40 protein-coding genes are annotated in these 57,671 nt (G+C 71.3%); 26 read left to right on the top strand and 14 right to left on the bottom strand.

All coding sequences use genetic code 11. The features are described 5' to 3' along the window. The first annotated feature begins 368 nt into the window (after nt 1-368). The 13 genes from ACFUNE_RS20465 (at nt 369) to ACFUNE_RS20405 (ending at nt 19,136) form a co-directional block, all read left to right on the top strand. Nucleotides 369-1,340: an arabinan endo-1,5-alpha-L-arabinosidase gene (locus ACFUNE_RS20465; protein ID WP_383569642.1), complete on the top strand. Its 972-nt coding sequence runs from the start codon at nt 369-371 to the stop codon at nt 1,338-1,340. Next, complete coding sequence (locus ACFUNE_RS20460; RefSeq protein WP_383569640.1) at nt 1,322-2,776, top strand: family 43 glycosylhydrolase; 1,455 nt, start codon at nt 1,322-1,324, stop codon at nt 2,774-2,776. Before ACFUNE_RS20465 ends, ACFUNE_RS20460 begins: the two co-directional genes overlap by 19 nt. A gap of 237 nt (nt 2,777-3,013) precedes the next feature. Continuing rightward, a complete protein-coding gene (locus ACFUNE_RS20455) occupies nt 3,014-3,814 on the top strand; it encodes an alpha/beta fold hydrolase (protein WP_383569637.1) in 801 nt (266 codons plus the stop codon). Then, the gene (locus ACFUNE_RS20450) at nt 3,811-5,097 is read left to right on the top strand and encodes a PP2C family protein-serine/threonine phosphatase (RefSeq protein ID WP_383569634.1); all 1,287 of its coding nucleotides are present in this window, start codon (nt 3,811-3,813) and stop codon (nt 5,095-5,097) included. The genes ACFUNE_RS20455 and ACFUNE_RS20450 overlap by 4 nt, the downstream gene beginning before the upstream one ends. A 237-nt stretch (nt 5,098-5,334) precedes the next feature. Continuing rightward, complete coding sequence (locus tag ACFUNE_RS20445; protein ID WP_383569631.1) at nt 5,335-6,420, top strand: pectinesterase family protein; 1,086 nt, start codon at nt 5,335-5,337, stop codon at nt 6,418-6,420. Nucleotides 6,421-6,616: 196 nt separating this feature from the next. Next, nucleotides 6,617-7,624 (top strand): LacI family DNA-binding transcriptional regulator, encoded by a 1,008-nt coding sequence (locus tag ACFUNE_RS20440; protein WP_383569628.1) that lies wholly within the window; start codon nt 6,617-6,619, stop codon nt 7,622-7,624. A gap of 170 nt (nt 7,625-7,794) precedes the next feature. Continuing rightward, a complete protein-coding gene (locus tag ACFUNE_RS20435) occupies nt 7,795-9,309 on the top strand; it encodes a hypothetical protein (protein ID WP_383569625.1) in 1,515 nt (504 codons plus the stop codon). Continuing rightward, nucleotides 9,306-10,355, top strand: coding sequence for an AAA family ATPase (locus tag ACFUNE_RS20430; protein ID WP_383569622.1), 1,050 nt, complete (start codon nt 9,306-9,308; stop codon nt 10,353-10,355). The genes ACFUNE_RS20435 and ACFUNE_RS20430 overlap by 4 nt, the downstream gene beginning before the upstream one ends. Further along, the gene (gene fxsT / locus ACFUNE_RS20425; protein WP_383569619.1) at nt 10,355-14,677 is read left to right on the top strand and encodes an FxSxx-COOH system tetratricopeptide repeat protein; all 4,323 of its coding nucleotides are present in this window, start codon (nt 10,355-10,357) and stop codon (nt 14,675-14,677) included. Before ACFUNE_RS20430 ends, fxsT begins: the two co-directional genes overlap by 1 nt. Nucleotides 14,678-14,760: 83 nt before the next feature. Further along, nucleotides 14,761-15,921 carry a hypothetical protein gene (locus ACFUNE_RS20420; protein ID WP_383569616.1) on the top strand — a complete coding sequence of 387 codons (1,161 nt, stop codon included), beginning with the start codon at nt 14,761-14,763 and terminating at the stop codon, nt 15,919-15,921. Next, nucleotides 15,918-17,024, top strand: coding sequence for a caspase family protein (locus ACFUNE_RS20415; RefSeq protein ID WP_383569613.1), 1,107 nt, complete (start codon nt 15,918-15,920; stop codon nt 17,022-17,024). The genes ACFUNE_RS20420 and ACFUNE_RS20415 overlap by 4 nt, the downstream gene beginning before the upstream one ends. Nucleotides 17,025-17,125: 101 nt before the next feature. Continuing rightward, nucleotides 17,126-17,314, top strand: a complete 189-nt coding sequence (locus ACFUNE_RS20410; RefSeq protein ID WP_383569610.1) for an aldo/keto reductase — start codon at nt 17,126-17,128, stop codon at nt 17,312-17,314. Nucleotides 17,315-17,366: 52 nt separating this feature from the next. Continuing rightward, on the top strand, nt 17,367-19,136 hold the full coding sequence (locus ACFUNE_RS20405) for an HEXXH motif domain-containing protein (protein ID WP_383569607.1): 1,770 nt from the start codon (nt 17,367-17,369) through the stop codon (nt 19,134-19,136). 60 nt (nt 19,137-19,196) lie between these two features. On the opposite strand, the gene ACFUNE_RS20400 is transcribed toward ACFUNE_RS20405, so the two are convergent. From ACFUNE_RS20400 to ACFUNE_RS20370, 7 genes are all read right to left on the bottom strand, one after another. Further along, complete coding sequence (locus tag ACFUNE_RS20400; protein ID WP_383569604.1) at nt 19,197-19,904, bottom strand: hypothetical protein; 708 nt, start codon at nt 19,902-19,904, stop codon at nt 19,197-19,199. Between the two features lie 34 nt (nt 19,905-19,938). Further along, nucleotides 19,939-22,158: a glycoside hydrolase N-terminal domain-containing protein gene (locus ACFUNE_RS20395; RefSeq protein ID WP_383569601.1), complete on the bottom strand. Its 2,220-nt coding sequence runs from the start codon at nt 22,156-22,158 to the stop codon at nt 19,939-19,941. Beyond that, nucleotides 22,155-24,137, bottom strand: a complete 1,983-nt coding sequence (locus ACFUNE_RS20390) for a beta-galactosidase (RefSeq protein WP_383569598.1) — start codon at nt 24,135-24,137, stop codon at nt 22,155-22,157. The genes ACFUNE_RS20395 and ACFUNE_RS20390 overlap by 4 nt, the downstream gene beginning before the upstream one ends. A 15-nt stretch (nt 24,138-24,152) precedes the next feature. Beyond that, nucleotides 24,153-26,390 carry a 1,4-beta-glucanase gene (locus ACFUNE_RS20385; RefSeq protein ID WP_383569595.1) on the bottom strand — a complete coding sequence of 746 codons (2,238 nt, stop codon included), beginning with the start codon at nt 26,388-26,390 and terminating at the stop codon, nt 24,153-24,155. 68 nt (nt 26,391-26,458) lie between these two features. After that, nucleotides 26,459-27,442: a carbohydrate ABC transporter permease gene (locus ACFUNE_RS20380; protein WP_383569592.1), complete on the bottom strand. Its 984-nt coding sequence runs from the start codon at nt 27,440-27,442 to the stop codon at nt 26,459-26,461. Further along, a complete protein-coding gene (locus ACFUNE_RS20375) occupies nt 27,439-28,530 on the bottom strand; it encodes an ABC transporter permease (RefSeq protein WP_383569589.1) in 1,092 nt (363 codons plus the stop codon). Before ACFUNE_RS20375 ends, ACFUNE_RS20380 begins: the two co-directional genes overlap by 4 nt. A gap of 93 nt (nt 28,531-28,623) precedes the next feature. Next, complete coding sequence (locus tag ACFUNE_RS20370; protein ID WP_383569586.1) at nt 28,624-30,291, bottom strand: extracellular solute-binding protein; 1,668 nt, start codon at nt 30,289-30,291, stop codon at nt 28,624-28,626. A 407-nt stretch (nt 30,292-30,698) separates the two neighbouring features. Here ACFUNE_RS20370 and ACFUNE_RS20365 point away from each other — a divergent pair, with 407 nt between their 5' ends. The 12 genes from ACFUNE_RS20365 to ACFUNE_RS20310 all read left to right on the top strand — a co-directional run bounded on the left by ACFUNE_RS20365 (nt 30,699) and on the right by ACFUNE_RS20310 (nt 47,742). Next, the gene (locus tag ACFUNE_RS20365) at nt 30,699-33,638 is read left to right on the top strand and encodes a glycoside hydrolase family 3 C-terminal domain-containing protein (protein ID WP_383569583.1); all 2,940 of its coding nucleotides are present in this window, start codon (nt 30,699-30,701) and stop codon (nt 33,636-33,638) included. After that, nucleotides 33,635-35,902 carry an alpha-xylosidase gene (gene yicI / locus ACFUNE_RS20360; RefSeq protein ID WP_383569580.1) on the top strand — a complete coding sequence of 756 codons (2,268 nt, stop codon included), beginning with the start codon at nt 33,635-33,637 and terminating at the stop codon, nt 35,900-35,902. The genes ACFUNE_RS20365 and yicI overlap by 4 nt, the downstream gene beginning before the upstream one ends. A 190-nt stretch (nt 35,903-36,092) precedes the next feature. Continuing rightward, complete coding sequence (locus ACFUNE_RS20355) at nt 36,093-36,539, top strand: sel1 repeat family protein (RefSeq protein WP_383569577.1); 447 nt, start codon at nt 36,093-36,095, stop codon at nt 36,537-36,539. A 353-nt stretch (nt 36,540-36,892) separates the two neighbouring features. Then, nucleotides 36,893-38,440, top strand: coding sequence for an aldehyde dehydrogenase family protein (locus ACFUNE_RS20350; RefSeq protein ID WP_383569574.1), 1,548 nt, complete (start codon nt 36,893-36,895; stop codon nt 38,438-38,440). Nucleotides 38,441-38,516: 76 nt separating this feature from the next. Further along, nucleotides 38,517-40,088, top strand: coding sequence for a GMC family oxidoreductase (locus ACFUNE_RS20345; RefSeq protein WP_383569571.1), 1,572 nt, complete (start codon nt 38,517-38,519; stop codon nt 40,086-40,088). Further along, nucleotides 40,085-41,182, top strand: a complete 1,098-nt coding sequence (locus tag ACFUNE_RS20340) for a glycine betaine/L-proline ABC transporter ATP-binding protein (protein ID WP_383569568.1) — start codon at nt 40,085-40,087, stop codon at nt 41,180-41,182. The genes ACFUNE_RS20345 and ACFUNE_RS20340 overlap by 4 nt, the downstream gene beginning before the upstream one ends. Next, on the top strand, nt 41,182-43,164 hold the full coding sequence (locus ACFUNE_RS20335; protein WP_383569566.1) for an ABC transporter permease: 1,983 nt from the start codon (nt 41,182-41,184) through the stop codon (nt 43,162-43,164). Before ACFUNE_RS20340 ends, ACFUNE_RS20335 begins: the two co-directional genes overlap by 1 nt. A 1-nt stretch (nt 43,165) precedes the next feature. After that, a complete protein-coding gene (locus tag ACFUNE_RS20330; protein WP_383569563.1) occupies nt 43,166-44,155 on the top strand; it encodes an ABC transporter substrate-binding protein in 990 nt (329 codons plus the stop codon). A gap of 140 nt (nt 44,156-44,295) precedes the next feature. After that, on the top strand, nt 44,296-44,865 hold the full coding sequence (locus ACFUNE_RS20325; protein WP_383569560.1) for a helix-turn-helix transcriptional regulator: 570 nt from the start codon (nt 44,296-44,298) through the stop codon (nt 44,863-44,865). After that, the gene (locus ACFUNE_RS20320) at nt 44,862-45,602 is read left to right on the top strand and encodes an ABC transporter ATP-binding protein (RefSeq protein WP_383569557.1); all 741 of its coding nucleotides are present in this window, start codon (nt 44,862-44,864) and stop codon (nt 45,600-45,602) included. Before ACFUNE_RS20325 ends, ACFUNE_RS20320 begins: the two co-directional genes overlap by 4 nt. Next, nucleotides 45,592-46,926, top strand: coding sequence for an ABC transporter permease (locus ACFUNE_RS20315; RefSeq protein WP_383569554.1), 1,335 nt, complete (start codon nt 45,592-45,594; stop codon nt 46,924-46,926). The genes ACFUNE_RS20320 and ACFUNE_RS20315 overlap by 11 nt, the downstream gene beginning before the upstream one ends. A gap of 210 nt (nt 46,927-47,136) precedes the next feature. Further along, nucleotides 47,137-47,742, top strand: a complete 606-nt coding sequence (locus ACFUNE_RS20310) for a maleylpyruvate isomerase family mycothiol-dependent enzyme (protein WP_383570300.1) — start codon at nt 47,137-47,139, stop codon at nt 47,740-47,742. 73 nt (nt 47,743-47,815) lie between these two features. Here ACFUNE_RS20310 and ACFUNE_RS20305 read toward each other — a convergent pair whose 3' ends face one another. From ACFUNE_RS20305 to xylB, 7 genes are all read right to left on the bottom strand, one after another. Further along, the gene (locus ACFUNE_RS20305) at nt 47,816-49,006 is read right to left on the bottom strand and encodes a low temperature requirement protein A (protein ID WP_383569551.1); all 1,191 of its coding nucleotides are present in this window, start codon (nt 49,004-49,006) and stop codon (nt 47,816-47,818) included. 177 nt (nt 49,007-49,183) lie between these two features. Beyond that, nucleotides 49,184-49,618: a VOC family protein gene (locus ACFUNE_RS20300; RefSeq protein ID WP_383569549.1), complete on the bottom strand. Its 435-nt coding sequence runs from the start codon at nt 49,616-49,618 to the stop codon at nt 49,184-49,186. A gap of 82 nt (nt 49,619-49,700) precedes the next feature. After that, entirely contained in the window at nt 49,701-51,593 is a 1,893-nt protein-coding gene (locus tag ACFUNE_RS20295; RefSeq protein WP_383569546.1) for an ABC transporter ATP-binding protein, read from the bottom strand. Nucleotides 51,594-51,687: 94 nt separating this feature from the next. Continuing rightward, entirely contained in the window at nt 51,688-53,055 is a 1,368-nt protein-coding gene (locus tag ACFUNE_RS20290; RefSeq protein ID WP_383569543.1) for a cytochrome P450, read from the bottom strand. Between the two features lie 155 nt (nt 53,056-53,210). After that, the gene (locus ACFUNE_RS20285; RefSeq protein WP_383569540.1) at nt 53,211-54,038 is read right to left on the bottom strand and encodes a hypothetical protein; all 828 of its coding nucleotides are present in this window, start codon (nt 54,036-54,038) and stop codon (nt 53,211-53,213) included. Then, a complete protein-coding gene (locus ACFUNE_RS20280) occupies nt 54,038-55,324 on the bottom strand; it encodes a VWA domain-containing protein (protein ID WP_383569537.1) in 1,287 nt (428 codons plus the stop codon). Before ACFUNE_RS20280 ends, ACFUNE_RS20285 begins: the two co-directional genes overlap by 1 nt. Nucleotides 55,325-55,395: 71 nt before the next feature. Continuing rightward, the gene (xylB, locus tag ACFUNE_RS20275) at nt 55,396-56,877 is read right to left on the bottom strand and encodes a xylulokinase (RefSeq protein WP_383569534.1); all 1,482 of its coding nucleotides are present in this window, start codon (nt 56,875-56,877) and stop codon (nt 55,396-55,398) included. Nucleotides 56,878-57,099: 222 nt separating this feature from the next. Here xylB and ACFUNE_RS20270 point away from each other — a divergent pair. Beyond that, a partial coding sequence (locus ACFUNE_RS20270) for a TIM barrel protein (protein WP_383569531.1) occupies nt 57,100-57,671 on the top strand: 572 nt, incomplete at its 3' end.

The following is a 57,671-nucleotide window of genomic DNA, read 5'->3' as shown; positions in this document are numbered from 1 at the left end:
CCGTAGCCCCGTAGCCCTGTAGCCCCGCATCCCCGTACCCGGCGGGGCCGGGGCAGGGCCGCGTCCGAGCTGTGGCACAGCGGCGGGGGCCGGCTGAAATTCACAGGCCACGCGCGTGTCGATCCGCCGGCCCGTACGGGCGGCTGCCGTGGCCCGCCGTGGACGCCGGTGTGCGCGACCCGTTGACGCAAGACCCGTTCGATTCTACGGTCCGTTCGAGCTTACGAGCGGCATCCGAAATGTCGAACAGTGAAATGTCATGCGCATGCCAATCAGCGCGCACGTAGGCAACAGCAACCAAAGCCGGTCCGGTGGCGACTGACAGCTGCCGGACGCCCCCATCCACGACCGAAGGAGAACGTCCCCTCATGAGCCGCACTCTGAGGAGAACCCTCGCGGTCCTCCCCGCCGCGCTGCTGATGGCACTCGTGCCGAGCAGTGCGTCCGCGTATCCCAACCCGGGTGTGGTCAACGGCGACATCGTCGTCCACGACCCCAGCATGGTCCGCAGTTCGTCCGGCCAGTACCTGCTCTACTCGACCGGCGAAGGCCTCCAGCTCCGCACCTCCACCGACCGCACCGCCTTCGGCCGTTCCGGAAACGCCTTCACGACCAAGCCGGGCTGGTGGAAGAACTACTCCTCGGCGTCCGACCCCTGGGCCCCGGACATCTCCTTCCGGGGCGGCAAGTACCTCATGTACTACGCCGTCTCGTCGTTCGGCTCCAATACGTCGGCCATCGGTCTGGCGGCCTCCACCACCGGCCAGGCAGGCAGTTGGAGCGACTACGGCATCGTCTACACGTCGAGCTCGTCGAGCGACTACAACGCCATCGATCCCAACCTGTTCGTCGACGACGACGGGAAGTGGTGGCTGTCCTTCGGCTCCTGGTGGACCGGGATCAAGATGATCCGGATCGACCCGTCGACCGGCAAGCAGTACGCGGCCGACACCGCCCGCCGCTCCCTCGCCTCCCGGCCGACCGGGACCAAGGCGGTCGAGGCGCCCTCGGTCGTGAAGCGCAACGGCTACTACTACCTCTTCGCCTCCTACGACACCTGCTGCGCCGGCACCGGATCGACGTACAAGATCAAGGTCGGCAGGGCGACGAGCGTGACCGGCCCCTACAAGGACAAGAACGGCGTCAGCATGCTCAGCAACGGAGGGACGCCCGTCCTGGAGTCGCACGGTCGCTACATAGGTCCCGGCGGCCAGTCGGTCCTGGCGGACTCCGACGGCGACCTGCTCGTCTACCACTACTACGACGGCCAGGACAACGGCACCCCGAAGCTCGGCGTCAACCTCCTGAACTGGAGCAGCGGATGGCCCGTCGCCTACTGACCCTCCTGAGCGCCCTCCTGCTGGCGCTCGCCCTGGGGCAGCCGACATCGGCGTCGGCGGCCGAGGGGCGCCCGTACACCAACCCCGTCAAGGCGCAGAAGGGCGCCGACCCGTGGATCTCGTACCAGGACGGCAACTACTACCTGGTGTCCACGAGTTGGACCGACGTCATCACCATGCGGAAGTCACCGACGCTGGCAGGGCTCTCCACCGCGCCGAGCGTGCAGGTGTGGCAGGGTGACGCCGCGTCGCGCTGCTGCAACATCTGGGCACCCGAACTCCACTACGCGGGCGGTCGCTGGTACCTGTACTACGTGGCCGGCCAGAACATCACCGACTACAACCCCACGCAGCGCGTGCACGTGCTGCAGAGCGCCGGTCCGGACCCGATGGGGCCCTACACGTACAGGAATCAGCTCGGCAGCGGCTGGATGCTGGATCCGAGCGTGCTCACGGTCGACGGATCCATGTACCTGCTGGGCAGTGCGAGCGGCGGCGGTACGCAGAACCTCGTCATCGCGCCGATGTCGAATCCGTACACGCTCAGCGGCTCGTTCTCGACGATCTCGACACCCACCTACGACTGGGAGAAGTCGGGCGGCACGGTCAACGAGGGGCCCGAGGTCCTCCAGCGGGGCGGCAAGACGTTCATCCTCTACTCCGCCAGCGGCTGCTGGACCCCGGACTACAAACTGGGCCGGCTCACCCTCACCGGCTCCGACCCGCTCTCCGCGTCATCCTGGACGAAGAAGTCCAGCCCGGTCTTCCAGCGGAACGACGCCGCCGGGGTCTACGGGCCGGGACACAACGGCTTCTTCACCTCGCCCGACGGCACGGAGAGCTGGATCGTCCACCACGCCAACGACTCGGCATCCGACGGCTGCGACAACGGACGCACGGCGCGGGCGCAGAAGTTCGGCTGGAACACCGACGGCACCCCCGATCTGGGGACTCCCGTCGCCCTCGGTACGACACTGCCAGGGCCCTCCGGTGAGGCGGCGGCGACCCCGACCGCCTACACGGTGGTCAGCCGGGCCACAGGGAAGTGCCTCGACGTGAGCGGGGCGTCCACCGCCGACGGCGCCGACGTCCAGCAGTGGACGTGCGACGGCAGCACCAAGCAGCGGTGGCGCGTCGAGGACAGGGGTGACGACACGAGCAGGCTGGTGAACGCCGCGACGGGCAAGGTGCTCGACACGGCGGACTGCTCGACGGCCGACGGCGCGGACCTGCGCCAGTGGTCGTGGCTCGACAACACCTGCCAGCGCTTCCGCTTCGTCACCACCGAGGCCGGCGGCTGGGTGCGCATTGTCAACCAGGCCACCGGGAAGGTCGCCGACGTGGCGGACTGCTCTTCGGCCGACGGCGCCGACGTACGGCAGTGGACCTGGCTGAACAACACCTGCCAGCAGTTCAAGCTGGTCCCGGTCACCTGAGAGCCGCCCGGGACGCCGAGACCCACCCGGCCTCCTGGAATCCACCGCAGCTCACGGGCCGGACGTCCGTGAGCTGCGGGGCAGGAGGCGGCCCCGAGGGCTCCTGGACGCGGGGAGAGCGGGACACCCCGGCAGCCCGCCGATACGCACACACATGGTCACCGAACGTGATCCGTGCTGCTGGGAGGCGCTCACGCACACCGGGCCGCCGTGTGCCGGAAGTGTCAGGATGTATTCATGGACGTGCGGAAGAGGAACCGGGTATCCGTGACGGGCCGGGAGAGCGGCCCGGTGGTCATGCTCGCCCATGGATTCGGATGCGACCAGAATCTGTGGCGTCTCGTCGCGCCCGAACTGGAGAAACACTTCCGGGTGGTCCTCTTCGACCATGTGGGTGCCGGGCGGTCCGATGTGTCCGCCTGGAGCCCTGAGCGCTACTCCACCCTGGACGGCTATGCGCAGGACGTGATCGAGATCTGCCAGGAGATCGGCCTCGGGCCCGTGACGTTCGTCGGGCATTCGGTCAGTTCCATGATCGGCGTACTGGCCGCCGTGCGGGAGCCCGGACTCTTCGACAAGCTGATCCTCCTCACCCCGTCGCCGTCGTACATCGATGACGGCGACTACCGGGGCGGATTCAGCGAGCAGGACATCGAGGAACTGCTCGAGTCGCTGGCCAGCAACTACCTCGGCTGGTCCGCGACGATGGCTCCCGTGATCATGGGAAACCCGGACCGCCCCGAGCTGGGCGAGGAGCTCACGAACAGCTTCTGCCGAACGGACCCGGAGATCGCCCGGGTATTCGCGAGAGTGACCTTCCTGTCCGACAACCGGGCGGATCTCGCCCAGGTCGGCGTCCCGACACTCGTCGCCGAGAGCGCGCGGGACACGCTCGCCCCCCGCGAGGTCGGCGCCTTCGTCCACGGGCAGATCCCCGGCAGCGAGCTGGTCACCCTGGACTCGACGGGCCACTGCCCCCAGCTGAGCGCCCCCGGGGAGACGGCCGGGGCGATCATCGCCTTCGTGCAGGGGTCGTGACGGTGCCCCCGGGCGGCGAGGAGGCCGACGAATCGTGGGCCGTGGGGGACCGTGACCAGGAACAGCTGCCGTTCTCGGCCCTGCTGGAGGACAGCGCGGAGGACCTGTACGAGAACGCGCCGTGCGGCTACCTCTCCACCCTGATGGACGGCCGGATCGCCAAGGTCAACGGGACCCTCCTCAGATGGCTCGGCCACCGGCGCGAGGAGCTCGTGGGCCACAAGCGCTTCTCCGACCTGCTGACCATTGGCGGCAAGCTCTACCACGAGACGCATTTCTCGCCACTGCTCCACATGCAGGGCGAAGTCAGCGGCATCGCCCTGGAACTCAGGACCGCGGACGGGAGCCGGCTGCCCGTCATGGTCACCTCCACCGTCAAGCAGGACAGCGACGGCGAGCCGCTGCTGATTCGCACCACATTCCTGGACGCCCGCGACAGGCGCGCCTACGAGCGCGAACTCCTGCGGGCGCGGCGGGAGGCCGACCACGAACGCGAACGCCTGCAGCGCCTTGCCACGACCCTGCAGCGCACCCTGATCCCGCCGACGCTCGAACCGGTTCCGGGCCTGGAGGTCGCCGCCCGCTACCACTTCGCCGACTCCGACGAGTTGGGCGGGGACTTCTACGACCTGTTCCCGCTGGCCCCCGGACGCTGGGGGTTCTTCATGGGGGACGTGCGCGGCAAGGGTGCGAGCGCCGCCGTGGTGACGTCGTTGGCGCGGTACACCCTGCGCGCCGCAGCGGTGTCCGATCCCGTACCGGCCACGGTGCTGGCCAACCTCAACTCCGCCCTCATCCGCGAGTTCCAGGAGGACGAACCGCGCTTCTGCACCGTGATCTTCGGCCTGCTCACATCCGAGGGCGAGGGCACGGGATTCCACGTGGTCCTGGCCGGCGGCGGCCACCCCCCTGCCGTGTTCCTGCGGGCCGACGGCAGCGCCGACCACGTGCCCACGCCAGGGGGCCAGTTGGTCGGAGTCGTGTCCGACGCGCAGTTCACCACGGCCACCGTGGAGCTGGGTCCCGGCGACACGCTGTTGCTCTACACCGACGGCCTGACCGAGGCGCGCACCCCGGACGCCGGTGGACGCTACGGCGACGAAGCGCTCCTGGACTTCGCGCGGCACCTGGCCCCCGTCTCCGCGCTCGACGTCGTCGAGGCGCTCACCGGGCTCCTGAGGGGATTCGGCGAAGGGCTCGACGACGACACCGCGCTCCTGGCGATGGGCGTGCCCCGCGGCGAGCACCCGTACGGTGAGGAGACCGGCGCCGACCGGAGCTGATCAGTCACCGGCGGCTGCGAGGCGGCCGGGATCCCGGATGTGCGCCCCGCCGCCCGGACACCGCTCCGGGGGCCCGCACGGCGGAACGGCGCCCCGCCGCCCTGACACCGTTCCGGGGCCGGCACGGCGGAACACCCATGCTCGTCCTCCGGCCCGGCACCGGGGCCCGGCAACCTTCGGGGCGGCTGCGGCGACTACGGGCCGGAACCCCCACTTCCCCGACGAACGGATCAGGCCATGGCAGCCCATCGACGGCGCTCCGCCCTCACCCCCGGTTCGCGCAGAGCAGTCACCGCAGGAGCGGCTGCGCTCCTGACCACCGCCACCGTCTGGACGTCCGGGCCGGCGTCCGGAACGGAGGCGGCGACCACCCTCACCGTCGCCAAGGACGGCAGCGGGCAGTACTCGACCGTGCAGGCGGCGGTCGACGCCGTTCCCGCCGGCAACACCGCGCGGGTCGTCGTCTCCGTCAAGCCGGGTACCTACCGCGAAACGGTGAAGATCCCCTCCACCAAGCAGAACGTCACACTCCAGGGCAGCGGCTCCAGCCGCAACGACACCGTCATCGTCTACGACAACGCCTCCGGTACCCGGAAGCCCGACGGATCGGGGACCTACGGGACCGGCGGCAGCGCCACCGTCGCAGCCGAGGCCAACGGCTTCCAGGCCCGCAACCTCACGATCTCCAACGACTTCGACGAGGCGGCCCACCAGAACATGAGCGGTCTCCAGGCCGTGGCCCTGCGCACCGCGGCGGACAAGGTCTTCCTCGACTCCGTGATCGTCACCGGCGACCAGGACACCCTGCTGCTCGACACCGCCTCCAAGGCGACCCTCGGCCGCGTCCACATGACCAACTCGTACGTCGTCGGCAACGTCGACTTCATCTTCGGACGCGCCACCGCGGTGATAGACAGATCAGTCATCACCCTGAAGAAGCGGTGGGACGGCAGCTCCGCCGGATACATCGCGGCGCCCAGCACGGCAGCCGACCGGAAAGGCTTCCTGATCACCGGTTCGACCGTCAGCGGCGATGTCTCGGCGTCGTCCTTCCACCTGGGGCGGCCGTGGCACGCGGGCGGTGACGCCTCGCTCGACCCGATGGCCACCTTCCGCGGCACGACGCTCAGCTCGGCGGTCAGATCCGCCCCGTGGACGGACATGAGCGGCTTCTCCTGGAAGGACGACCGCTTCGCGGAGTACAAGAACACCGGACCGGGTTCCGGCACGGCGAGCACCGACCGCCCGCAGCTCACCGACTCCCAGGCGGCGGACCAGGAGATCGCCGACTGGCTCGCAGGCTGGACACCCTCGGCGTCCTGAGTCACGGTGAGCGGCAGGGAATCCTGTCGGCAGATAGGGTCGAAGCGCTTCGACTCCACTCTGGACAGTGTCTGTGAGCGAGTCTAGGCTCCTCGGTGTCTGTGCATGTCAGAGTGTGAAGGGGAGCAAAGCAAGGCGCCGTCGAAGCGCTTCACTCGCTCTCCCTCGCAGTCACCAACTGTGTGGGAGAAGCCGAATGGTCACGCTTGCCGAGGTCGCCCAGCACGCCGGAGTCTCCGCGAGCACGGTGAGCTACGTCCTCAGCGGAAAGCGGTCGATCTCGGCCTCCACCCGGGAACGGGTCGAGCACAGTATCCAGCAGCTCGGCTACCACCCCAACGCCGGTGCGCGGGCCCTGGCCAGCAGCAGGTCCAACATCATCGCGCTCATGGTTCCACTGCGCACGGACATGTACGTGCCGGTGATGATGGAGATCGCCATCGCCGTCGCCACGAGTGCCCGGACGCACGGCTACGACGTCCTGCTGCTCACCGGCGAGGAGGGCCCGGCCGCCGTCCGGCGGATCGCGGGGAGCTCGCTGGCGGACGCGATGATCCTGATGGACGTCGAGCTGCACGACGAACGGCTCCCGCTGCTCCGCGACTCGGGCCGTACCGCCGTCCTCATCGGCCTGCCCGCCGACACCTCCGGGGTGACCTGTGTGGACCTCGACTTCGAGGCCACCGGGGCGCTCTGCGTGGACCACCTCGCCGGCCTCGGGCACCGGGAGGTGGCGGTGATCGGCGAAGCCGCCGCCGTCTACGAGCGGCACACCGGCTTCGCCGAGCGGACCGTGGACGGCATACGCGCCAAGGCGCAGGAAGCGGGGATGCGGATCCTGCACCGTCCCTGCGAGGGCGGGTACGCCGCGATGGCCGGAACCCTGGGCCGGATCTTCGACGAACGGCCGGGTACGACCGGATTCATCGTCCAGAACGAGGCCGCGGTCGAGCCGCTGCTCAACCTGCTCCAGCAACAGGGGCGCGCCGTGCCGGAGGACGTGTCCGTCGTGGCCATCTGTCCCGAACAGGTCGCCACGCAGGCCTCGGTCCGGCTCACCTCCGTGGCCATTCCGGCACAGGAGATGGGGCGCCGAGCGGTGGAACAGGTGGTGGCGAAGCTCGCCGGCCGGGGTACGGACGAAGTGGAGCTGCTGGAGCCCGTTCTGACGGTCCGTGCGAGTTCGGGGCCCGCTCCCGCATAAGGGGCGATAGTCAGGCTCACTCTTTCGGGTGGAGTGCGCGCCGGGTGCTTGCCCGGAACGCGGCCGTGCGTGCCACAGGTGGTCAACAGGCCCTGAAGTGAACCTGGTTGCTGAAGATCCGGCGTGATAACTTCGCGACGAGTCATCAAGGTGGTACCGGCTCGACGGGGGTGGTCGGTGTGGGGAACGGGCCGCTCGGTCCACAGGGGCCGGACGACGGAAGACCGCGGCTCGTCGGGGCGTTGGTCGAATTCCTGTGTGCACAGGACTTCGTGACCGACCCCGATCAATGCGCTCTGCTGGTGTCGTTCACCGCGGAGCAGCTCGGCGTGGAGATCAACGTGCCGCGCAAGAATCCACGGGCCGACATGCTGTACTTCGTCAGGATCCTGCTGCGGCACGACAACGGCCTGGAGGCGCTCGCCCACAGCGTCGGTGTCCTGGCGGGACACGAATGCGCGATGCAGCTGATGAGGGCCGTGGAGGACGCTCGGGCCCCCGAGGAGAAGGCGGTCGGTGCGTCGCCGGAGTTCACCGACAGGGCCGTGCGGGAGATTCATCGGCTGCTCGCCGATGTGCGGCGCGTCGACGACGGTCGCCTGCACGCCCTCCTCAACCACGAGCTGGGTGTCGATGTGCCGTACGGGCAGACGCCCGCGCAGCGCTTCGACCACCTGTGCAGCTTCAACACCCAGGCCGACGGCCTGCCCCCGGCGCTCGTCCTGGTCGAGATCACCGCGTTCCTGGAGCGGCCGGCACTCTGCGAGAAGCTCAGGGAATGGTCGGACGCGTGGGCGGCGGAAGCCGGTGCCGAGGCTGTCCGGGCCCTCGGCGAGCGCAGACGGGCGATCGCGTCCCTGCCGACGGCGGATCCGGGGGTGGCACGTTGCCTCGTCGTGATGGTGGAGCCCGCAGACGACAGTTCGGCGGACATCTACGTACGTCACTGGGTCAACGCCGCGCCAGGCTTCTGGGAGCCCGTCGCCGGGGACGTACGCCCCACGACCCTCGACGAGCTGGCGGGTGAGGTCGAACGGGCCATCGGGCGAGGACAGGAACGCTGGGCGGGTCTGCCGGTGATGGAGAACGAGCCGCCTCCACAGGTCGAGTTCGTGCTGCCGTTCACGCTGCTCAACCACGACATGGCCCGGTTGGAGATGGGCACGTGGAGCGGTGACCCGCTGCCGATCAGTCTCCGCTACCACGTCCATCTGAGATCTCTCGAACGCATGAGAGCGGCGCAGAAGGACGGATATCTGCCTCTGTGGCGGGAACGCTGGACACAACTGAGGAACGCGGGCGTGGCCGAGTCGTACCGCTGGCACGGCGAAGAGGACGAGCGGCTCGACCGCTGGCGTGCCAAGCTGATAGCGAACCCAGGCCTGACCGCGGTCATACTCGACGTCCCGGCACTGCCCGGTCTCGGCCTGGAAGCACTCGTCACCGCGATCGCTCAGGGGGTGGGCCTTGCAGCCTGGGACCGCAGAACCGACAGCCCTGACCTGTCGGGCGAGGTGTTGACGCTGCTGCTCGCCCACCCGCCCTCACAAATCCCCTCGAAGGTAAGTGCGTTGCGCAAGAGAGCCGAGGGGATGAACCGTGACAGCTGGTCCCTCGGGAAGCACCTGGCCCTCATGTGGGACGACCCGAACCGCCTGATCGACTGCGAGGAGTTGACAGCATGACCGAGCAGGTCTCGGCAGCGCAGTCCGTCACGCCCCCTTCCTGGAGGGTGTTCCACGCGACGGGACAGCCTCCCGCCGGGGACCCGCCGGAGCTGCCGCAGCCGCCCCCCTGGCGGGTGTTCTCCGGAAGCCCTCTGCAGCAGGCGCCTCCGGACGACGCGCAGTCGGCGCTGCGCAGACTCGGCGCGGTGCAGGAGGGGCCCCAGTTACGTGAGGAGGAAATCAACGCGGTCAACGCCGCACTTCTGCTGCGTCGCCCGCTTCTGATCACCGGGCCGCCCGGAGTCGGCAAGTCCACCCTCGCCTATCTGATCGCGAGGGAGCTGGGACTCGGCCGGGTCCTGCCCTGGAGCATCGTCAGCCGCACCATGCTGCGCGGAGGCCTCTACGAGTACGACGCCATCGGCAGGGCACAGGCCATTGCCGCCTGGCGGGCCGGTGGCACATCCGAGGAGAGCCGTACGGGAAACGCCCCCGACCTGGGGGACTTCGTGACGCTCGGGCCACTGGGGACGGCTCTGATGGCGTACCGGCGCCCCCGGGTGCTGCTCGTCGACGAGCTGGACAAGAGCGACATCGACCTGCCCAACGATCTGCTCCACGTGCTGGAGAACGGCAGCTACGAGATTCCCGAGCTGGTGCGTGCCGGCGTGGCCGAGGTGTCCGTCTTCACCGATGACCCTCAGGGCCGTGCCGTCATCGAGGCGGGCCGGGTCGAGTGTGCCGAGTTCCCCGTGGTCGTGATCACGAGCAACGGGGAGCGGGAGTTCCCGGCTGCCTTCCGGCGCCGTTGCCTGCCACTGGAGATGCGTCCGCCCGGGCGCGAACAGCTCGTCTCCATCGTGGTCAGCCACCTCGGTCGCCGTCCCGAAGGCATCGAGGACCTCGTGGACGACTTCGTCAGGCGCCTGGACGGCGGTGGTACCCAGTCCGTCGATCAGCTCCTGAACGCGGTGCAGCTCACCACGGCACATGGGTTCAGGGCTGACGGCGACGGGCTGAAGCTCATCGAGATGCTGCTCCGCGACCTCTCGAAAGGCCGATGATGAACGGCTCGCCACGAGAGCGCGCTCCGGACACGTCCTCCGCGTCGAGCAGTGTCCTCCACGAGACGGACGGCGGGGCGAGCTGGCAGGACCTCGCCGACGGGGTCTGGCTGGCTGCCGCCTGGCACCGGGCGGGTCGCGGAGCGGACGGGGGCCCGGCATCCGGCGAGGAGCCCTCTCCGGACGGCGGGGCGGATCCGCTTGCCGAGGTGGCTGCTCCTCCCGTGCCTGCCGAGGGGTTGCCGGAGATCGTGCCCGCCGGCAGCGGCCTGGATTTCCACGAGGCGGAGGTCCGCCGAATCGAGGAACGGACACACGGACGTCCTGAATCGGTCCTGCCCCACGAGACGCGCCCCGCGCGGCGTGGGGTTCCGTTGCGCCTCGCCAAGGCTCTCCGCGGACTCGGCCGACGTGTCCCCTCGCGCCACGAAAGCCGGCTCGACGAGGCGCGGACCGCCGAGAACGGTGTGATCGACGGACTGTGGATCCCCTACCTCGACCCCGTGCAGGAACGCGCCTTCGACCTGATGCTGCTGGTCGACACGGCGCCCACCATGCCCGTGTGGGACAGCGCGCTGCGTCAGCTGTCCGACGAGGCCGTACGCAGTGGGGCCTTCAGGGACGTCCGCACGGTCGATGTCTCGCTGCCCGGAGGGGCGGCTCCCGAACTGCGCTGGCCCGGCAACCGACGCGCCGACCCGGCCGAGCTGCTGGACGGCCGCGGGGCACGGCTGTTCCTCGTCGTGACGGACGGGCTGGCACCCGGCTGGGCCGAAGGCGGTGCCGACGAACTGCTCGGGCGGCTTGCCGCGGCCGGGCCCACGGCGCTCGTGCATCTGCTGCCGCCGTACCTGCGTCACCGCTCCTCCGTGTATCCCTTCAGGGCCCGGCTGGACGCCGCCGGATTCGGCTCGCTCAACCGCCACCTCCACTGCCATCCGCCCCACGGAGTGCCTGAGCACGCGCACATCCTGCCCGACACGGGCGACGGGTCCGTGGCCGTGCCCGTTCTCAGCCTGCGCCCCGGTTCGTTCCGGGCGTGGGCGGATCTGGTGACCGGCGAACGCGGGGTGCGGCGTGCGCTGCCGGTGGTCCTGGCCGGAGCGATGGCCAAGGGAGTGTCCGCGCCCGGGCTGCGCGCGCCCAGGCCGGACGGCCCTCGCGCGGCGGCGGACGCCGTACGGAGATTCTTCTCCCTCGCCAGCCCGCTCGCGCGCCAGCTCGCCGTCCTGCTGGCCGTGGCCCCGATGCGCTTCGACATCATCGAGGAGTTGCGGGACCGGGCCTTTCCCGATTCGAGGCCCGAGCATCTCGCCGAGGTGATGATGGGCGGCCTCATCGACTGGGAACGGGACGGAGAGGGCGGACCCGACTTCGCCGACGGCATCCGCGAGGCCTTGCTGGCCACCGGAAACCGCACCCAACTCGCACGCGCGGTCGGCCTGTTGGTCGAGTCACGGGCCGGTCGGGCCCATGGCGTACGGCTGCGCGCCGCGTTGCGTGATCCTGTGGGAACCGCTCTGCCGGACAGGCGGAGCGGCCCTGCCTGGCTCCGGATCGAACTGGCCGTCCTCCGCGCCTTGGGAGGGCTGCCCTACCGACGTCGGGCGGCACACCTGAACGGTGTGCTGCTGAACGGCGCGGGAGTGCCGACGGAGGCGACAAGAGATGATAAAGAGGCATCTGATGTGAATGAGAACGGCCCCGTTTCCCCGTCGCATTCGACGGTTCCACCAGGAGGATCTGTGTCGCCGACGACACCACCCGTAGACACCGAGCAGGATCGGGTCGACGAGCGCACGCATGCCATGGCCCCGGAGCTGCGGTTCGTCCGCACCGGCCAGCCGAAGATCATGGGAAACGTGCCGCCGAAGAATCCGAACTTCACCGGGCGGGAGAGTCTCCTGGCGGCCGTGGAAAGGCAGTTGCGGGAGGACGAGACCACAGCGGTCCTTCCGCACGCGCTCCACGGCATGGGCGGCGTCGGGAAGTCGCAGATCGCGGTGGAGTACGTGTACCGCCACAGCGGCGAGTTCAACGTCATCTGGTGGATTCCCTCGGAGCAGGAGAACCTGGTCCTCGGCGCTCTCGCCGACCTGGCCCGCAGCCTCGGCCTCGAAGTGGGCCCGCAGGCCAACGCCGCCGTTCCCGCGGTGCGCGAAGCTCTCCGCACCGGCAAGCCGTTCGACAACTGGCTGCTTGTCTTCGACAACGCCGAGGACATCGAGGTCGTCCGGAACTACTTCCCCAACGGGGGACCGGGAAAGATCATCGTCACCTCGCGCAACCGCGAGTGGGAACGCGTCGCCACGCCCCTCAGCGTGGACGTCTTCGACCGGGACGAGAGCATCGCACTCCTGCAGCGCCGTGCACGCGGCCTGAGCTCCGGGGACGCCGACCGGCTCGCGTCGGCGCTCGGCGATCTGCCCCTCGCGGTCGAGCAGGCGGGTGCCTGGCACGCCGCCACCGGGATGCCGGTGGACGAATACCTCAATCTGCTGGAGGAGCGCCGGCCCGAGATCCTCGATCTCGCCCCGTCCCCCGACTACCCGCTCCCGGTCGCGGCGGTCTGGGACATCTCTCTCGGACGTCTTTCGCAGGACAACCCGGCCGCACGTCAACTCCTCGAGATCTGCGCCTGCATGGCACCGGAGCCGATCCCGCTCAACCTCTTCAGGGGCGGACGCAACGTCGAGGTCACCCCCGAGCTGGACCCCGTCCTGCGCGACCCCCTGCTGCTGGCCCGCGCCACCCGGGACCTCAGCAAGCTGTCGCTCGTGAGGCTGGACCACAAGACCGCCACCCTGCAGATGCACCGTCTGATGCAGAACGTGATCGTGGCCAGGATGGATCCCGACGAGCGGGCCAGGATGACGCGGGCGGCCCACCTGCTGCTGACGACGGCGAAGCCGGGCGCACCCGCCTCCCCTGACCAGTGGCCCGCTTACCAGGCGATCCTCCCGCATGTGATCGCTTCCGGAGCGGTGGAGAGCTCCGACGGATGGGTCCGCGACCTCGTCTACGACATGGTCTTCTTCCTGTACTACTGGGGCGCCCACGAGTCGGGGGCCGCTCAGGCCCGGTTGGCCTGGTCCGCCTGGCGTGCACAGTCGGGTGACGAGGATCTGCACGTCATCAGGATCACGAAGCTCCTCGGCTTCTACCTGCGGCTTCTGGGACGCCCCGAGGAGGCGATCCTGCACAACGAGCGAGCCCTGGCGATCTCGCGCGGCACGCAGATCCCCGACGAGGAACTCGTCGACTCCATGTGGCAGATGGCGGGGGCGCTGCGGTACCGGGGGGACTTCCGGCAGGCGCGCGAGCTGGCCGAGGAGGCGTTCACCCGGGCGAGCGACCTGTTCGGACCCGAGGACCCCACGACGCTGAGCGCGGCACACGACTACGGCGTGACGCTGCGGCTGAACGGCAGTTTCGCCCTCGCGCGGGAGATCGACGAGGAGACCGTGCGGCAGCGGGAGCTGCTCTACGGGCCGGTGAACGGGCTCACGCTCAACACCTTGAACGGGCTGGCCATCGACCTGCGCGAGGCGGGCGACTACCTCGGCGCCCGCGCCCTCCAGGAGTCCAACTACCACACGTACGTCAACCACTTCGGGGAGACCAACGCAGCGACCATCCGCGCGGCGTTGAACCTCGCGGTGTGCCGACGCAGGGCCGGCGTGGTCGAGGGAGGGTCCACCCTCGCCGAACAGACCCTTGAGCGCTTCACCAACCGCTACGGTCTGAACAACACCGACGCGCTCGGTGCCGCGATCCACGCCATGGTCGAACGCCGCCTGCACGGCGACCTCGTCGGTTCACGGGAACTGGGCGAGCAGACGCTGACCGCCTACGCCAAGGTGCTCGGCGACCACCACCCCTACACCCAGTTCGCCCGAGTGGATCTCGCCGCGACGCTGCGGGCCCAGGGCGACACGGACCGGGCGGAGGCACTGGACGCCCAGGCGCTGGAGGGACTGGAAGCCACCCTCGGAACACTGCACATCAGCACGCTGACAGCCGCGATGTGCCGGGCCAACGACCACTACGCACGTCTGGACTTCGCACCGGCCGCCGCCGCCGACGCGGACCTGCTCCCCAAGCTCACCGAAACGGCCGGGGCCGAGCATCCGCTCACCCTCGCCTGCACGGCGAACCTCGCGCTGGACCGGCGAGGGCTCGGCGAATCGGAGGAGGCCGACCGGCTCAACCGGAGGGCCATCGAGGGGCTTTCACGTGTCCTGGGCGCGAACCACCCCTGGCACACCGCCGCCAGGCTCCACCAGCGCATCGAGTTCGACATCACGCCGCTGCCGATGTGATGTCGGGGACCGCTGACCGTCGGCCCTGTCCGTCGCTCCTCCGGGCGGTGGACAGGGCCGCAGTGAAAGCAACGGGGGGACGCATGACCACGGTGGTCTTCACACACGGCACGGGGGTGCGTGAGCCGCACCTGACGGCACTGCTGGCGCGCATCACGTCGGGCCTCGCCGAGGAGGCTCCAGCCGTGCGTCCGACCGCGTACGACTGGGGCGGGCGGTACGGGGCGCGGCTCGCCGCCGGCGGAGCCAGCATCCCGGCCACCCCCGGCGTCGGCACCGCCCGGAGCTCCGGCGACGCGGGTGACGAGGCGGAGGAGTGGGCCCGGCTCTACGACGACCCCACGGCCGAGCTCGCCCTGGCGGGCGCCGGGGCCGGCCCGCGCACCACCCCGCCCGGAGCCGCCTTTCCCGGCGAGCGCCCGAGGTCGGTCCTCCGCGAACTGGCGGCACACGGCGAGCCCCGGGCCGGTGCCGTCGGCGCCGGCCTGCCGGAGGCCGCGGCCGAGCTCGCGCGCAGTCCCCTGCTCGGACCCGCCTCCGAGGCCCTGGATCAGGAGGCCCTGGCGTGGGCGCTGGCCAGGGCCCTGACCGCCATGGTCGTCGCCGGGGAGATCGCGGCCGACAGCCCCTTGCAGAGTGGCGGTGACGCCAGGGACGCAGCCGTCGCCGCCCTCGCCGAGCGACTCGGCGCCTCGCCTGCAGGCACGGGCCGCGGCCCGCTGCTCCGCATGGCGGGCAAGCCGTTCGTCCACCTCGGCTCCCGCTACGCCGTGCGACGCCGCAGGGCACTCACCGACGCCGCACACCCGGCCGCCGGTGACATCCTCAAGTACCTCGCCAGGGGCGAGGTCATGCGGCAGGGCCTGCGGGACCTCGTGGCCACCCTTGATCCGCCCGTCGTCCTGCTCGGGCACAGCCTCGGCGGCATCATCGCGCTCGACACGCTCATATCCGGGCCACTGCCGGGCGTCGAACTCCTGATCACCGTCGGCTCGCAGGGCCCCTTCCTGTACGAGACGGGAGCGCTTCCCTCGCTCGCCCACCCGGACCCGCTGCCCGGCCATGTGCCACCGTGGCTGAACATCTACGACCGCCGGGACCTGCTCGGGTACGCCGCCGAAACGCTCTTCCCCGGCAGGGCCCATGACGTCGCCACCGACAGCCGGCAGCCCTTCCCCGTGGCGCACAGCGCCTACTGGACCGACCCTGCTGTCTACCGGGCGATCGGGGAGCGGCTCCCATGACTCCCCGACCGGTCCCTGCGGACCGCATCTTCGCCCTTGTCGTCGGCATCGAGCAGTACGCGGCGGGATCCGGCTGGGACCTTCCGGGGCCGGCGCGGGACGCTCTGCGCTTCCGCGAGTGGCTCCTGGCCCGCGAAGTGCCCGACGCCCACATCCAGCTCCACCTCGCACCGCTCCCCGGTACGGACCCGGGTGTCCCGTTCCGCCCGGCCGACCACGACTCCCTGAGGCGTGCCTTCATCACGGACGTCCCGGACCGCCGGGATGAGGCGCTGTGGGTGTGGTGGGGCGGACACGGTGTCCTGGACACGGACGAGAGCATGGCGCTCTACACCGCCGACGCCACTCTCACCGACCGTCGCGCGATCGATGTCGAATCCGCGCTCACCCGGCTGCGGAGCGATGCGACACCGGGCCTCCGGACCCAGATGTGGATGGTCGACGCGTGCCGCACCTTCGACGAACAGCACGGCTTCCCCCAGACGTTGTCCATCGAGCGCTTTCCCACCGGGGCACGGATCGTCGAGCACGAGCAGACACTGATGTTCGCGGCAGGCCGGGGACAGCGCGCGGGCAACGATCCGGACCGACGGCTCGGCTTGTTCTCGGACATCGTTCTGCGTGAGCTTTCAGCCGATCCGCTGCCGGCCCCCCTGCCGCTCTTCGACGCGGTGAAGGCACGAATGGGCGCGCTCCGCGCGGCAGGGCACACCGCCCAGATCCCCGGCCTCCGGCTGGAGGCGCCGGGGTACAGTGAGCACGTTCCGCAGGCCCGGCCGTCCGGCGTGAGTCCGGCCGCCGGACGGAAGGTGCCCCCGACCGCCCGGCTCATCACGGCGCTGATGGCGTATCCGCTGATGAGCGACCGTGACGAACGGCAGGTCCTGGTCAACGAGCTGCCCTCCGCGGCCGTGGCCCGTATGCCGAGGCACGCCATGCCGCGAACGGATGTCATCGGCATCGTCCGCGCTCTCCGGGCGCACCCGGAGGGACTCCGGACCCTGTACGCCGTCGTGACCCTGATCGATGAGGATCCCGGCCGGGCAGCCGAACTCAAGTCGTCCGTCGAGGACTTCCTGACGGACCCGGGTCCCGGAATGTGATCGGCTGGCGTGATCACACGGGTTTCGGGAAGGGGTCTCAGTCGTCATGATGGAGTAAACGGTGGCATCCTGTGCCACCGCTCGCGAAGGGGGAGCGCGCTTTGTACCAGCCGGTGCCCGCCGACGGCACACCCGATCACATCGAGTCCGACCTGATGGACCTGGCCTCAGTAGGCGTCGCCGATCTGAGGCGTCTGCCGGCTCCGGAGGGGGCAGCACGGCTGCTCGCCGAACTCCGCCGCGCGCGCACGAACGCGATGGGGGGCCAGGAACCCGGACGGGCCGAATAGTCGTGGGGCCGGACAGGCCCCGGTGAGGTATCCGTCCACGACAGGGAGCGAGATGTACGCCCCGATCCGTATGCCCGGCCACCTGTTCGACGAGATCGCCGCGGGCGGCGGCTCACCCGAGGCCGTAGCGTTCCTGGTGCAGGGTGAACGTACGCGCCGTCTGCTGCTGCTGCGTGAACTCCTCGATGTCGTCGAGGCCGACCCGGGCATCCTCGGACCGCTGGACGCCAGGAGGCTCTGGCCCACCCTGGAGGCGGCGGCCGCACGCGCCCCCGGGCCGGTCGACGCGCTCCTGCTGACCCCCCAGGTCGGCAGCTGGCTCGCCCATACGCTCCGCCGGCTGCACGGAACGGCCTCCGGGCCACCGCTGTGGGCCGACGCCGGACAGATCGCCGCCGTGGCAGCGGCGGCCGCCGTCCACGCCGGTACGGACGCCGACCTCCTCCTGCCCGCCCGGGGCGCGGCCGTCAGCCTGCCGGCCCTGGGCATGGTCCGGCTGCCCGGCCCGGACGACGCCGAGTTCCGGGCGGTGCGGGCGCTGGTGTCCGACGGGACCCTCACCGTACGCACCGAGCACGGGCCGGACGTCGTCGTGCGCCCGCTCTCCGAGCCGGAATCGGGGCACTGGCTGCCGGTGCACCGGCTGGACACCGGCCCGGGGACGTCCGCCGTGCAGCTCGACGACCTCGACCCCTACCGCGACCTGGACGAGCCGATAGCCCCCGGCCGTCTCGCGCCGGGTGAACTGCGCTCCTGGCACGCGCTGTTCCAGGAGGCAGCGGCCATCCTGCGCCGGGGCGGCACGGGCCCCGGCGGTCTGCGGCCCGAGGAGATCAGCCGCATCGTGCCCTGGCACGCCAAGGAGGGCGACGCGGAGCTGCCCGTGCCGGCAGAGGGGCTCAGCGCCTCCACCGGGGACGCCTTCGCCTCCATGGTGATCGCCAGGCCGCGCGACGGTCTCGCCCTCGCTGAGACCCTCGTCCACGAATTCCAGCACAGCAAACTCGGCGCCCTGCTCCACCTGTTCCCCGTGATCGAGGACGACCGGTCCGAGTGCCACTACGCGCCCTGGCGCGCCGATCCCCGCCATCTGCCCGGCCTCCTCCACGGTGCGTACGCCTTCGCCGGTGTCACCGGGTTCTGGCGGGAACGGATCGGGGACGCTGCCGCCGACCGGGAGGGCCGCGCGCCGTTCCTCTTCGCGCTGCGCCGTCTGCAGACCCGGATGGTCCTGCGCACCCTGGCGACACGGGGCCGGCTCACCGAACCGGGCCTGCGGCTCGTCGCCCGGCTGTCCGAGACCGTCGACGGCTGGCTGAGAGAGCCGCTGGAGCCCGCCACCGTGGCCGGCGCACGGGCGTCGGCGGTCAGCCACCGGGTCGAGTGGCGGCTGCGCAACCTGCGCTGCGACGAGGACGACCGGGGCGCGCTCGTCCAGGCGCTGCGCTCCGGCGCCGCACCCGTGCGGACCGGTGAGCCGCTGGTCGCGCCGGACCCCGGCCGGGGGTACTGGCACGACGACCGCGTCCGTCTCTACGAGCAGCGGGGGTTCACGGCCGGCCGCGCCGCGACGGGTGACGAGATGCTCGTCGCGGGCGACCCGGAGGCCGCCCGGGCCGCGTACACGGCGCAACTGCGCGACCCCGGCCCGCTCGACCCTCACGCACTGGCCGGCTGGCTGCTGGCGCACACCGCTCTGCACCCGGGGGACCGCCGGCTGCTGGCCCGGCCCGAGCGGTTCGCGGCGCTGCTGGAGGTGGCCCCGCCCGGACACTGGACGCGGACGGCGCACTGGCTGGCCGGCGGCCCTGCCCGGACCTGACACCGGTAAGGCGACGAGAAGCGGGCCGGGAGCGTCCTCCCGGCCCGCTTCCCTCCAGGATCAGCTCGACGAGACGTTGAACCCGTTGGTCGTGAAGTTCAGCCCGCCCGACGACGACGTGATCTCGTAGCCGAACTGGACGTCGCCGATGGTCTCGTTGCCCCACCAGCCCTTGGTGTCCTTGATCCACTTGAGGATCGGCAGGATGTTCACGGTGCCGGACGACGAGTCGGAGGTCCGCAGGAAGGAGAAGACCTGGTTGGCCCCGTTGTCCCCCTTGTAGACGGCCCAGGTGTGGCCGCCGAGGGTGACGGTCCCCTGGGAGGTGCCGAGGGGGCCGACAGCGCCGTTGTAGTTCACCCAGAGCATGACCTCGTAGTCGTAGTCCGTGTCCCAGATGTCGTACGACGTGTTGTACGCGCCGGACGACGGGACGGTCACGTTGTAGCCGCTGGTCAGCGACGAGAGTGACGTGATCGGCTTGTTGACGATCTTCTTCGCGTTCGGGTACGACTTGATGCCGCCGGTGTTCGGATGGTTCGCCGAGACGCCCCAGTTGCTCGACGAGTTGGCCCAGATGCTCTGGGTGCCCGCCCCGGAGCCCCAGATGTTGTTGTAGAGGATGTAGCCGTCGGAGGTGGTGTAGTTGCCCCACTGCTCCGACGAGGTCCAGATCGCGGCGTGGGCGGGCGCCGCCGCGAATCCGATCAGTGCGGCGACGGCTGCCGTCGGGGCCAGCAGGAGCCGGGTCAGGGTGGATCGTGCCATGGGGTGTTTCCTTCCATGTGGGGATGGAGGACTGCTACCGCGGCCCCAGGGTGAGGACGCGGTCCACGCCGGCCGTCAGCTCCAGCGGAGCCGGGGGGTTTCCGGCGGAGGTCTCGGTGAGGGCGAGCCCGTCGCCCGTACGCAGATCGACGCGGGCGTCGCGGGTGGGACTCAGCACGGCTGTGGCGCCGTCCTCCGACCACCGCAGGTCCAGGTGCGCGCCGAACCGCGTGCGTATGCCGCGGAGTTCACCGGCCGGATACGCGGCCGGGACGGCGGGCAGCAGCACCAGACGGTCCGGCGTCGACTGGACGAGCGACTCGATCACCGCGGCGGGCAGGGTGTGGGCGGCGTCGGCGTTGTAGACGTCGCGTGACGGGTAGTGCGCGCTCATCAGCGAGTCGTGGAAGAAGTCACCGCCCAGCACCGCGTCCAGCGCCGCCGACACCCGGGACGGGTCCCGCAGCCGGGCGGCGATCAGCGCGTGGTGCAGATGGCCGTGGGCCGAGTCGTTCTCCGACCCGCGCAGCTCCAGCGCGCGGTGCGCGGCCGAGGCAAGCTCCGGGGTGTCGTACGGATTGATCTCGTCCAGCGGCCACACCGGGTAGAGGTGACTGAGGTGGCGGTGGTCGTACGTCTCGCGCAGGCCCGGCCACGCCCACTCGGCGAGCGCGCCGTCCTCGTTCACGAGATACGCCGGAAGCCGTGCGGCGAGCGACCGCCAGTGGGCGGCCGACGGGTGCCCGGGGGCGTGTCCGGCGGCCGTCGTCAGGGCGTGGCGGGCGGCGGCGATGTCCATGGTGGCGTTCACCGTTCCCCAGCTCGCGTTGGCCGGGCGGTTCTCCGGGGAGTACGAGGGGACGACCGCCACATTCCCGTCCGGGTCCTCACGGCTGAGGAAGTCCTCGTAGAACAGCGCCGTCTCGACGAGCGCGGCGGTGAGCGCGGGGTCCGGGGTGCCGGTCGTGGCCTCGGCGTGCTCCAGGAGCGGCTGCAGCAGCCAGTCCGCTCCCGCCGTCCACAGATGGAGCGGATAAGCGCGCTGGAAGTGCCGGGTGTGGCCCGACGCGCCGTCCGTGTGGGACGGCGCGACGATGCCCCGGGCTCCGAAGAGAGCCGTGGCGTTGTCCCGCCAGTCGGGCAACTGGCCTTGGACGAGAGCCGCATGGGCGTCCGTGACCTCGGGGAGGGCGGCTGCCGAGGCGGAGGCGATCTGGAGGTTGAGATTGGCGTTCGTGGTGAAGGCACCGGACCAGGCGGTGTCCCAGTCCCCGGTCCACAGACCCGTCAGCCGGGGCGGCAGCATCCCCGACGAGGAGAGCAGGTGGTAGCGGCCCGCCGCGAAGAGCCGCTCCAGAAGGGCCGGACTCCTGGGGTCGCGCAGCAGCTCGCTCCCGGGCAGCCCGCGCTCCGGCACCGCGTCCCGCAGTGTGAGGGAGGCCCGGCCGTACGCCTTCCGGTGCAGCTGCCGGTGGCGGTCCAGCAGCGTCGCGTAGTCCTCGTGGGGCAGGGCCGCCCACAGCTCGCCGAGGTCGGGGCGGCCGGCCGCGCGGACGACCCGGGTCGTCAGGGTGAGGCTCCGCGCCCCCTCGATCCGGATGCCCTCGCCCGCCACGGAGACCCGCCCGCCGTCCACCCGTGCCACGGTGACGCCCGTGTACCCGAGCCCGCTGTCCGGGTACCCCACCCGCAGGGCCAGCCGCGCGCCCTCCGGGGTGAGCACGGTGGAGCGGCCGACCGCCAGCTTCGCGGGCGCACCGGGCAGGGCGTGGTCCAGGACGACGCCGGCGGTGAGACCGGGGTCCGTGATGTGCTGCACGACCACGTCGTCGGCCCGCGACACGAAGACGCCGCTGCGCCACGCCTCGTACGACGCGGTCACTTCGCCCGTGGTGTAGTCGACCTCGCGCCGGTATCCGGAGACCGCCTCGTGCAGTCCCCGGGTGCGGCGCACGAGCGTACGGAACGCCGGGTGGAAGGGCTGTACCCAGACCAGCGGGGTCCCCGCGCCGAAGTCCTCCGCCGCCTTCGTGTCCCCGGACAGCAGCGCGTCCTGGAGGCGGCCCAGCCCGTCGGCGAGCTCCGGCGGCCGGAGGTCCTCGCTGCCGTTCGGCCGCACCAGGGTGTGGTGGTTGACGACGACCCGGTCGTCCGCCGGATCGCCGAACACCATCGCCCCGTGACGGCCGTTGCCGCTGAGGAACGCGTCCTCCCAACGGGCGGCGGGGCGGGGCTCCCACGTGCCGTCGATCATGCCGAGGCGTCTCTGAGCACGGCCGCGCCGTAGCGGCCGAGCTCCACGCGGCCGTCGGCCTCGGTGCCGGTGAGCAGGTCGACGAGCCGCCGGCCCGGCAGTTCCACCGAGGCCGGGGACCGGCCGTGGTTCAGCAGGAAGAGGAGCCCGCCGCGCCGCACGGCCTCGACCCCGGCGGGCAGCCCCTCCAGCACGGGGCGCACACCCGCGGCGGCGGCGGCCCGGCAGAGCAGGGCGCGCAGCGGCTCGGGCTCCGGCAGCGTGGAGACGTACCAGGCCGTTCCCTTGCGGAGCACCGCCGGGAGCCCGTCCAGCTCGCCGCCGCGGTACGCGGCCACCGTCTCCGCGCTGCCGTCGGGCTCGATCTCCTCCGACCACAGGGTGGCGCGGAAGCCGTCGCACTCCACCGTCGTGCCGGCGTCCAGCGGCCACCACTCGTGCACCGTGCGGATGCCGAACAGCTCACGCAGCCGGCTGTCCATGCCGCCCGGCCTGATCCGGTCGTCCACGTCCGCGACGCCGGTGAAGAACCCGCACACGAGGGTGCCGCCGCCCCGCACGTACGCCACGAGGTTGTCGACCGCCGCGTCGGCGAGGAGCTGGAGCTGAGGGACGAGGACCATGCGGTACCCGCTCAGATCCGCCCCGGGACGGGCGAACTCCGTGCTGATCCCGCTCTCCCACAGCCCGCGGTGCCAGGCCTGGAGCAGCTCCGGGTACGAGACGAGGGAGGACGGCCGGCCTCCCTGGGTGCTCGACCACCAGGCGTCCCAGTCGTGCAGGACGGCGACCTCGGCGGCGACGGTGGTGGTGCCGCTCACCTCCGGTGCGAGCAGCGACAGTTCGGCGCCGATGCGCTTGACCTCCCGGAAGGTCCTGCCGTGTTCGCCCGCGTGGCCGAGCATGGCGGAGTGGAACTTCTCCGCTCCCTGCCGGGACTGCCGCCACTGGAAGTAGCAGAGGGCGTCCGCGCCCCTGGCCACGGACTGGAGCGACCAGAGACGGTTGAGCCCGGCCGGCTTCGGGTGGTTGACCGGCCGCCAGTTGACCGTGCCCGCCGCCTGCTCCATCACCATCCATGGCCCGCCGGCCTGCGAGCGGGTCATGTCGGCGAGCATCGCGTTGTACTGCCCGGCCCGCGGGTCGCTCGGGTCCGGATAGACGTCGACGGAGACGACGTCCTCCTGCTCCGACCACGCCCAGGCGTCCTGGCCCGACCACAGGGGCATGAAGTTGGTCGTCACCGGGATGTGCGGGGTGTGCCGGGCGACGATGTCCCGCTCCGCGACGTAGCACTCCATGAGGGCGTCGGAGGTGAACCGCTTGAAGTCCAGCTCCTGGGCGGGGTTGCGCATGTACTGCGCGCTCCTGGGCGGCAGGACCTCCGCCCAGGTGTCGTAGCGCTGGCTCCAGAAGGCGGTGCCCCAGGCGTCGTTGAGCGCCTCAAGGGTCGTGTACCGGGCGGCGAGCCAGCGGCGGAAGTGGGCGGCGGTCCCGTCGCACCAGCAGTGGGTGCAGTACTCGTTGTTGATGTGCCACACGGTGAGCGCCGGATGGTCCGCGTACCGCGCCGCGAGGTCCTCGGTGAGGGCCGCGGCGTAGCCCCGGTACACCGGGGAGCTCGGGCAGAAGTGCTGCCGGGAACCGTAGTTGACGATCGAGCCGTCCTCGGCGCGCGGCAGGGTCTCCGGATGCAGGGCTCCCATCCACGGCGGCGGCGAGGACGTCGGGGTGGCCAGGACGACCCCGATGCCGTTGGCGTGCAGAAGGTCCAGCAGTCGGTCCAACCAGCCGAACTCCCTTGCGCCGGGGCGGGGTTCGATGATCGCCCAGGAGAAGACGCCGACGGTGACGGAGTTGACCCCGGCCTCCGTCATCAGCCGGACGTCTTCGGCCCACACCTCCTCGGGCCACTGCTCGGGGTTGTAGTCGCCTCCGAAGAGGATGCGGCCACGGGTGGCGTCGTGCAGGGACGGCATGGACGTCTCGTTCCTCTACTGGGGGTCTGCGTACTGGATGCCGCGGCCGTTGGTGCCCAGGTAGACACGGCCGTGGATGCGGGGGTCGCCGGTGATGACCTCGCCGGTCCACCCCCACCGGTGGGCGTCGTCGTTGATGCGGGCCCACGTCGCGCCCGCGTCGTCCGAGCGGAGGACGGCCACACCGTCGTACGTCGAGGAGACGCGCCCGGTCTGGAACACCGCCGGGTACCCGGCCCGTCCCTTCCCGGGGGCGGCCTTCCCGAATCCGAGGGCGTGCGAGGCCTGGCAGCCGGCCACCGCGGTGAACGTGCGGCCGCCGTCCGTCGACCGCAGAAGCCCGTTGTCCTTGGCGGACAGCCACAGGTCTCCGGAGCGCCCGGGGGCCGCCGCGATGCGGAACTGCACGTCACCCGAGGGGAGCCCCGTCGCACCCGCGGTGAAGGTCGCGCCCTTGTCGGTGGAGAGGAGCACCGTGCCCGTGTCCGTGTCGTACGCGTAGAAGCGCGACGGGTCGAGCGGGTCCGCGACCGGTGCGGCACCCCTGGGGAACGTGGCCACCTCGGCCCAGGTCGCGCCGCCGTCGGTGGAGCGGTGCGCGGCGTACTTCGTGCCGTCCCAGTGGACGAACGACCAGAGCAGCGCCGCCCCGTCGGCGGAGACCGCCACCGGACCGGGGGCCGAAGGGGCGATCGCCGGCTGGGAGGCGAACGGCTGCCAGTTCGCCCCGCCGTCGCGGGAGTACGCACCGGCCGAGTCGGAGCCCGACGGCCAGCCGGTCCGTACGACGTACGACGGTTTCAGGGTCGCCAGGGCGAGACCCGTCGCCGTGCCGAACACGGGGTTCGACGCCATGCCGCGCGACGGGGAGGCGGTCAGGGAGTCGTGGTACATGACCCCGATGTCCCCCAGGCCGCTGAGCAGCCGGGCCCCCGAGGGCGGTGCGATCAGCTGGCGCACCGCTGACTCCTCCAGCCCCCGGATCTCCGGGGCCCAGTGCACCAGGTCCCGCGTTCCGAAGATCGTGGCGCCGGTCCCGTACAGGAGGTGCCGCGAGTCGTACGGGTCGACGGCCACGGCCTGGATCCACCAGCCGAACTTGGGCTCCCCGCCCCACTTCAGATACGGGGTCTCCGACACGTCCGATACCGCCGTGTCCTTGAGCGAGGTCCAGGTCGCCCCGTTGTCGGTGGAGCGGAACAGGGTGTCCACCGGGCCCCACCGGTTGTTCGTGGACACCACGACGGTGCCGGGGCGGGACGCGTCGACGGCCACCCCGCCGTACCCGAAGCCGTCGCCGGCGCCCGGCGCGACCGGCGTGACGTCCGTCCAGGTGCCGGTCACGGTGTCGAGGCGGTGCACGGAACCGTCGGCCTGGTTGTTGGGACCGGGCCCGTCCGCGTAGGTCACGTACAGAGCGCGGCTGCCCGCTTCGTAGGCCGCACGGACCGGCACCCGCGTCGCCGCTCCGGCGGACGGCTGTCCGGGGACCGCCTCCCAGCCGCCGGACGCCTTCGTGCGGTAGAGGGCGGTGGAGCCGTCGCCCCAGCCCGCGTAGACCGTCCGGCCGGCCGCCACGAGCAGCGTGACACCCTGGCCGGTCGCCGAGGCGGTGGCCGGGAAGGAGGCGTCGGCCGCCCAGGTGGCGCCGCGGTCCGTGGAACGCAGCAGCCCGTCGTGGCGCGTGCCGAGCCAGAGCGTCCCGCTGTCACGCGGATCGACCAGGAGCCGTTCGCCGCAGCCCCGGCCGTCCTCGTTGGCCCCCAGGCGCACGGTGAGATCCGTACGCGCCCAGGTCTCGCCCCGGTCCTCGGACCTGAGCACCGCGCCGGGGGAGGCCCAGGCCTGCGCGTACGTCCCGAGGGCCAGGTACAGCCGGTCCGGGTGCGCCGGGTCGACGGCCATCGCCTCGACGCCCAGCAGGTTCCAGTCGTCCCAGCCGAGGTGGTCGGTGAGCGCCGTCCAGCGGGATCTCCGGCCGTCCCACCGGTACGCGCCGCCGATGTCCGTGCGGGCGTAGGCGAGACCGCGCACGGCCGGGTGGAACAGGATGCCCGTCACGAACCCCGTACCGCCGATCGCCGCGGTGCGCCAGCGGTGCGGCTGGGTCCGCCCCGGCCGCCGGGCGGCCGTGGCCGCGCCCGCCGCCGGCAGGACGGTGGCCGAGGCCGCGACCACCGCCGCACCGGCCAGGACGGTCCGGCGCCGGGGGAGCGGGGCTGGTTCTGGCTGCGGGACGGACGAAGCGCGCATGACGAGGACCCTCCGGTGGGGGAGTGACGGTGAATGCGGGGCGGGGCAGACAGGGGCAGGGGCAGGGCTCAGCCCTTGACGGCGCCGGTGAGCATGCCCTTCTGGAAGTGCTTCTGGACGAAGGGCGACAGCACCGCCACCGGGATCAGGGCGAGAACCATCACGGCCATCTGCACCGCCAGGCTGTTGATCGCCCCGCTGCTGACCGCGGCGCCCATGGCGCCGGGCGGCACCTGGTGCTGGAGGACCAGCTGGCGCAGGATCATCTGGAGCGGGTACTTGTCGCTGTCCTGGATGTAGAGCATGGCGTTGAACCACTGGCTCCAGTAGCCCACCGCGTAGAACAGCGAGATGACCGCGATCACCGCGCGGGACAGCGGCATGACGATCTGGAGCAGGATCCGCCATTCCCCGGCCCCGTCGATCCGGGCCGCGTCGATGAGTTCCGGAGCCGTGTCCATGAAGAACCCGCGCAGGACCAGGATGTTGAAGACGCTGATCGCGCTCGGGAGGATCATCGACCAGTAGCTGTCGCTCAGGCCGATTCCCGTGACCAGCAGGTAGGTCGGGATGAGGCCCGCACCGAAGAACATGGTGGCCATCATCGTCATCAGCAGGGGCCGGTGCGCGAAGGAGTCGCGGCGGCTCAGTCCGTAGGCGCACAGCACCGAGATCACCATGCTGAACACCGTGCCGACGACGGTCAGCCCGATGCTCACCAGCGCGGCACGTGTGACGGCCCCACCACTGAGCAGTTCCTTGTAGGCGACGAAGGTGATGGACTTCGGCCAGACGACCAGACCCCCCGCCTCGTTGATCGCCTTGGTGTCGGAGAGGCTGGTGACCACCACCACCCAGATGGGGACGAGGACCACCGCGCAGATGGCGGTGAGTCCGAAGCCCTTGAAGGCGAGCCCCGCCTTCGTGGGCTCCTCCTCCCAGACGGGCCGGGGCTCGATGCGCAGGGCGCGCTGGAGGGGTGTCTCGACCCGCTCGGTGACGGGCGCCGCCGGCGGGGGCCCGTCCATTTCCGTGTCCAGGAGAGTCGTCATTTCTTGGAGTACACCCCCTGCTCGCCCATCATGTGGGCGACCTTGTTGGCTCCCAGCACCATCGCGACGCTGAACAGGCCCTTGAAGATTCCTGCGGCGGCCGCGTAGCCGAAGTCGCCGGTCTTGATGCCCGTCCACCAGATGTAGGTGTCAAGGATTTCGGAGGCGCCCGCGCCCACCTGGTCGCGCTGGAGCAGGATCTGCTCGAAGTCCAGGTTCAGCGCGCTGCCGACCCGAAGGACCAGAAGCAGGGCGATGACGGGGCGCAGGGCGGGCATCGTGACGTGCCACATGCGGCGCCAGCGTCCGGCCCCGTCGACGGCGGCGGCCTCGTACAGGTCCGTGTTGACGGCGGCGAGCGCGGCCAGGAAGACGATGACGCCCCAGCCCGCGTCCTTCCAGATCGCCTGGGAGGTCACCAGGAACTTGAAGAAGCCCGGGTTGGTCATCAGGTCGAAGCCCTCGTGCCCGTGCTCGCGCAGCCACTGCGCGACCAGGCCGGCGCCGCCGAACATCTGCTGGAAGACGGTGACGACGAGCACCCACGAGAAGAAGTGCGGCAGGTAGACGATCGCCTGGACCCAGGCACGCACCCGGGCACTCATGATCGTGTTGAGCAGGAGGGCGATGGCGATCGGGATCGGGAAGAAGAGGATCAGCTGGGTCAGGAAGATGACCAGCGTGTTCACGAGGACTTCCCAGAAGCGGTAGTCCTCGAAGATCCGGGTGAAGTTGTCGAACCCGACGAAGGGGCTGCCGGTGATGCCCAGGTCGTACACGTCGTAGTCCTGGAACGCCACGATGTTGCCGAGCAGCGGGATGTAGTTGAAGAGCAGCAGCAGCACCATCGCCGGCAGTGTCATCAGAATCAGCGTGCGGTCCCGGCGCAGGCGCAGCCGCCGTGTGATGCCACCGGGCGGGGCCGGTGCCTTCCTCGCGTCCCGGCCCGGCCGTACGGCCCGGCCGGTTCTCCGCGGGCCGTTCGCGCGCGCTCTGTTCCCGCCGTCGCCACCGCCGCCGTCCGCGGAGGCGGTGCCCCGCTCCTCCGCGCGGCCCGCGTCGGTCGCCACCGTGGCCCGAGGCTTCACCCTGTACTCCCCATGTCGTGCTCTCCGCCCCGGCCGCCGGGCTCCCTGTGCCCGGCGGCCTGTCATGCATGTCGTTCGGATGGGCCGTACGCGTCAGACGCCGGAGCCGTTCTTGTCGAGCAGGTCCTGGTACCAGTCGCGGAGCTTGTCGCCGCCGCTGTTCTTCCAGGTCGTCACGGCGGCGTCGACGTCGCCGACCTTCTTGCGTCCGCGCCGGATGTCCTTCTGCAGGTCGTCGAACGGCGTGTAGAGCGAGGCGTAGCGCTGGGGCTCGACGACCTGCATGCCGAAGAAGAGGGGCTTCTTGAGGTGGGGGGCCTGGCGGGCCATCCAGCCCGCGTAGTCCTTGACGAGCTGAGGCTCGTCGGGGAAGGCGATGGTGTGGGGCGGCGACGCGACGTAGAGGAGCGTCGCGGGCTGCGCCTCCTCGATGCCCTGCGGGGTGAAGGTCGGGACTCCGCCCTCGACCTTGTAGTGGGTGTCCTTCACGCCGTAGTTCGTCAGCATGAACTCCTCGGTGCCGTACGGCGCGGCGGCGAAGTCCGCGATGCCGAGGAACTCCTCGATCTTCTCCTTGGAGAGGTTCTTGCTGAGGAAGGTGAAGATCCCCGCCGGGTCGTCCTGCCACAGGACCGGCCTGCCGCCGTCCGACGCGAAGAAGTCCAGTGCCTGCATGTCGAACTTCGGGTTGGCGGCGGCCTGTTCGGTGACCATGCCCTTCCAGCCGCCGGTGCCGTCGTTGTACATCATGATGTGGCCGCTGGTGAAGCGGATCTTGGAGTCGGCGTCCTTGTTCGCCTCGGCGTCCGGGTGGACGTAACCGCCGTCGTGGAGCTTGCGGGCGAAGGCGAGCGCCTCGCGGTACTCCTGGGTCTCGATCTTGTGGACGAGCTTGCCGCCCTCCAGCTGCCAGTAGTGCGGCGCGTCGGGCAGCAGGCCGAATATCTTCTGGATGCAGGTCCACAGGTCGTCGTACGCCCACACCTTGCTCTTCGGGGCCGTGTACTCCTTGCCGAAGGCGAGCAGGTCGTCGGCGCTCGCGGGGAGGGCGCCCGAGCCGATCAGGTCCTTGCGGTAGAAGATCGCGTTGCCGATGACCGGGTTGGGCATGGGCAGTCCGCGCAGTTTGCCGCCGAAGACGGAGTACTGCCAGGCGCCGGTCGGGATGTTGGCCAGGTTGGGGTACTTCTTGACGGCGTCGCCCGCGAGGTAGGGGCCCAGGTCGGCGAACTTGGAGACGATCGCGTTGCGGATCTGCCCCTGCATGTTCCACCCGGGGATGGTCATGACGTCGGGGATCTCCGAGCCGGCGAGCACCGCGCCGATCTTGTCCTGGTAGGTGTTGCCGTCCTGCGGATCGAAGTTGAGGGTCGCGCCGACCGCCTTGTTCACCGCGGTGTAGTACGGGTTCTGCTTCTTCGGGACGGTGCCCCACAGCGGCGTCATGACCCGGAAGGCGGACCCCTTGCCCGGCGCGGACTTCACCGAGGCGACGAGTGGGTCCGGCAGCTTGGTGAAGCCGGGGCTGGAGCCGTTGACGCTCGCCACGTCGGGCTGGACCAGATTCGACGGCGCGTGGGCCGGCAGCACCTTCTTGAGCGCCTTGCCCGTCGTCGTACCCTCCTTGGCCCCCGAACCGGAGCCGCTGCCACCGCACGCGGCGAGCAGCGGTACGCCGCCGGCCACGGCGACCGCGGCGAAAGCGCTCGAGGCCAGGAACGTTCTCCGGCTCGGGGCGGTGGAGGAGGAATTCGGCGTCATTGCGTCAACCCTTCGAGGCACACCAGGACGGCACACGGCGGGTGACCGCCGTTGGTTCCTGTGTCTGAGGTGGGGCGTTACCGGCCAGGGGCCGGCTGTACGCCGCCGGCCGAGGTGAAGCGGTCCAACTCTGTCGAAGCGCTTCGATGTTGCAGCGAGGTTAAGTGAAGGGTCCCGGCCACACAAGAGTTCGTTTCGAGATTCCTCCGACCTGTGTCCGAACCGTTTCCCGGTGCGATGTGGCTCCGATGCGTCCGGAAGAACCTCTTTGGGGCGGTAGCACCCTTGACACCTACGGGGTGGGCCACCGAGCATCGAAGCGCTTCGAAGGATCTTCTCCTCGCGTCGAAGGATCCTTCGGCGTCAGCAGACCGGAAAACCTCCCACCTCTCCAAGGGGACCCGCACGTGACGGACCATCCGCTTCCCTTCCGCGACCCGCAGCTGTCCTTCTCCCGGCGCACCGACGACCTGCTCGGACGGCTCACGCCCGACGAGCGGATCGCGATGCTGCATCAGTTCGCCCCCGCGGTGGAGCGGCTGGGCCTCGGCCCGTTCCGTACCGGTCAGGAGGCCCTCCACGGGGTCGCCTGGATGGGACCTGCCACCGTCTTCCCGCAGGCCGTCGGTCTCGGCGCCACCTGGAACGACGACCTGGTCCGCCGGATCGGCGAGGCCGTCGGCACCGAGGTGCGGGCCAAGCGCGCCCAGGACGACCGCGTCGGGCTCAACGTGTGGGCCCCGACGGTGAATCTGCTGCGCCACCCCCTGTGGGGCCGCGGTGAGGAGGGGTATTCCGAGGACCCGGCGCTGACCTCCGCCATCGCCGTGGCCTACACCCGGGGGCTGCGCGGGGACGACCCCCGCTACTGGCGTACCGCCCCCGTGCTCAAGCACTGGCTGGCGCACAACAACGAGACCGACCGGGACACCGCGTCCTCCTCGGTCCGGCCGCGCGTCCTCCACGAGTACGACCTGCGGGCCTTCCGCGACGCCGTGCGTGCCGGGGCGGTGGCCGGGGTCATGCCCGCCTACAACCTCGTCAACGGCCGCCCCAATCACGTGTCCCCGCTCCTGGGGCAGCACCTGCGGAGCTGGACCGACCAGTCGCTCGTCGTCTGCTCGGACGCGGGCGCGCCCTCCAACCTGGTCGACTCCGAGCACTACTTCGACACCCACGAGGAGGCCACCGCCGCCTCGCTGAAGGCGGGCGTCGACAGCTTCACCGACCACGGCACGGACTCCGCCGTCATGACCGGCCGCATCCGCGACGCGCTCGCGAAGGGCCTCATCGACCAGGGTGACGTCGACACGGCGGTCCGCCGGCTGCTCGCCATGCGCTTCGCGCTCGGCGAGTTCGACCCGGAGCTCGACCCGTACGCAGGGGTGGACGCCCTGGACACCGAGGAGCACCGCGCACTCGCTTTGGAGGCCGCCGAGCAGGCCGTCGTCCTGCTGAAGAACGACGGCCTGCTGCCGCTGGAGCCGAAGCGGGGCCGCACCGTCGCCGTGGTCGGGCTTCTCGGCGACACCTGCAAACTCGACTGGTACAGCGGCACGCTCATGCACCGCTCGACGCCGCTCGACGGCATTCGTGAGCGCTACGGAGCCGACAACGTCCTGTACGCGGAGGGTGTGGACCGGGTCCGGCTGAAGAGCTCCGACGGATGGCTCCGGGTGCCCGAGGCCGATGGGGCGGCGGACGGCGAGGCCCGTGGCGCCGAGGGCGCCCTCGACCCGGCACTCCTCGCCGGCCGCACGGACCTGCCCCCGCTGACCTGTGGCGAGGAGCCCACCGAACTGGCCCTCGTCGACTGGGGCGACGGCGTTCTCACCCTGAGGACCGATGAAGGGCTGTACCTCTCCGTCGCGGACGACGGATACGTCAGGGCGTCCGCTGACGAGCCGGGCGGCTGGGTCGTCCAGGAGACGTTCCGCCTGGAAGCGGTGGAGGGACACGACGGCGGGCACCGCCTTCTGCACATCGGGACCGGTGGGTACGTGTCTGTCGCCGCCGACGGCGCGAAGGTTGCCGAATCCGGCGAGAAGATCTCCCGGGACGACGCCACGGTCTTCGAGCCGGAGACCGTCGAGTACGGCGCCGACGCCGTGGCCCGGGTCGCCGCGGCCGCCGACACCGTGATCGTCGTCGCGGGCAACGACCCCCACATCAACGGCCGTGAGACCGAGGACCGAACCACTCTGGCCCTCCCTGCCCAGCAGGACCGTCTCTGGCGCGCCGCGCACGCCGCCAACCCGCGTACGGTCCTCGTCCTGTCCTCCGCCTACCCGTACGCCGTCGTCGACGCGGCGGAAGGACTGCCGGCCCTGCTCTGGACGGCGCACGGGGGCCAGGCCGCCGGAACCGCGCTCGCGCGCGTACTCGCCGGTGACGTGTCCCCGGCCGGCCGGCTCCCGCAGACCTGGTACGCGGACGACGCCGACCTTCCCGGCCTCTTCGACTACGACGTCATCGGATCCCGGCAGACGTACCTCTACTTCGACGGCACCCCGCTCTTCCCGTTCGGACACGGGCTCGCCTACGCCGACTTCACCTACTCCGGACTGCGGACGGAGCTGGACGGCGAGCTGCTGCGGGTTTCGCTGACCGTCACCAACGACGGGACGACCGCCGCCGACGAGGTGGCCCAGGTGTATGTCCGCCGGGCCGGGCCCGTAGGGGCGGACCGGCCGTCCCCCGAGGGCCTGGGGCGGCTCCTGGGAGGCCTCGACGAACCCGTGGACCTGCCACGGCGCAAGTTGGTCGGCCACCGCAGGGTGCGCCTCGCGCCCGGCGCGGCGCAACGGCTCGACTTCACCGTGTCCAGGGAGGAGCTGGGTCACTGGAGCGTTGCGCACGGCCGGTGGACCGTCGAGCCGGGCGCGTACGAGATCCTCGCCGGCTCGTCCAGCGCGGACATCCGGCTCACCGCCGTGGAGGTCGTCGACGTGGAGGCGCAGGGCCCGAGGCCGGTGGTGGCACGAGGTCTGGAAGCCGTCGACTTCGACCGGCAGAAGGACACGGTGATCCTCGACCGCACGAAGACGGACGGTGACGTCGTCGCCCCCGCCTCCGCCGGGGAGGAGGGCCATCTCACCTACCGGGCATGCGACTTCGGCGCGGGTGTTGAGGGGCTGGAGTTCCTCGTCTCGGGAGAGGGTTCCATCGCCGTGACTGTGGGCGGACACAGCCTGAGCACCCTCTTCTCCGGCGGCCGGGGGCCGTACGACTACCGCACCGTCGGGACCGCGCTCGACCTCAGCGGGGTGCACGACCTGAGCATCAGCCTCTCCGGTTCCGTGCGCCTCGCCCGTATCGACGTCGTCCCCGGCAAGGAGTCCGCATGAAGTTCACCGACGGCTTCTGGCTCATGCGTGAAGGCGTGCGCGCCTCCTACGCGACCGAGGTCCGTGACCTGCGTGTCGAGGCCGACCGGTTCACCGCGTACGCCGCGGTCAAGCGTGTGGCCGCGCGGGGCGACACGCTCAACACCCCGCTCATCACGGTCGAGTGCTTCTCGCCCGCCGAGGGCGTCATCGGCGTGCGCACCACCCATCACGCGGGGAAGGCCCGGCGCGGACCGGACTTCACGATCCTGCCCGGCGACCCGGCGGCGCCCGCGGCCCGTACCCGCCGGGACGGCGCGGTCACGGAACTCACCAGCGGCCCTCTGACATTGCGCATGGACGGCGACGGGCCGTGGGGGATCACCTTCCTCGACGCCGAGGGCCGGCGCCTCACCGGGGTGGATCCGAAGGGGACGGCGTTCGCGGACACACCCGACGGAACCCACCACATGATCGCCCAACTCGCCCTGGAGGTTGGCGAGAACATCTACGGCTTGGGTGAGCGCTTCACCCCGTACGTGAAGAACGGCCAGACCGTCGACATCTGGCAGGCCGACGGCGGCACCAGCAGCGAGCTGGCCTACAAGAACATCCCCTTCTACCTCTCCTCGCGCGGGTACGGCGTCTTCGTCAACCACCCCGGCAAGGTCTCCTTCGAGGTCGGCACGGAGTCCGTCGGCCAGGTGCAGTTCAGCGTCGAGGACCAGACCCTGGAGTACTACGTCGTCGCAGGCCCGACACCGAAGGACGTCCTGTCCCGCTACACGGCTCTCACCGGCCGTCCCGCGCTGCCGCCGGCCTGGTCCTTCGGCCTCTGGCTGACCACCTCGTTCTGCACGTCGTACGACGAGGCCACCGTCACCTCCTTCGTCGACGGCATGGCCGAGCGGGGCATCCCGCTCAGCGTCTTCCACTTCGACTGCTTCTGGATGCGCGAGTACCAGTGGTCGGACTTCCTCTGGGACCCCGAGGTCTTCCCCGACCCGGAGGGCATGCTCGCCCGCCTCAAGGAGCGCGGACTGCGCATCAGCATGTGGATCAACCCCTACATCGCCCAGAAGTCGTCCCTGTTCGCCGAGGGCGCCGAACACGGCTACCTGGTGCGCCGGGCCAATGGCGACATCTGGCAGTGGGACCTGTGGCAGCCGGGGATGGCACTGGTCGACTTCACCAACCCGGCCGCCCGCGCCTGGTACAACGACAAGCTGCGCGTCCTGCTCGACCAGGGGGTCGACTGCTTCAAGACCGACTTCGGCGAGCGCATCCCCACGGACGTGGTCTGGCACGACGGATCCGACCCGGAGCGGATGCACAACTACTACGCGCAGATCTACAACCGCACGGTCTTCGAGCTCCTGGAGAAGGAGCGCGGCACCGGGGAAGCGGTCCTCTTCGCCCGGTCCGCGACAGCCGGCGGCCAGCAGTTCCCGGTGCACTGGGGCGGCGACTGCTTCGCCTCGTTCACCGCCATGGCCGAGTCGCTGCGCGGCGGGCTGTCCCTGAGCCTGTCCGGCTTCGGATTCTGGAGCCACGACATCGGCGGCTTCGAGGGCACCCCCGACCCGGCGGTCTTCAAGCGCTGGCTCGCCTTCGGACTGCTCTCCTCGCACAGCCGGCTCCACGGCAACGTCTCCTACCGGGTCCCGTGGGAGTTCGGCGAGGAAGCAGTCGACGTGGCACGGAAGTTCACCCTGCTCAAGCACCGGCTCATGCCCTACCTCTACGGGGTGGCGGCCGAGGCGCACCGCACGGGTGTCCCGATGATGCGGCCGATGCTGGCGGAGTTCCCCGGCGACCCCGCCTCGCGGACCCTGGACCGGCAGTACATGCTCGGCCCGGACCTGCTGGTCGCCCCGGTCTTCACCGAGGGCGGCGAGGTCGAGTACTACGTCCCCGAGGGGACCTGGACGTCGCTGCTCACCGGCGGGAGCGTCACCGGCCCCGCCTGGCTCCACGAGACGCACGGCTTCGACAGCCTGCCCCTGCTGGTCAGGGACGGTGCCGTACTCCCGTGGGGCGCCGACGACCAGCGCCCGGACGGCGACTGGCTGGAAGGCCTCACCCTGCGGGTGTTCGGATCGGGCGACGGAGAGCGGACCGTCACCGTGCCGGACCTGGCCGGGGACCCGGCGGCGGTGTTCCGCGTCGTACGGGACGGAGCCGGCGTGCACGTCACGGGGGAGGGGACCGACCGTGCCTACCGGGTGAGCGTCGAGGCATCCGGCGCGGTGGGGCAGGGATCCGGGACGGTCACCGTCGCCTGAGCTCCCCACACCGGCCGGCAGCCCGCCGTACGCCCCGCCCGGGGTGCGCGGCGGGCTGCTCGTTCCCCGGGGCCGGTCCGCCGTCGCCCCCGGGCATGTCCGTCCTGCCTCGCATGTGCTCACATGTGCGATTTCCCCACGGTGAGGGGGAGCGGCCTCCTACTCTGCCTGTACACGGAGGGGGATCGCCATGGCCGGCTTCCTGCTGCTCGTCGCCGCGGTACTGAGCATCGTCGGGGTGGTGTCCGGGCGTGAAGTGTTCACCGAGGTGAGCTGGATCGTCTGGGCGCTCGGCATTCTCCTGCTCCTCAAGTGGTTCGTGCAGCACAGGAAGTACGGAACACCCGAACGCCTGATGGCCTCGGTGGCGGCGGGCGACCCGCGCGCCCTGCGGAGCCTGGCGATGATCGCCAAGATCGGGAACGACTACGACGAGGCTGAGCGCCTGCTACGTATCGGTGTCGACGGCGGTGACGTCGAGTCCATGTGGGAGATGGGGCGTCTGGTCGAGCACCGCGACGGCCTGGAGGCCTCGGAGCCGTGGTTCCGGATGGCTGCCGAGCGCGGACACTTCGTCGCCAAGCGGTTCTTCCGGCCCGGAAGCGCCCTCAACAGGGACGGCGGCAACCCGCTGTAGGGGAGCCGTCACTCCTTCCCTGCCGTTGCTGCCGCGTGCCGCGGTGGACCCCGTGCGTACGCCGGGCGGTGGCCGTGCCGCGGCGCTCACCACCCGTGCCGTGCCGCTCACCGCCGCTCACCCCCCGTGCCGCGCCGCTCACCGCCGCTCACCACCCGTGCCGCGCCGCTCACCGCCGTGCCGGCCGCGCAGTGAGACATATCACTGACCGTGAACTGTTCGGCATACATTCCGCCCGCTCGGAGAGGTGTCCAGGCTGCCGGTGCGCCGAACCCGTGGCCCACCGGTCCGGAACAGCGCTCCATGCCCCCGACCGGCGCGGAGCAGCCCAGGCACGGAAGGCAGACCTCTACATGTCGGCTACCCCCACGTCGGCTCCTCACGCCGAGACACCCGCCCCGGTGGCGCTCGAAACCGTCCACATCGACGGGAAGTGGCTCCCCGCGGCCTCCGGAGCCACGCGGGAGATCCTCGACCCCGCCGACGCCACCGTCCTGGCGCTCGTCTCCGAGGGCGGCACCGAGGACACCGACGCTGCCGTGGCGGCCGCTCGCCGGGCCTTCGACGACGGCCCCTGGCCCCACAAGCCCGTCGGGGAGCGCGCCGAGCTGCTGCGCCGGGTCGCCGGGCTCCTCCAGCGGGACCGCGAGGAGATCGCGATCACCGAGAGCCGTGACACGGGCAAGACCCTGGAAGAGGGCCGCGTCGACGTCGACGACGTCACCAACGCCTTCCGCTACTTCGCCGACCTCGTCATGAACGAGAGCGGCGGCCGGGTCGTCGACGCGGGTGACCCCGACGTCCACAGCGTCGTCGTGCACGAGCCGGTCGGCGTCTGCGCCCTGATCGCCCCGTGGAACTACCCGCTGCTCCAGGCCAGCTGGAAGATCGCCCCGGCCCTCGCCGCGGGCAACACCTTCGTGCTCAAGCCGAGCGAGGTCACCCCGCTCTCCACCGTCCACCTCTTCCGGCTGCTCGCCGAGGCCGGGCTCCCCGACGGCGCGGCCAACCTCGTCACGGGCGCGGGCGACCCCGTCGGAGCCCGGCTCTCCGAACACCCGGACGTCGACCTGGTCTCCTTCACCGGCGGCCTCGCCAGCGGCACGAAGGTCGCCCAGGCCGCCGCCCCCACCGTCAAGAAGGTCGCCCTGGAGCTCGGCGGCAAGAACCCCAACGTCGTGTTCGCCGACGCGTGCGCCACCGACGACAGCTTCGACACCGCCGTCGACCAGGCCCTGAACGCCGCGTTCTTCCACAGCGGCCAGGTCTGCTCCGCCGGTGCCCGGCTCATCGTCGAGGAGTCCGTCAGCGAGCGCTTCGTCGCCGAACTCGCCCGCCGCGCCGACGCGATCCGGCTCGGCCGGGGCACCGTCGACGGTGTCGAATGCGGCCCGCTCGTCTCCGCGCAGCAGCTCGCCAAGGTCGAGGCGTACGTGGCGTCCGCCCGCGAGGAGGGCGCGGTCGTCCGCTCCGGCGGCGCGCGCCCCGAGCCTTCCGACGTCCGGCCCGCGAGCGGCTACTTCTACCGGCCGACCGTCCTGGACGGCTGCCACCGGGAGATGAAGGTGGTCCGCGAGGAGACCTTCGGCCCGATCCTCACCGTCGAGACCTTCCGTACGGAGGAAGAGGCCGTCACCCTGGCCAACGACACGGACTACGGGCTCGCCGGAGCCGTCTGGACCTCCGACGCGGGCCGCGCCCGGCGCGTCGCCGGCCGGCTGCGGCACGGCACCGTCTGGATCAACGACTACCACCCCTACCTCCCGCAGGCCGAGTGGGGTGGCTTCGGCAAGTCCGGCACGGGCCGCGAACTCGGCCCGACCGGGCTCGCCGAGTACCGCGAGTCCAAGCACATCTACCAGAACCTCAACCCGCGCCCCCAGCGCTGGTTCGCCGGCTGAGCACAACCGACCTCCCCCTCCCGGCTGTTCGCAGCACCACGCACACGTCAGAACCTTGCAGAAGGAGCAGTGACCGATGCCCCCGTCCCCCAGCACCGCACGCCCCGAACCGGTTGACTACGTGATCGTCGGAGGCGGCACCGCCGGCTCGGTCATCGCCTCCCGCCTCACCGAGGACCCCGGCGTCACCGTCACCGTCATCGAGGGCGGGCCCACGGACATCGACCGCGATGACGTCCTCACCCTCCGCCGCTGGCTCGGCCTCCTCGGCGGCGAACTGGACTACGACTACCCCACCACCGAGCAGCCCCGCGGCAACTCCCACATCCGGCACAGCCGTGCCCGCGTCCTCGGCGGCTGCTCCTCGCACAACACGCTGATCAGCTTCAAGCCGCTGCCCGGCGACTGGGACGAATGGGCCGAGGCCGGGGCCGACGGCTGGGACTCCGCCGCGATGGACCCCTACTTCGCCCGGCTGCGCAACAACATCGTGCCGGTCGACGAGAAGGACCGGAACGCCATCGCCCGTGACTTCGTCGACGCCGCCCAGGCGGCCGCCGACGTCCCCCGCGTGGACAGCTTCAACAAGAAGCCGTTCCACGAGGGCGCCGGCTTCTTCGACCTCGCGTACCACCCGGAGAACAACAAGCGCTCCTCCGCGTCCGTCGCCTACCTCCACCCGCACATCGAGGCGGGCGACCGTCCCAACCTCTCGATCCTGCTGGAGACATGGGCGTACCGCCTGGAGTTCGACGGCAACCGTGCCACCGGAGTACACGTCCGCACGAAGGACGGCGGGGAGGCCTTCCTGCGCGCCGCCCGTGAGGTCATCGTCTGCGCGGGCGCGGTGGACACCCCGCGGCTGCTGATGCACTCCGGCGTGGGACCGGCGAAGGACCTCACCGCGCTCGGCATCCCGGTCGTCCACGACGCCCCGGGCATCGGCGAGAACCTGCTCGACCATCCCGAGTCGGTCATCGTCTGGGAGACCGACGGGCCGATCCCGGAGAACTCCGCGATGGACTCCGACGCGGGCCTCTTCGTGCGCAGGGACCCCGGATCCCGGGGCCCGGACCTGATGTTCCACTTCTACCAGATCCCCTTCACCGACAACCCGGAGCGCCTCGGCTACGAGAAGCCCGAGCACGGCGTGTCGATGACCCCGAACATCCCCAAGCCGCGCAGCCGCGGCCGGCTGTACCTCACCAGCGCCGACCCCGAGGTCAAACCTGCCCTGGACTTCCGCTACTTCACGGACGAGGACGACTACGACGGCCGCACCCTCGTCGACGGCATCAAGCTGGCCCGCGAGATAGCGAGGACCGAGCCGCTGGCCCACTGGCTCAAGCGCGAGGTGTGCCCCGGACCCGAGGTCACGTCCGACGAGGACATCAGCGAGTACGCCCGCAAGGTCGCCCACACCGTCTACCACCCCGCGGGCACCTGCCGGATGGGAGCCGAGGGCGACCCGGCGGCCGTCGTGGACCCGCAGCTGCGGATCCAGGGCCTGGAGGGCATCCGCATCGCCGACGCCTCCGTCTTCCCGACCATGCCCGCGGTGAACCCCATGATCGGCGTCCTGATGGTGGGCGAGAAGTGCGCCGAACTGCTCCGAGCGACCCCGACCACCGGAGGCGATGTCCGATGAGTGAAGCCGGTACCCCTGTTTTCAGCGTCCGGAACCTGTGGAAGGTCTTCGGGCCCAAGGCCGACCGCATCCCCGGCAGCGAGTTCGCCGGCCTGCCTCCGGCGGAGCTGCGCGAGCGCACCGGCTGCACCGCCGCCGTGCGGGACGTCTCCTTCGACGTGGAGAAGGGGGAGGTCTTCGTCGTCATGGGCCTGTCCGGCTCCGGCAAGTCCACCCTGGTCCGCTGTCTGACCCGGCTCATCGAGCCCACCAGCGGCACGCTCGCCATCGACGGCGAGGACGTCCTGGCCATGGACACCACCCGCCTGCGCGAACTGCGCCGCCACCGTGCCGCGATGGTCTTCCAGCACTTCGGGCTGCTCCCGCACCGCACCGTCCTCGACAACGTCGCCTACGGCCTGGAGATCCAGGGCCTCGGCAAGGCCGAACGGCGTGCGAAGGCGGCCGAACTGGTGGAGAAGGTCGGCCTCGCGGGCCTGGAGGACCGCCGCCCCGCCCAGCTCTCCGGCGGTCAGCAGCAGCGGGTAGGGCTGGCGCGCGCGCTCGCCGTCGACCCGTCCGTCCTCCTCTTCGACGAGCCGTTCAGCGCACTCGACCCGCTGATCCGGCGCGAGATGCAGGACGAAGTGGTCCGGCTGCACCGCGAGGAGGGCCGCACCATGGTCTTCATCACCCACGACCTCAGCGAGGCGCTCCGCCTGGGCACCCGCATCGCGCTGATGCGCGACGGCGGCATCGTCCAGCTGGGCACCCCCGAGGAGATCGTCGGTTCGCCCGCCGACGACTACGTACGCGAGTTCGTCCAGGACGTTCCGCGCGAGCAGGTCCTCACCGTGGCGACCGCCATGCGTCCCCCGGCCCCCGGCGAGAGCACCGGCGGGCCGGCCGTCCGGCCCGGGGCCACCGTCTCCGAGGCCATCGAGGCCGTCGCCCGCTCCGGCGACCCGGTGGCACGGGTGATGGAGGACGGCAGGCTGCTCGGAGTCGTCGACCACGCCTGCCTGCTCGACGTGGTCGCCGGTTCGGGACCCCGTGACGCGGAGCCCCGTGATCCGGGGACCGGTGCCTCGGCCGCCCGTGAGGTGACCGCCTGATGGCCACCGCCCAAGCCGCCACCCGTACGTCCTCCGGCCCCCCGGGGAAGTCCCCGCTCACCGCCTTGCGGGAGCGACCCGTCCTCGCCAAGATCGTGGCGTTGCTGGTGATCGCCGCCGTCGCCGCGCCCCTCGCGCACGCCCGCTGGGGCGGCGGGGTCTGGCCCGGTGCCCTGACCGTCGACCTGAGCGGGCCGCTCGGCGACGTCAACGACTGGATCATCGGCAACCGCGACAGCCACCCGCTGTTCCTCTACTTCTTCGGCCACATCAGCAACGCCGTCGTCCTGTCGGTGCGCGGCGTCTACCTGGCGCTGCTGGCCCTCGGCTGGGCCGGTGCCACCGCCGTCGCCGCACTCGTCGCCTGGCGCTCGGCCGGATGGCGCCTCGCGCTGACCGCCGGACTGTCCTTCCTCGCCTGCGGGCTGCTCGGCATGTGGGTGCCGACCATGCAGACCCTCGCCCTGATGATCGTCGCGGTCCTGGCCTCCGTGGTGCTGGGCCTGCTCCTCGGGCTGGCCGCCGGACTCTCGGACCGCACCTTCCGCGTCCTGCGCCCCGTCCTGGACACCATGCAGGTGCTTCCCGCCTTCGCCTACCTGCTGCCCGTCGTGCTGGTCTTCGGCATCGGCGTGCCCGGCGCGGTCCTCGCCACCGTCGTCTACGCGGCCCCGCCGATGGCCCGGCTCACCGCACTCGGACTGCGCGGCGCCGACGCGGGCGTCATGGAGGCCGTCGCCTCGCTCGGCGCCACCGGCAGGCAGCGCCTGCTGAGCGCCCGGCTCCCGCTGGCCCGCAAGGAACTGCTCCTCGGTCTCAACCAGACCATCATGATGGCGCTGTCGATGGCCGTCATCGCCTCCGTCATCGGTGCGGGCGGCCTCGGTGACCGCGTCTACCAGGCGCTCTCCTCCGTCGACGTCGGCGCCGCGCTCGCGGCGGGCATCCCCATCGTGCTGCTGGCCGTCGTACTGGACCGTACGACCGAGGCGGCCGGCCGGAAGATCGGCACGGAACCCACCGGTCCCGCAGCCCTGCGCGGCGCACGCGGATGGGGCCTCGCCGCCCTGGCCGCCGCCGCGGTCGCCGTCGTGGGCCGCTTCACCGGCGGCCGCATCTGGCCCGAGGGCGGGATCGTGGCCATCGCGGGCCCGGTCAACACGGCCAAGGACTGGATGGTCGACCACCTCTACACCGGCATCCCCGTCATCGGCGGGACCGCCGACTGGGCCGCCCACTTCACCAGCTGGATCCTCAACCCGCTCCGCAGCGGACTGCAGGGCCTGCCCTGGTGGTCCGTGCTGCTGATCGTCGCCGCCCTCGCCTGGACCATCGGCACCTGGCGCACCGCGCTCACCGCCGTGCTGGCCATGGCCGCCATCGGGGTGCTCGGTGTCTGGGACCTGTCGATGGACACACTCAGCCAGGTGATCGCCGCCGTCGCCGTCACCCTGGTCCTCGGCTTCGGCATCGCCGTCGGCGCGGCCCGCAGCCGCCGTCTCGAAGGGATGCTGCGCCCCGTCCTGGACGTCTTCCAGACGATGCCGCAGTTCGTCTACCTCATCCCCGTCGTCGCCCTCTTCGGCGTCGGCCGTGCCCCGGCCGCCGCGGCGGCCGTCGTCTACGCCCTTCCGGCCGTCGTCCGCATCACGACCCAGGGGCTGCGGGGCGTCGACCCCGCCGCGATGGAGTGCGCCCGCTCCCTCGGCGCCACCAGCGGCCAGCAACTGCGCCAGGTCCAGATCCCGCTGGCCAGGCCCGCACTGCTGCTCGCCGTCAACCAGGGCGTCGTCCTGGTCCTCGCGGTGGTCATCATCGGCGGCCTCGTCGGTTCCGGCGCACTCGGCTACGAGGTCGTGTTCGGCCTGGCCCAGGGAGACCTGGCCACCGGTCTCGTCGCGGGCGCCGCCATCGTCTGCCTGGGACTGATGCTGGACCGTGTCACCCAGCCCACCGCCCGCCGCCAGCGGAAGGAGAGCTGACATGGCTCGCACCCGTACCCGTACCCGTACCCGTCTCCGTACGTCGGCGATCGTGGCCTCGGCCGGCGCCCTGCTGGCCGTCACCGGCTGCGGCGCGGCCGACATGACCAAGCAGGCTTCCCCGTTCGCGGCACCGGCGGACATCAAGACCGTCACCCTGTCCGTCCAGTCCTGGGTGGGCGCACAGGCCAACGTGGCCGTCGCCCAGAAGATCCTGGAGGACAAGCTCGGCTACCGCGTCGACCTCGTGCAGACCGACGAGGTACCCGCCTGGGACGCCCTCAGCCAGGGCCGGGTGGACGCCATGCTGGAGGACTGGGGCCACCCCGACCAGGAGAAGCTGTACGTCAAGGACAAGAAGACCATCGTGTCCGGCGGTGACCTCGGCGTCACCGGCCACATCGGCTGGTACGTCCCCAAGTACTGGGCGGACGAGCACCCGGACGTCACGGACTGGAGGAACCTCGACAAGTACGCCGACGAACTGCGCACCGCGGAGAGCGGCGACAAGGGCCAGCTGATGGACGGTTCGCCGTCCTACGTCACCAACGACGAGGCGCTGGTGAAGAACCTGGGCCTGGACTACAAGGTCGTCTTCGCCGGTTCGGAGGCAGCCCAGATCACCCAGATGCAGCAGTTCGCCAAGGAGAAGAAGCCCTTCCTCAGCTACTGGTACCAGCCCCAGTGGCTCTTCAACGAGGTGCCGATGGTCGAGGTGAAGCTCCCCGAGTACTCCGACACCTGCGCTGCACAGGCCCCGGCGGACATCGACTGCGCGTACCCGACGACGCCGCTCCAGAAGTACCTCAACGCGGACTTCTCGAAGCGGGGCGGAGAAGCCGCCGCCTTCCTGAAGAAGTTCCGGTGGTCGGAGAAGGACCAGAACGAGGTGTCCGAGATGATCGCCTCCGAGCGTCTGTCGCCCGACGACGCCGCCGGACGCTGGATCGAGAAGCACCCGGAGACCTGGAAGAAGTGGCTGGACGAGTGACCTGAGCCTCCAGGCCCATCCGACCGTCAGCCGCCGCGGCACGTGCCGCGGCGGCTGACGCCGTTCCCGGCTGTTTCCGGCCACGAGCGGCCGGAACTCACTATTCACTCAGTACATGTACCGAGGATATAGTCGGCGGCATGAGCACCCGCCATGTCCTCCTGGGTCTGCTCGCAGCGGGTCCCTGCCACGGCTACGACCTGAAGCGGCAGTACGACGCACGCTTCCCGCAGGCCCGCCCGCTCGCCTACGGGCAGGTCTACACGACTCTTCAGCGCCTGGTGCGTGACGGTCTGGCCGCCGTCGAGGGCACCGACTCCGACGGCGGCCCGGAGCGCACCCTCTACCGGTCGACGGACGAGGGATCCCGCGAACTGGACCGCTGGGCCGAGGAGATCACTGCGCCCGCCCCCTTCGTGACCAACGAGATCTTCTCCAAGGTCGTCGTCTCGATCCTCGTCGCGGCAGCCGGCACGCGGGCGGGCCGGGACGGACCGCCGCCGGACGCGGCCGCGCACCTGCGGGCCCAGCGCGCCGCCCACATGGAGCGGATGCGTGAGCTCACCGCGCTGAAGACCGCGCCGGGCGTCGATCTCAGCACGGTGCTCTCGGCCGACTACGCCCTTGCCCATCTCGACGCCGACGTGCGGTGGATGACCACCACCACCGCGCGCATCGACACCCTGACCGCGGAGGTCAACGCTTCATGAGCACACGGGACGAACAACCCTCCTCGGGGAGAGGCACGCTGATCTCGGCGCGAGGTCTGAGGAAGTCGTACGGCAGGACCGAGGCGCTGCGCGGCGCCTCCCTCGACCTTCACGAGGGCGAGATCCTCGCCGTCACCGGCGCGAGCGGCAGCGGGAAGTCCACCCTGCTGCACTGCCTGTCGGGGATCGTACGTCCCGACGAGGGCACCGTCATGTACGCGGGCGAGGAGCTCGGCGGGCTGCCCGAGGACCGGCTCAGCCGGCTGCGACGAGACGACTTCGGGGTGGTGTTCCAGTTCGGGCAGCTGATCCCCGAGCTCACCGCGCTCGACAACGTGGCGCTGCCCCTGCTGCTCGCCGGGATACGGCGCGACCAGGCGGGCCGGCGGGCGGGGGAATGGCTGGAGCGCTTCGGCGTACGCGGCCAGGCAGACCTGCGGCCCGGCGAGATGAGCGGTGGCCAGAGCCAACGGGTCGCGCTGGCACGGGCCTTGGTCACCGAGCCCAAGGCGGTCTTCGCGGACGAGCCGACCGGGGCCCTCGACGCGCTCGCCGGGGAGCAGGTGATGACCGCCCTGGTGCACACCGCGAGGGAGACGGCCGCGGCGGTGCTCCTGATCACCCATGACGCGCAGGTCGCCGCGTACGCGGACCGCGAGGTGGCGCTCCGGGACGGGGTCGTCGACCCCGGCTCGGCCGAGGCCGTCGGTCAGGAGGCGGCTCGTCGTGGGAACTGACATCCGCATAGCCTGGATCCTCGCGCGCGGCTCGGAGCGCCGCGAGTGGTGGAGGTTCTCGCTCACCCTTCTCGGCGCCCTGCTCGCCACCGGCTTCGCCCTCGCTGCGGTGACGATCGCCGCCGTGCCCGGGCAGGTGTCGATCCCCCACGCGGACGGCCTGCTGAACCAGCCGGGTGAGCGCGCGGGGGTCGTGCTCACGCTCGTGCTGCTGTTGATCCCCGTGCTGGGGTTCCTCGGGCAGTGCGCCCGCATCGGCGCCGTGCACCGCCATCGCAGGATGGCCGGCATGCGGCTCGCCGGGGCGCCGCCCGCCCAGGTGCGGAGAATCGCCGTCGTGGAGTCCGGGTTCGCCTGCCTGGCGGGCTCGACGGGCGGTTTCACCGCGTTCGCCGTGCTCCTCGCCGTCGTGGGGTACCTTCCGGGCCCCGGTGCCTGGGCGGGCTTCGCAGCGGTTGTCCTCGGCGTTCCGGTGGCAGCCGGGCTGGTGAGTGTCTTCGCCCTGCGCAACGTGCTTGCCGCACCCCTCGACCACGTGCGCAGGACGGGACCGGACTCGCAACGCCGGGCGGCGCTCGCCTTCGCACTCGCGGCCGTGCTGATCGCCACGTCGGCCCTGCTTCTCCTGTTCCCGGGCCGCAGGGGCGCGGCGACGTTCGTGCTGCTGATCCTGGCCCTGGTGCTCCTCACCGGGGCGGGTGCGATCTGGTCGGCCAAGGCGTCGGCCGCGTTCATGGGCCGCAGGCTCAGCCTCCGCGCGGAGCGGCCGGCGGTGCTCATCGCCGCGAGCCGCCTCGCGCAGGAACCCTGGGCGGCCGCGCGGAGCCACGCCGCACTGCTGCTGGCCACGGTCGTCGGGGTGGGCTTCATGGGCGTGCGCGGGGTGATGCTCGAGGGCTTGCGGGGACCCGGCCACCCGCCGGAGAACATGGCCTTCTACACCACCGGCATCGCTCTCGCCGGATCCGCGGTGCTGATCGCCCTGGCCATCAGCCTCTGCGGCCTCGCGGTGGGGGCCGCGGAGTCGCTGGCCACCCGCCGCAGGGGACTCGCGGCCCAGGCGGCGGCCGGGGTGCCGTTCCGGGTACTCGCCGCGGCCACGCTCCTGGAGACCGCGCTCCCCCTTGCGCCCGCGCTCCTGCTGGCAACCATCGGAGGCACCGTCGTGCACCTGGCGTACGGCTCCCTGATGGGCGCCGGGGCAGTCATCGTCCTGCCGCTGCTCGTTCCCGTGGCGGTCTACGCCGCCTGCCTGCTGGCCGCCGCGACGTCCCTGCCCCTCCTGCGGCGCGTGGCCCACCCGTCGGAGCTGCGCTTCACCTAGCTGGGGCCTCTCGTCCGGATCGGGCCGGGCTCCGGCCCGATCCGACGAAGGACACCAGCCTCTGGAGCGACCCGCCCCGCCGCGATGCCCGTGCCCACCACGCGCATCGCGGCGGCGAGCCGGGCCCGATGAGTTTCCTGGGCGATGCGAGTCTGCCCTGGCAGATGGCGCGGTCGGCCCGAGGAGGAAGTCGTGGAAGATGTCTGGCTGATGGTTCACGCGGAGCGTGCGGCGATCATCAATGATCTGGAGCGGCTCGACGACGAGCAGTGGGAGGAGCCCTCGCTCTGCGCGGAGTGGACCGTGCACGATGTCGCCGCCCACCTGGCCGACACGGCCCGGACGACGCGCCTGGGTTTTCTGGCCGGCCTCGCCCGGGCGGGATTCGACTTCGACCGTCAGAACGCCCGTGGCGTCGAACGCGCACGTGGTGCCACACCGCAGGAGACGCTGGAGGGGCTGCGCCAGGTTGCCTCGCGCAGGTCGACCCCGCCGGCGCCCCTCGACAGCCGGCTCGTGGAGGAGATCGTGCACGGTGAGGACATTCGCCGTCCGCTGGGACTCGCCCACACCTACCCGAAGGAGGCCGTCGTCCGATCGCTCCGCCTGCAGGCTCGCACGTCGGCCTCCTTCGGCGGTGCCAGGGAGCTCGCGGCACGGGCCCGCCTGACGGCCACGGACGCCGATGTGTCCATCGGTGACGGCCCGGAGGTGAGAGGGCCCGCGCTCTCGCTGCTCCTTGCCGTATCCCGTCGGCGGGTGGCCCTCGACGACCTCGAAGGGCCGGGCCTCACCGCGCTGTCCGCGGAGATCTGACCGCACCCCAACCGCGAACGGTCCGACGCGTGGGCGCGACCCCCGCCGTCGCGGCCGGTCGTGCGCGAGCGCCTCAGCCTTCCGGGAGGTCCGCCCCGCCACTCGCACGCGCCGACACGACGAGCGTCGCCGCGACCAGGGCGGCGGCGAGGATGCCGGTGACGAGGACCGGGCTCGGGGCGAACGTGGCTGCCAGGACGGCGAGGACGGCGACGGGGTGGATGAGGTCGTTCCGGCTGCGGAGTTCCGCCGCCCGGTGGTGGAGCAGCCACACCAGGGTGATGAAGACGGCCACCGGGACGGTGAACGTCGCCGCGGCGGCACGGTCGGAGAGGTGGCCGTGACCGGTGGTGTGGGCGACACCCACCGCAAGTCCGGCACCGACCGCCGCGGCCGAGGCGAAGACGGCGTAGTGGCCGTAGCCCCAGAGGATCGCCGCCCTGAATCCGGTGAGCCGCTGGGGGGCGTTCTGCGCGAAGTAGAGCCACCACAGGGCGAACACGGTCAGCACGCCGCCGATGACCAGCGTCGCGATGTCACCCAGGGCCGTCTCGCCGTCGAGTGCGGTGCGGACGGCCGCGGTGGCCGCGGTGATGGTCTCACCGAGGACGATGAGGGTGAACAACCCGTACCGCTCGGCGATGTGGTGAGGATGCCACGTGGTGTTCGCCGGGCTCTCGGCCCAGACCGGGACGGCGATCTCGGCCAGGACCAGCACCGCGAACAGCGGCAGGCCCCAGTCCTCGGGCAGTGCCAGCCTCGCCACCCAGCCGACCTGCACGATCAGGATGCCGACCGCGTAGCGCACACAGGATTGCCGGCGTTCCGGGTCGGAGCGCGCGGCCCGCAGCCACTGCGTGGCCATCGCGAGCCGCATGACGACGTATCCCCAGGTGATGACGGTGAAGTCGTCGTGGGAGAGGGCGTCGGCCGCGCCGGCGGCCAGGATCAGGGCGCCTGTGATCTGGACCAGGGTCAGCAGCCGGTACGGGACGTCGTCGGTGTCGTAGGCGGAGGCGAACCAGGTGAAGTTCATCCAGGCCCACCAGATCGCGAAGAACACCATCGCGTAGCCCAGGACCCCGTCCCCGATGTGCCCTTCGGCGAGTTCGTGCTCGAAGGCGCCCGACGCCTGGGCGACGGCGGTGACGAAGCACAGGTCGAAGAAGAGCTCCAGCGCGGTCGCCGTGCGGTTCTCCTCGCCTGCGAGGCGCGCGACCATCGGCCGGTGCCATGCCCCGAGGGTGGATGGTGACTGACTCATGCGTACCCGGTTTCAACGTTCGGTGGGCTGGTGCGGCCCGGCCGCCGAGGCGGCCGGGCCTGCCGACGCCGACCGCGCAGGCCGTCGGCCGGGTCGGCCGGCTCGACGGACACCGGTCACGTTACGAGCGCCGCCGGACGTCGTGCAACGCCGACAGGCCCCGGCCCGGGAGATCGCTCAGTCGAGACAGAACTCGTTGCCCTCGACGTCCTGCATGTTGAGGCACGACTCGTTGTCCTCGTCGGCGAGCAGCAGCTGTCCGCGTACCGCGCCGAGCGGGAGCAGCCGTGCGCACTCGGCCTCCAGTGCGGCGAGGCGCTCCTCGCCCACGAGGCCGGTGCCGACCCGCACGTCGAGATGGACCCGGTTCTTGGCGGTCTTCCCCTCGGGGACGCGCTGGAAGTACAACCGCGGGCCCACGCCCGAGGGGTCCTTGCAGACGGCCCACGAGCCCCTGTCCCCGGGCGGCTGCGAGCTGTCGAAATCGTCCCAGGTGCCGAAGCCCTCGGGCGGCGGCTGAAGGACGTACCCCAGCGCCTCGCACCAGAAACGGGCGACGCGCCGGGGTTCCGCGCAGTCGAAGGTGACCTGAACCTGTCTGATCGATGCCATCGGCCCATCGTAGAGGCGGGGGCCTCGTCCCTTCTCCGGGCCACCGCCTCTTCCCCGGACCCCCGCCCGTGCGGGGAGGCGGTCAACCGACGGGCCGGGCCGTCACTTCCGCCGCCGGGCGGTCGAACTGCGTCCGGTGCAGCTCCTCGTACCGTCCTCCGACTGCCAGCAGCTCCTCGTGCGTGCCCCGTTCGACGACGCGGCCGTCCTCGACGACCAGGATCAGGTCGGCCGAGCGCACGGTCGACAGCCGGTGGGCGATCACCACGGCCGTGCGGCCTTCCAGGGCCTCGGCCAGCGCCTCCTGGACGGCGGCCTCCGAGGTGGAGTCCAGGTGTGCGGTCGCCTCGTCGAGGATCACCACCCGCTGACGCGCCAGCAGCAGCCGCGCGATGGTGAGCCGCTGGCGTTCGCCGCCGGAGAGCCGGTAGCCGCGCTCGCCGACCACCGTGTCCAGTCCGTCGGGCAACGATGCCACCAGGCCGTCCAGGCGGGAACGGCGCAGCGCGTCCCAGATCTCCTCCTCGGTGGCCTCCGGCCGGGCGAGCAGCAGATTGGCGCGGACCGACTCGTGGAAGAGGTGCCCGTCCTGGGTGACCATGCCGAGCGTCTCCCGGATCGAGTCGGCCGTGAGGTCACGTACATCGACGCCGTTCAGCCGTACGGCGCCGGCGTCGGTGTCGTACAGGCGGGGGAGCAGCTGCGCGATGGTCGACTTGCCGGCTCCCGACGATCCCACGAGTGCGACCATCCGGCCCGGCTCCGCCGTGAAGGAGACCTCGTGCAGCACCTGCGCGCCGCCGCCCGAGTCGAGGGTGGCGACCTCTTCGAGGGAGGCGAGGGAGACCTTGTCGGCGGAGGGGTAGCCGAAGGAGACCCCGTCGAACTCCACTGAGACCGGCCCGTCCGGCACCCGGCGGGCGTCGGGCTTCTCCGCGATCAAGGGCTTCAGGTCGAGGATCTCGAAGACCCGCTCGAAGCTGACCAGGGCGCTCATCACCTCGACGCGTGCTCCGGCCAGGGCGGTCAGCGGCGCGTAGAGCCGGGTGAGGAGCAGGGCCAGGGCGACGACGGCCCCGGGCTCCAGGCTGCCGCGCAGCGCGTAGTGGCCGCCGAGCCCGTAGACGAGGGCGAGCGCGAGCGCCGACACGAGGGTGAGTGCCGTGATGAAGGTGGACTGCAGCATCGCCGTGCGGATGCCGATGTCACGCACCCGGCCCGCACGGGCCGCGAATTCGGCCGACTCGTCGGCGGGGCGCCCGAAGAGCTTGATGAGTGTCGCGCCCGGCGCCGAGAAGCGCTCGGTCATCTGTGTCCCCATGGTGGCGTTGTGGCCCGCGGCCTCCCGCTGGAGGTCCGCCATCCGCGCGCCCATCCGGCGGGCGGGGACGACGAACACGGGCAGCAGCACCAGGGCGAGCAGCGTGATCTGCCACGAGATCGTGAGCATCACGGCCAGGGTCAGCAGCAGGGTGACGAGATTGGAGACGACGCCGGAGAGCGTGTTGCTGAACGCCCGCTGCGCGCCGATCACGTCGTTGTTGAGCCTGCTGACCAGTGCACCGGTCCTGGTGCGGGTGAAGAAGGCGACCGGCATCCGCTGGACGTGGTCGAAGACGGCCGTCCGCAGATCGAGGATCAGTCCCTCTCCGAGGGTGGCCGAAAGCCATCGCACGAGGAGGCCGAGCCCCGCCTCGGCGACGGCGATCAGGGCGATGAGCAAGGCGAACCGGGTGATCGTCCCGGTGTCCCGGCCCTGCACGATGGCGTCGATGACCCACCCCGCCAGCACCGGTGTGGCCACCGCCAGCAGGGCGGTGACCACGCTGAGGAGCAGGAAGCGGACGATCCTGCTCCGGTGCGGCCGGGCGAACGCCGCGATGCGGCGCAGTGTGGCCCTGGAGAAGGGTCTGCGGTCCGTCTGCGCGTTCGCCGCGCTGTGCAGCGACTGCCAGGCGGTGACTTCCATGTCCATGTGGTCCTCCGGGTTCGGCGTTGTGCGGGGAACGCTAGGACCTCAAGTAACGTTGAGGTCAAGCGTTCCCGGCCGGCTTCACCCGTCGGCGCGTTCAGCGCGCCCGTACGGTCGCCATGATCTGGCGGTCCGGCTGAAGGGTCAGCGTCGGTACGGGGTTGACGGTGCCCGGGTCCACCGCCAGCTCGAAACGGCGCGCCAGGACGGCGAGGATCAGCACTGCCTCGACCATCGCGAAGCGCGTCCCCAGGCAGACCCGGGGACCCCCGCCGAACGGATACCAGGCGTACTCCGGGATCTCGTCCCCGTCCTCGGCGTCCCAGCGCTCGGGCCGGAACGCCTCGGGCTCCGGGAACCACCGCCCGTCCCGGTGCGTGGCCCACTGGCTGCTCCACACCCGCGTGCCCTCCGGCATCGGTACGCCGCCGATCCGGGCCCCCTCCTTGGCGATCCCCGTGACCAGCCAGATCGTCGGGTACAGCCGCAGCGTCTCCTTCACCACCGCCTGGGCGTAGGGCAGTTGGGCGTAGTCGTCGATCCCCGGCTCCCGGTCGCCCAGCACCCGGTCCAGCTCCTCGGTGAGCGCGGCCAGCGCCCGCGGTGTACGGGAGAGGAGGTACCAGGCCCACACCAGCGTGGAGGCGGTCGTCTCGTGACCGCCGATGTAGAGCGTGACGGTCTCGTCCCGGATCTCCTGGTCGGTGAGGTGCGTCCCGGTCTCGTCCACCGCTGTGAGCAGCCGGCTCAGCAGGTCGGGGCGCTCCCCGTCCCCGTCGCGGTGGCGTGCCACCACGCGCCCGACCTCGGCGTCGATCACCGCGGCGGCCTTCTTGATCCTGGCCCGCCCGGGAGTCGGCACCCAGTCGGGCAGGACGGCGCCCAGCCCGCTGAACTCCTTGCCGATCTCCTGCTGGGCGATGTCCATGGCCCGGCCCATCGACTCCGCGTCGGCCGGGGTGTCCACCCCGAAGATGGTGCGGACCGCGATCTTCTGCGTCAGGGCCGCCATCTCCCGCTTGATGTCGACGCGTTCACCGCCCGACCAGCTGTCGGCCAGGTCCACCGCGCACGCCGTCATCGTGGAGGCGTACGACTTCACCTGCTTGGGCCGCACCGAGGGCTGGACCAGGGACCGCTTGCGGCGCCAGTCGGCGCCGCGGGCGACGACGACGCCGTTGCCCATGACCGTACGGAAGGCGATGCCGAGCAGTGGCTGGTCGAAGGTGCGCTCCGTCTCGGTGAGCAGCTCGCCGATGCACTCCGGATCGGCGATGAAGACGCAGTCGTTGCGGCCGAAGCGCCAGCGGACCATGTCCCCGTAGCCGCGCAGACGCTCGAAGAACGCGAGGGGGTCCTTTCCGAACTGCGGCAGGCTCCCCAGGAGCGGCAGGCCCCTGGGCCCCTGGACGAGCCGGTGGCCGCGCGGCTCGGCGTCGAGGGCCGCACCGGTTTCCGTGGACATGGGGACTCCCGTCATCTGCCGTGCGCAGTAAGTGAGTTGCAGAGCCTAGTGCCAGTCGGCCACGAGTTCGAAGCGGACCTCTCCGGTTCAGGCCGCGGCAATGACCGAGGGCCGCAGGCGGTTGCCTGCGGCCCTCGGACCGGCGTGCTGCGGGGTCAGACGCCCTGCGGGACCCGTGACGGGCGGCCGCCGCCGCGCGTCAGGGAGTAGCCGAACACCCCGGCCAGCGCCGCGAGTGCGGCCCCGCCGGCGGTCCACAGCCAGCGGCTGGTCCACCACCCCGAGGACCAGCCGTCCTCCGGCTCGCTGCCGGACGGGGCGACGCCCTGGGCCGAGGCGGCGGACACACCCGGCACCAGGGGTTCGGCGAGTGAGCCGTCCACGTCGTGGGCGCCGCCCTGGTCGGCCGAGGTGACCTCCGTCTCGACGTGGACCGGAAGGCCCAGGTCCTCCTCGGCCAGGCCGACCACCGTCAGGCGTACGTAGTAGGTGCCGGGCAGCGGATCGGACGCCCACGGTTCGGACCAGGCGCGCACGGTGCGCAGCACGCAGGACAGCTCGACGGTGCCCGCGTCGGGTGCGGCCTTCCGGGTCTGGTGGCCGTACATGCAGGCCTGCCGGCGGCGGAGTCCGTCGTACACGTCGACCTGCCAGGTCGAAGCGCCGTGGCGGGTGGCGCTCTCGGGCAGGCTCACCTTCGCGCGGACGGTGGGGCGTTGCCCCGCGTCGCCGGGGAAGGCCCAGTACAGGTAGTCACCCGTGGACGCGTCCGCGGTGGCCGTCTGCCCCTGCTCGACCGGTGTGGCGGTGCGGAACGTGGTGCCCGCCTCCGTCGGTCCCGCCGCGTCGCCGTCCGACGGGCTCGCGCTCGCGGAGGGGTCGTCGTCGGCGAAGGCGGCCCCCGCCGGGGTGAGCAGGGCGACGGCGGCCAGCAGTGCCCCCACGCATGCGCGTCGCACGGTGTTCCTGCGAGTGGTACGCATCAGTTGGTCCTCCATACGGCGACGCGCCAGCGCGAGATCCAGCCGAACAGCAGACCGGCGATCAGCCCGGCCAGCACCATGACGCCCAGCAGCCACCAGCCGCGGCCCAGGCCGAACGCGGCGGTGTCGGCGGCCTCGTCGGGCGACTTCACGAGGTCGACGGTCAGCTCGACGGGCATGCCGGGAGTGGTCTTCACCGACGCGGGCGCCGAGAAGGAGTTGCTGAGTTCGAGGCAGACGCTCTCGGCGGCGGGCTTCACGTCGCCGTCGGAGATGTCGGCGTCGTCCTGCTCGGGCCTGGGGTAACGCAACCCGGCGGAGACGGCGTCCGTGCGCCCGGTGCCGGACTCCGATCCCCGGACGATCTCACGGCCGTGCGTGGTCACGGCACGCAGCAGGATCCCGTAGTCGTTGTTCACCGCGCGGTCCGCGCCCACACTCACCGAGGCGCGCAGTTCCTGGCCGGGCAGGACGTCCACCCGGTACCAGCGGTGCTTGCCGATCTCCTGCCGGTCCGTGTAGAGCCCGGCCTCCAGTGCCGGTGCGGCGGAGCAGTTGGCCGCCCCCTCGGTCGCCACCGGAGTGACGACGGGCTCGGCGGCCCGGTCCACCAACTGGGTGACACGGCCGGAGAGTTCGTCGGTGTGCTGGACCGCGGTGTAGGTGCCTCCGGTGGCCTCGGCGATGCAGGTGAGCTGCTGCCGGATCTTCGCGTTCGGCACCAGGCCCAGCGTGTCGATGACCAGGTGGATCCCCCGGGCGGCGATGTCGCGCGCGACCTCGCAGGGGTCCAGCGGGCCGCAGGTGTCCTCGCCGTCGGTGATCAGGACGATCCGCCGGGTGGCGTCGCCGCCCTCGAGGTCGTCGGCGGCACCGAGCAGGGCCGGGCCGATCGGGGTCCAGCCGGTCGGTGCCAGTGTGCCGACGGCGGTCTTGGCCTCGGTGCGGTCGAGCGGGCCGACCGGGTAGAGCTGCTTGGTGTCCTTGCAGCCGACCTTCCGGTCGTCGCCCGGATAGTCGGCGCCGAGCGTACGGATGCCGAGCTCCACCTCCTCGGGCACCGCGTCCAGGACGTCGTTGAACGCCTGCTTGGCGGCGGATATCCGGGACTCGCCGTCGATGTCGCGGGTGCGCATGGAGCCGCTGACGTCAAGGACCAGTTCGACCTTGGGGGATGCGGCGGTGGGGGGTTCGTCGGCAGCGGCCGGAAGGGCGGTGCCGAGCCCGGCGGCCAGGGTGGCGAGAAGGACGCACACCCCGGCCGTCAGCCGTTTTCTTATGATCATCGCCGGATCCTATTGAAGATCCGCGGCCATCCCCAAAACGGGTGCGCCGGAAGCGATTTCGGGGCTCTGCCTCATCCGCCGAGCAGTGGCTCCGCCGCCCTGTCCAGCACCGAACCGACGCGCTCCCAGGTCTCGGTGTCCCGCTCCACCGGGGCGAGTTCGGCGTCGTCCGACTTCCCGTTCCACCGCGTCGCGATGGCGACAGGGTCCCCGCCGCCCGCCGCGGATGCGGCCAGCGCGGCCGCGCCGAGCGCGACCAGTTCGCCGCTGCCCGGCACGATCAGGGGCCGGCCGGAGAGGCGGCGCACGGTCTCCACCCAGGTCCGGCCCTGGGCGCCGCCGCCGATCAGCCGCAGCGGCCGGCCGGCGACCTCGGGGTCGGCCGGGTCCAGGCCGCACGCGCGCAGCAGCTCGTCGAGCGCCCGCAGCACGGTGAAGGCCGCCCCCTCGTACGCCGCGCCCAGCAGCTGCTGCGGCGTGGTGTCGTGCCGGAGCCCGGTCAGGAGGCCGGACGAGGTGGGCAGGTCCGGGGTGCGCTCGCCGTCCAGGTACGGGAGGAGTACGGCCTCGCCGCCGGGCGTCGCGTCGTCGCGGTGCAGGCCGAGCAGCGTCGCCACCTTGTCGACGGCCAGGGTGCAGTTGAGCGTGCAGGCCAGCGGGAGGTACGTACCGTCGGCCGCGGCGAAACCGGAGAGGGCGGTGGACGCGGGGCGCGCCCGGGAGGCGGCGAAGACCGTGCCCGAGGTGCCGAGGCTCAGGACGGGGTGGTCCAGCAGTCCCGCGCCGCCCAGGCCGAGGCCCACGGCGGCGCTCATGTTGTCCCCGGTGCCCGCGGCCACGGCGATCCCGGCCGGCAGGCCCAGTGTCTCCGCCGCGGTCTCGGTCAGGGAGCCGATCCTGGCCCCGCCCGTGGCGGCGACCTCCGGCAGCATCGAGAGGTCCAGGCCGAGCCTGTCCAGGAGCTCCGGGTCGTAGGCGCCCGTGCCGGTGGAGTACCAGCAGGTGCCCGACGCGTCCCCCGGGTCGGTCGCCGCGACGCCCGAGAGCCGCTCGGTGAGGAAGTCGTGCGGCAGCCGCACGGAAGCCGTCGCCTCGGCGCTCGCCGGATCGTTCTCGCGCAGCCACCGCCACTTCGTCGCGGTCATGGACGCCACGGGCACCGTGCCGGTGCGCGCGGTCCATGCCTCGGGGCCGCCCAGCTCGGCGGCGAGCGCCGTGGCCTGCGGCGCGGAGCGCGTGTCGTTCCACAGGAGCGCGGGGCGCAGCGGCCGGCCGGACCGGTCCAGGACCACGAGCCCGTGTTGCTGTCCGGCGACGGCGATGCCGGTGACGGCGGACGCGGGGAGGCCGGACTCCTTGAGCCCGGCCGCGACGGCGTCGCACAGCGCGCGCCACCAGATCTCGGGGTCGGTCTCGCGTGCTCCGCCCTCGCCCGTGACGACGTGCGGGGCGCGGCCGACGGCGAGCAGCTCGCCGGTCTCGGCGTCGGTGACTGCAGCCTTGGTGGACTGGGTGGAGCTGTCCACGCCGATGACGACGGTACGCGGCGGCATGGGCTACCTCTTCTCGTGCGGTTTGCCGGTGGTGCGGGTTTTGGGAGTGCGACAAACAAATTACGTGATCGACGGCGCTCCGAACAGAGGCGGTTCCCGTTTCGTCGTCCAGGGGGTTACGCCGGCGCGGTGCCGTGTGCATAATTAATCATGTCAGTGAACAAATAGGCCCGGGGTGGCGACGACGGTCCCGGACCCCCGGCAGTCGAAGGCGGACAGACGATGACGGAACGCTTCACTCCCACCCCTGCGGACAGGTTCACCTTCGGTCTGTGGACGGTGGGCTGGCGTGGCAACGACCCGTTCGGTGAGCCGACGCGTCCGGCGCTGGACCCGGTCGAGTCGGTGGAGCGGCTCGCGGAGCTCGGCGCGCACGGTGTGACCTTCCACGACGACGACCTGATTCCGTTCGGGTCCTCCGAGGCGGAGCGTGCCCGGCTGGTCGGCCGGTTCAAGGACGCGCTGGAGCGGACCGGGATGAAGGTCCCGATGGCCACGACGAACCTGTTCACGCACCCGGTGTTCAAGGACGGCGGGTTCACCGCGAACGACCGTGACGTGCGCCGCTTCGCGCTGCGCAAGGTCATGCGCAACATCGATCTGGCCGCCGAGCTCGGCGCGACCACCTACGTCGCCTGGGGCGGCCGGGAGGGCGCCGAGTCCGGCGGCGCGAAGGACGTACGTATCGCCCTGGACCGGATGAAGGAAGCCTTCGACCTGCTGGGCGACTACGTCACCGAGCAGGGCTACGACCTGCGCTTCGCGATCGAGCCCAAGCCCAACGAGCCCCGCGG

The sequence above is a fragment of the Streptomyces sp. NPDC057287 genome (assembly GCF_042667905.1).
Lineage (GTDB): Bacteria > Actinomycetota > Actinomycetes > Streptomycetales > Streptomycetaceae > Streptomyces.
Note: the sequence above shows the minus strand (reverse complement) of the source record. Positions and strands in the feature narration are given on the sequence as shown.

Bases quoted from the DNA above. Each gene is read 5' to 3' on its own strand.
- ACFUNE_RS20350 (WP_383569574.1), top strand. From the start codon at position 36,893: ATGTCGGCTACCCCCACGTCGGCTCCTCACGCCGAGACACCCGCCCCG.
- ACFUNE_RS20445 (WP_383569631.1), top strand. From the start codon at position 5,335: ATGGCAGCCCATCGACGGCGCTCCGCCCTCACCCCCGGTTCGCGCAGA.
- ACFUNE_RS20300 (WP_383569549.1), bottom strand. From the start codon at position 49,618: ATGGCATCGATCAGACAGGTTCAGGTCACCTTCGACTGCGCGGAACCC.
- xylB (WP_383569534.1), bottom strand. From the start codon at position 56,877: ATGCCGCCGCGTACCGTCGTCATCGGCGTGGACAGCTCCACCCAGTCC.
- ACFUNE_RS20340 (WP_383569568.1), top strand. From the start codon at position 40,085: ATGAGTGAAGCCGGTACCCCTGTTTTCAGCGTCCGGAACCTGTGGAAG.
- ACFUNE_RS20295 (WP_383569546.1), bottom strand. From the start codon at position 51,593: ATGGACATGGAAGTCACCGCCTGGCAGTCGCTGCACAGCGCGGCGAAC.
- ACFUNE_RS20415 (WP_383569613.1), top strand. From the start codon at position 15,918: ATGACTCCCCGACCGGTCCCTGCGGACCGCATCTTCGCCCTTGTCGTC.
- ACFUNE_RS20280 (WP_383569537.1), bottom strand. From the start codon at position 55,324: ATGATCATAAGAAAACGGCTGACGGCCGGGGTGTGCGTCCTTCTCGCC.
- ACFUNE_RS20390 (WP_383569598.1), bottom strand. From the start codon at position 24,137: ATGCCGTCCCTGCACGACGCCACCCGTGGCCGCATCCTCTTCGGAGGC.
- ACFUNE_RS20455 (WP_383569637.1), top strand. From the start codon at position 3,014: ATGGACGTGCGGAAGAGGAACCGGGTATCCGTGACGGGCCGGGAGAGC.
- ACFUNE_RS20420 (WP_383569616.1), top strand. From the start codon at position 14,761: ATGACCACGGTGGTCTTCACACACGGCACGGGGGTGCGTGAGCCGCAC.
- ACFUNE_RS20440 (WP_383569628.1), top strand. From the start codon at position 6,617: ATGGTCACGCTTGCCGAGGTCGCCCAGCACGCCGGAGTCTCCGCGAGC.
- ACFUNE_RS20345 (WP_383569571.1), top strand. From the start codon at position 38,517: ATGCCCCCGTCCCCCAGCACCGCACGCCCCGAACCGGTTGACTACGTG.
- ACFUNE_RS20370 (WP_383569586.1), bottom strand. From the start codon at position 30,291: ATGACGCCGAATTCCTCCTCCACCGCCCCGAGCCGGAGAACGTTCCTG.
- yicI (WP_383569580.1), top strand. From the start codon at position 33,635: ATGAAGTTCACCGACGGCTTCTGGCTCATGCGTGAAGGCGTGCGCGCC.
- ACFUNE_RS20400 (WP_383569604.1), bottom strand. From the start codon at position 19,904: ATGGCACGATCCACCCTGACCCGGCTCCTGCTGGCCCCGACGGCAGCC.
- ACFUNE_RS20430 (WP_383569622.1), top strand. From the start codon at position 9,306: ATGACCGAGCAGGTCTCGGCAGCGCAGTCCGTCACGCCCCCTTCCTGG.
- ACFUNE_RS20325 (WP_383569560.1), top strand. From the start codon at position 44,296: ATGAGCACCCGCCATGTCCTCCTGGGTCTGCTCGCAGCGGGTCCCTGC.
- ACFUNE_RS20285 (WP_383569540.1), bottom strand. From the start codon at position 54,038: ATGCGTACCACTCGCAGGAACACCGTGCGACGCGCATGCGTGGGGGCA.
- ACFUNE_RS20320 (WP_383569557.1), top strand. From the start codon at position 44,862: ATGAGCACACGGGACGAACAACCCTCCTCGGGGAGAGGCACGCTGATC.
- ACFUNE_RS20465 (WP_383569642.1), top strand. From the start codon at position 369: ATGAGCCGCACTCTGAGGAGAACCCTCGCGGTCCTCCCCGCCGCGCTG.
- ACFUNE_RS20405 (WP_383569607.1), top strand. From the start codon at position 17,367: ATGTACGCCCCGATCCGTATGCCCGGCCACCTGTTCGACGAGATCGCC.
- ACFUNE_RS20310 (WP_383570300.1), top strand. From the start codon at position 47,137: ATGGTTCACGCGGAGCGTGCGGCGATCATCAATGATCTGGAGCGGCTC.
- ACFUNE_RS20380 (WP_383569592.1), bottom strand. From the start codon at position 27,442: ATGACGACTCTCCTGGACACGGAAATGGACGGGCCCCCGCCGGCGGCG.
- ACFUNE_RS20305 (WP_383569551.1), bottom strand. From the start codon at position 49,006: ATGAGTCAGTCACCATCCACCCTCGGGGCATGGCACCGGCCGATGGTC.
- ACFUNE_RS20385 (WP_383569595.1), bottom strand. From the start codon at position 26,390: ATGCGCGCTTCGTCCGTCCCGCAGCCAGAACCAGCCCCGCTCCCCCGG.
- ACFUNE_RS20395 (WP_383569601.1), bottom strand. From the start codon at position 22,158: ATGATCGACGGCACGTGGGAGCCCCGCCCCGCCGCCCGTTGGGAGGAC.
- ACFUNE_RS20290 (WP_383569543.1), bottom strand. From the start codon at position 53,055: ATGTCCACGGAAACCGGTGCGGCCCTCGACGCCGAGCCGCGCGGCCAC.
- ACFUNE_RS20330 (WP_383569563.1), top strand. From the start codon at position 43,166: ATGGCTCGCACCCGTACCCGTACCCGTACCCGTCTCCGTACGTCGGCG.
- ACFUNE_RS20335 (WP_383569566.1), top strand. From the start codon at position 41,182: ATGGCCACCGCCCAAGCCGCCACCCGTACGTCCTCCGGCCCCCCGGGG.
- ACFUNE_RS20355 (WP_383569577.1), top strand. From the start codon at position 36,093: ATGGCCGGCTTCCTGCTGCTCGTCGCCGCGGTACTGAGCATCGTCGGG.
- fxsT (WP_383569619.1), top strand. From the start codon at position 10,355: ATGAACGGCTCGCCACGAGAGCGCGCTCCGGACACGTCCTCCGCGTCG.
- ACFUNE_RS20460 (WP_383569640.1), top strand. From the start codon at position 1,322: ATGGCCCGTCGCCTACTGACCCTCCTGAGCGCCCTCCTGCTGGCGCTC.